Origin of the sequence: Pseudoalteromonas sp. PPB1 (assembly GCF_015356275.1) — a bacterium.
Lineage (GTDB): Bacteria > Pseudomonadota > Gammaproteobacteria > Enterobacterales > Alteromonadaceae > Pseudoalteromonas > Pseudoalteromonas rubra_D.
In genome coordinates, this window is record NZ_JACEQV010000007.1 from 1 (window position 1) to 56,659 (window position 56,659).

Here is a 56,659-nt window from a genome sequence, read left to right on the forward strand (position 1 = left end):
AGCACACTGAAGCGATGATCAAAGTGAAAGTGCTCAATAGAATGGCTGGGCTAGGTATGCCTAAATATCAAGGAAACAGCTGAAATCGCAGTGTTGCCTAAGCTATCTGGATTTGATCAACAAGGCCTAATGAGGAGGGACTTGAACACTTAGTCTCTGCAAAAATAGCTGGATCTGAGCGTGGCTATATTAGGGTAGTGCCAGAAAGCAGGTGGGGTAATGACTATTACTATCTTAATCTTGAAGAGAAGGTGATATTGCTTTGGGAGCTCGGTTTTGACGCCTTGTCAGGCGGTACGGGAAATAGCCAGGATGTATGCTATGTGGTTAAGTTTGCCCCAGGCAACTCGGATTTTGCCTCCAATGTGAAAGACGTTGTTGCAAAGTTACCTAAGAAGATTACCCCGCAATGTGCTGTTATTTACTCTGGTTTTTCGTCAGAACATAGCAAGCAGGGCTTGTAGACACGTGGTTGGTGCAGCCAGTTCCGCCAGAAGCTTTTATCGGTTTGAATATCTTATCTGTCAGTACCTGAACCGTGTTTTGTTTGGGGGGTATTCTGAACACTCTTATGTGCTTTTTAGCGCATCATGAAAAAGAGTGATTCCGTGTTGTCAGGCAACCTTGTCAGGGGAAATGAACATGCTTTGTTTAGAGTTGTCGTGTATAATTTAAGCAAGTCTCTGACGGCGGTTTCATTGGGGATTGTTCGACAGCTGAACTTATACCAATTTTACTTTATTAAGCGAATTGGTAGTAAGGTATTTCATACCTTTCGTTTTATTGTGCTAAATTGAAAATTGATCTTGAGATTAAATATGAAAAGTTTATCAGTATCTACACTATTGCTCGTTTTTTCGTACAATTTATCTGCTGCAACTGACCTCGTTAAAGACGCAACTATTACTGGCATCTCAAACACAAATGGGAACGAGAATACATTTACGATTTGGCTAGAGGGCGGTACTGGCTTATGTGCTAATAAATCTATTTCTTTTCCTCTGACTGCGGCTGGGTCAAAAGAGAGTCATGATCGAGCCTACTCAGCAGCAATGACGGCATTTGCTACTGGAGATAAAGTAATGGCACATAATTATTACAATACAGATTGCCACAATGCAGCATATATAAAGGTGAGTAAGTAATTTTAACGCGCTTGTGTGCGAGCCTGTCTGGCTTGTACAAAGTGGCAAGTTAAAATTTTACAGTGCTTTTATTAGCTGATGGGTCAACAGCCTCTTATTTATCAGAGCTAATCCAAACCATCTATTCTTAAATTTGCCTGGCTAAAAGCGTATGCTATCGCTTGAAAGAGACTACTGTTTGCTTGGCTTGGTGGGTACAAGGCGTTTACGGGTACTCATTGTATTTTATGAGTTGAGCACTTTACCCATTCCATATAAACCATCCTGAAATGGAAATAGTCGTGTCCAGACCTTTTTCTTTTTCCCTTTTTTAGGTATATTCTCCGTTGTATTTAGAGCCGCTTTGTCGTGATTTTAAGTGTGTCTCCAAAGTGCTAATACTATATTAGTCACTTCTTATTTAGTTGCTGTCATTACCGACTATAATGGCGGCTTATTAATTCCACATTTTTCTAATTTTTAACCAATTATTTTGTAGAAATATTATTATTGATAAGGAAATATTATGAAAAGAATTCTGCCACTGTTCTTTCTTGCCCCTTCGCTGTGTTTTGCCGGGAGTTCATTTGAACGTAAAATAGAAGAGATACAAGTTGTCGATGAGGTGGTGAGGCTGAAGATAGGCGTTACCTATGGTGCATGCGGCGCTATAGATAGCTGGTGGGGCTGGAGTATTAACGATCCCAGTCACAGCGCATGGTATGCGATGGCTTTGTCGGCGCAGGCACGAGATAGGCCCGTAACTGTTTATGATAAGCAAAGTGCGTGCGGTGGCCTGCCAACAGCAATTGAGCTTGAAGGGCTTTACCTGAAATAGCGCGTTATTGAAATACATGCAGCTATGCCAATATAACGATATTTGGCTTAATAGCAGCTGGGCCAACTCATTCGGTCGGCCCAGCTTGTTTCTTAAAGCTTAAAGCTTAAAGCTTAAAGCTTAAAGCGCTCCACTAATCTGATGGGTTCACCATCTACATCCAGTATAGCAATTACTTTTAGGACGCCATTTTCAAGTTTGCCTGCTTCATTCAAGCGTGGCTGCCAGCGCTTTTTCTCGTACGGCGCAATGGTGACGTCCTGCTCCCAGAGCGTTGGCTGAGCCTCGGGAGTCTGATAGGGCAGAAACTGAACTGACAATTTGCCATGGGTGTCTCCTGAATATGGACCGGTCAGGGTGATCTCTATATCTGATTTATCCTGAGGTAACTGTGCATTTAAATACACACCGTCAAAGTGTTGATTTGCAAGCGTGATCTGACCCGGCTGGATTAAGCCTTGCCAGCTCACAGAATAGTCAACTGTGCTGTGATTGGCTGACAGAGGCAGGTTATGTGTACCAGGCAACAGGGAGTAGGATGTCCCGTTTTGCAATGTAATTTCTGCCACTTGTTCGCTCGGATTATGGGCAAAGATAAACGGGGTTTGACCGTCAAACCTTAGTTTTAATTCAATACCACTGAGCGTAAAAAGAGCAGTGTCAGAGAGCTTACCTTGCCAGTCCTGCATCAGAGTGTTCAGGCTATTACTAATAGCGGGATGCTTAGTAACGCTCGCTTGTTGAGCTAATTGGTCGCGCAATGTTGCCATGCAGCCCGGCAGTTGAGTCGAAAACTCGACACACGTATTAAAAGCTCGATGCGCCAGAGCCGCATTAGCAAAGTACCAGGGATTGGCGGTGTCTTTGCTTAGGTCCGGCACCTTATATGTGTGGCCGAACAGGTAAGGGGTGATCGTGTGGTTCATGTTGCGACCAAGCAAGGCGACCTGTTGAAAATCGATTACACTTAACGTGTCGCCCGCCATTTTAAACAGCACGTTCTGCTGGCTGCTGCCGGATTTAATCTCAATGGCGAGACCTGCAGAGGTGCGCTGTAGATTCAGGCCGAGCTGTGACGTTTGCTTTAAACTTTGCAAAATTGTGGGTGTCAGCGCAATTTCCAGAGAAGTCCCCTGTGAGGTGTTATCGACCGACAGCCGGGTGCCATCTTTAAGTAACACTTTTATCATTTGATCTTGTTCAAACTCTGCTTTGTCAGTTAGTCCGGCGCGTTTGGCCAGGCTGTCTGCCGTGAGCTTGGTAAGTAAGCCGATCCCTATTTCACCCCGTGTGTGTTGTTCGGGTTGCAGAGTCAGCAAAGCTGAAAAAGACTCTTTACTAATTGGGTTTATGGCAGGGTGAGGAGCGGGCGCCGGGTAATCTAACACAGGGTGTGTGGCATTGTGTTTTGGGGTGATATCTAAGCGTTGCAGCTGCTTTTGGTCATTGCTGCGCAGCCAATAGCCTGCGCCATTTTGCTCCCAGGGTCCACGCACAATATAAAAGCTGGGGTGTGCTGAATTGACGAACCTGGCAAAATCCCGCTCCAGTTTTGGCCAGTCTGCAAAGGTTTTTTTAAGTAAGGCATTGGCCGTTGGCAATGTGGCCTCTGAGTCCGGGTTCAGAGCCATTAATGAACGCAGGTAGCGCTTAAAGTATTGATAACGGATGGGGTCACTGAGCAAAAAGTGCACGATAAAGAAGTTAAGGCCCCGCCGCAACTGCGGGTCGTCGTTGATTTGCTCAAAACTAGGCTTTGCATTTTGATGATATTGCGCCAGCCCTAGTGACTGGTAGTTCATCGGTGCGCGGTCAAACACCATGACTCTGAGCTGTTTTTTGTTGCTGTCATAGGTATGGCTTGCGATGGCATCAGCCATGCCTTCGGTGATCCAATTCGGTGCCCAGGTCGAGTGGCCGTTCAGTGCCATGTGAAAGGCGTGCATGGTTTCGTGGATGACAATATAGCGCTGGTGGTGCTGGCGGTGGCTGGGGAAACTATATCCAGCACGGTTATAATACATGGTTTCACCGCCCGCCGTTTTGTGTACACCACGTAAAAAGCCGTCATCCAGCATGGCTTCACGCACGCGCTCCCGAGAGCTGCCGTACACCACGGCAATACGCTGATGCTCTATGTTAGCAGGCGCCATACCAAACAGCTCAACATAATGAGGGTAAGACATCTCCAGTAACTCAAGATATAAGCGCACTTTTTCTTCGCTCAAGTCACTTTTCAGCGCAAAGTGTTTGCTGACCCACCAGTTGTAACCTCGACTATTGGTGATCTTGCCATCGCTATAGGTGCGCGGGATTTGTTTGCCGACATACGTGATGTCTATGTGATTTAATGTGCTGGTTCTGCCTGCAACGTCAATATCAACGCGCATCTGGGCCGGGCTCGGTATGGCCTGAGCACGCTGTTGTGATAATTGTGCTCTGGAATCTTGATGGGGTTTTTCTATCGACTGACAGCCACTCAGTAGTGCCAGCGCTATTAAACTCAAACGTAACATTTTGACTTTCTCTTATTAGTGTTTTATGTATATTGTATACAATAATAATCAATAGGATCCAAGTCAATGTCGATAAGTACACCCTCCAGTCAGCCAGGGCCTGAGTTTCAAACTGGAAATATTCAGCATCGTGGGTTTAGCCGCGCTTTCTATGTGGCTAATCTGATGGAAATTTTTGAGCGGTTAGCCTGGTATGGCTTTTTTGCTGTGTCGTCTTTGTATATGACCACGCCCAGTGCACAAGGGGGCGTGGGTTTTACTGATCTTGAGCGTGGTGCTGTACAGGGGATAATTCCATTTTTTCTTTATCTTTTACCTGTGCTGACCGGCGCACTGGGCGATCAGCTCGGTTATCGAAAAATGTTTTTACTGTCGTTTGCCATCATGGCACCCGGCTATTATTTGCTGGGTCAGGCGCAAAGTTTCTGGCCGTTTTTTGCTTCGTTAAGTTTGGTTGCACTGGGGGCTGCGTGTTTTAAACCTGTGGTTGTGGGTACCATTTCTCATAGTACCAATGACAGCAATCGCGGCCTGGGGTTTGGTATTTTTTATACCATGGTGAATATTGGTGGCTTTCTGGGTCCTTTGCTGGCCGGCGCATTGCGCGCTATCAGCTGGGATGCGGTGTTTATGATGTCGGCATGCTGGATCCTGGTTAACTTTATTCCCGTGTTGTGGTTCTATCGTGATCCGCCCAGTCTCAAACGTGAAAAAGCCTCCCTTAGCAATGTGCTCAGAGAGGCCCAGTCGGTATTGGGCAATGGTCGTTTTGCATTGACTTTGCTGGTTGCTGTCCTGCTGCTGATGTGTTCAGGTGTCGAGGTGCTCAGCTATGCGCAAGCATTCTCTTGCATTGGATTGTGGCTGGTGATTAATCTGATCTGGGATCGCATTGCATCGAAAGTAGGGCCGTCGAATGTCAGCTGGTGGGCTCAGCCAATGCGGGTGAGCAATGTGCGTTTTGCTTTGTATCTGGCCATTATTGCCGGGTTCTGGACGGTGTATAATCAGTTGTTTTATACCTTGCCCTTGTTTATTCGCGATTATGTAGATACGCGCGACTTGTTGAACTTTATCGCCTGGTTTGGTGAAGATGCTGTCTCGTTCTTTGCCTATGTCGACAGTGCGCAGCTGCAAAAAGCAGTGCAGGCATTGCATACCCAGTTGCAGTCAGGTACTCAGCCGACTGCGGAAGCGCTGCGCCTGGAGTGGGTGCATTTGAAGGTAAATGTGCCAGCCTCAGAGCTTTCAGCCCTGATGGCACACTTACAATCACTGGAAGTGTTGACAACGATTCAGTTGCAGCAGTTTACTAGCGCGTTGTTAGCATATCGCCAGATTAACCCAGAGTACTTGATTAACCTCGACTTTGCGGCCATTGTGCTGCTACAGATCCTAGTGAGTTATTTATGTCAGCGGATCCGTCCTTTTTACGTGCTGACGGCCGGGCTGGTGGTGATGTGTTGCGCGTTTGCTCTGATGGCAGTAGAGCTGACAGCCACGGGAGGCGCGGTAATAGTAACTGTGATCCTGCTTATTGCATTGGGCGAAATGCTCACCTCTCCGAAGAGCCAGGAGTATGTGGCCAGCATTGCACCGCCTTCTCAGGCAGCCTTATATATGGGGTACTACTTCGTCTCCATGGCACTGGGTTTCTTGTTCGCCGGGTTCTTATCTGGTTGGAGCTATGCAACTCTGGTGCAACAGGATGGCCGCCCGGATTTAATGTGGGCGCTATTTGGTGGTCTTGCCTTGCTGACAGCGATCGCTTTGTATTTGTTTAATCGATATGTAATCGAGGGCTCAACGCACGAGATTTCATCTGCACCACAGACAAGCTAGTTAGTGTATTTGCAGCCTGGATACGTGACGTTGATTGCTTTTAGTCGCAGTTAGTTTGCCTTTGTCAGCGTGCTGTGACTAGACTGACTCGACTAATTACTACAAAAAAGAAGCGAATATGTTGAAAACAACTCTGATCAGTGCTGCTGTGCTTATGGCCTGTGGCAACGCATTTGCTGACACCTTGATTCTTAATGCGGATGCTGCACTGGATGTGAAGACGGGTAAGTTGATCCGCCCGGCCACTGTGGTGGTTGAAGATAACACCATAGTGTCTGTGGCCCGCAGTAATCGCAGGGCTTACCCTGAAGACGCGACAGTGATTGACCTCAAGGGCCACACATTATTGCCCGGATTATTTGATATGCACGTGCATCTGACCGGAGATTCTCAGGTTCACGGTTATAAACGTTTACGTCGTACAGCACCGCGTTCGGCAATTACAGGGGTGCGCAATGCCAAACGCACATTGGCTGCGGGTTTTACTTCCGTTCGTAACCTGGGCGCACCAGGTTATGCCGACCTGGCATTACGAGATGCCATCTATGATGGTGATGTGCCAGGGCCACGGATATTTGCATCGGGCCCTGCGCTTGGGATCACCGGTGGCCATTGTGATAATAATCTCTTTACCCATGAACATAAGGTGGTTGCAGCTGGTGTAGCGGATGGCCCGTGGGCTGTCAGGCAAAAAGTACGTGAGAACATCAAGTATGGCGTCGATGTGATCAAGTTCTGTGCAACAGGTGGTGTATTGTCAAAGGGCACTAAAGTCGGCGCACAGCAGTATTCTTTTGAGGAAATGCAGGCACTGGTAGCTGAAGTCCATTTGCGAGGATTGACTGTTGCAGCGCATGCGCATGGCACCGATGGTATTAAGTCTGCTATTCGTGCCGGGGTCGATTCAGTTGAGCATGTGAGCTTTTTGGACGATGAAGCCATTGTGCTTGCCAAAAAACACGGCACTTACTTTTCAATGGATATTTACAACACAGAATATATCCTGAGCGAAGGGGAAAAGGCCGGTATTTTACCTGAAAGCCTGGATAAAGAGCGTAAAGTGGGTGGCACCCAGCGGGCGAGTTTTACCAAAGCCGTTAAAGCTGGCGTCAACATGGTATTTGGCTCCGATGGTGGGGTTTACCCCCATGGCCAAAATGGTAAGCAGTTCAGTCGTATGGTTAAATTTGGCATGAATGAACTACAGGCGCTTCAGGCTGCAACCATCAACTCGGCATCACTACTAAAAATGCAGGACAAACTGGGCTCTTTAGAGGCTGGAAAATTGGCCGACATTATTGCTGTGCCAGGTAATCCGCTGGAGGACATTCAGGTTATGGAAACCGTTACTCTGGTGATCAAAGACGGCAAAGTAGAAGTGGATCAACGCCAGTAACAGGAATTAGCGTTTTAAACATACCGGCGACAGGCCGGTATGTTTGATTTTATCCGCAGGCTTTGCTTATCGCCAGAATAGAGCAGGTAAGTGTCCCCAGGCTGCCAGGACTGCGCACAACTGTAGGGCCATAATAAGCACTATACCATCTCTCATACTGCCTTTTGTTGTTATACCTTGCTGGTAACACTGCCACAATGAACAGATCAAACTGAATGGCAACAAAGCGGTCAGAATGGGAAGTGAGACACTCGCCAGAGTGACATCGCCAAAAGCCAGAAAAGACTGATTTAAATACAGGATGATTGGCACAGTAAAGGCCAGTAAATTCACTAACCCCCACCGCAGGCGCCGGAATCCAGTAAAACGTTTGGTTACCAATCGGAACAGCGCAAAGATCAGAATGTATAAAAAGCCACACAACCCGAGTAGCAGGCTGGCCCAATATAGTGAGATTTCAACAGTATTGGCTTTTTTAAAAGTTTTCAGACCGTTGCTCAATATTAGTTCACCGGCCTGGTTGGTAAAAAACACATGAGATGCCTGAGTTCGTTCGGAGTCCCGGTAAAGACCACCTTCGATGTGGTGCAGTATTCGAGGGGCACTTTGCAACGAGTGTAGAGTGATCTGCTCACCAGATGCCGCGACCCAAACGAGACCGAATAATTTATCAAGGAACTCAAATTCAGCCATATTATTGGGCGACAGTTCATACAAACCAAGCCAGGCAGACATGTCCTTTGTCGATGTGCCGGGCTGAGCAATATCGGTTTCGCTTAACTCAAGTAATTCGACAAACAAGGCTTTGAACGCTTCATAGTCGGCGCTTTCACTGTCCGTGTTGATAGCGTAAAAATACCCTTTCTTTTGCTCCGGGAACACGCAGATATTGGCGCGAAAACCAAAAGTTGTGCCTGGGTGGCAATGGCCGATAACACCATATCTGTCGCGGTTTGCAAATGCCAGACCCCGGCCAATTTCCAGACCCGCTTTGTCTGCGTTGGTCATGTGGTAATCAAAAAGTTTGTCCATTAATTCAGGGGCAACAATGGCTTCTCCATTAAGTACGCCATCGCTCAGTACAAACTGGATGAATCTAGCCATATCTTGCGCAGTTGTCGTGAATTGACCTGCTGGTCGGGTATAAACTGGCACGGCGTTCTGAGCAATCTGGTTTTCATGGTATCCCATGGCCAGCGTGGTGTTGGTACCTTGACTGGTAAATTCGAAGGTGCTGTCATGCATACCCAACGGAAAGAGCAAGTGTTGATCCAGATAGGCTTCATAGCGTTGACGGGTGACAGCTTCTATTACCATACCAAGCAACGTATAGCCCATATTGGAGTATGAATATTGAGTACCGGGCTCAGTTCTTATTTTGAGTAGCGCTTTATTCTCTGTCGGAAAAGCCTGGGCAAGTGGCGTAACGGGTGTGGGCGTGGTACTCAGAAATTGCCACATACGAATATTGTCCAGCCCGGCTGTATGCGTGAGCAGATGCTTAACGCGCACAGGCGCACGGGTTTGCCAGGGGTTATTAAAATGCAGGTGAGGCAGCAACGGCTGAACCGGGGTTTCGAGTGTCAGCTGCCCTTGAGAAATTAACCGCAAAACCCCCAGTGACAGGACGGTTTTAGTGACTGAGCCAACATGCATTTTTTGGTTGGGTAGCATCTTCTGCGAGTGTTCAATATTGGCATATCCTGCGCTGCCTGTCGTGACCTGTGCCTGAGTCACCATGGCCCAGGTGATCCCCGACAGTGCCTGCGCGTCGAGCAATGTTTGTATTTTGGTTTGCTTGGTCTCTGCATAGGTCAAATTTGACAGCAACAAAGTGGCCAATATGATAAGACTTCTGAGCATTGACTTCTCCTTACCCGGCTCTGGTCGTGCGCCCGTACCGCGATTTTTGAACCATTTGCTGAGTTAAAAAAGCGAGGGCTGATAAATTTCGCCTAAATTTAACAAGTTACTGTGTGAAAAAGTAGTGAAGGTAGCGCAATAAAATTCGTAGTGAGATAGAAGATACGGTGAGAATTCGTGTGGCTAGTGCTCGTTCAGTCTTTTATATGTGTCAGGGTAAACCCCTAACATATTGTAAATATTGCTCTTCTATTGGATAATTGAAAGGCTAAAATAATAATAACAAATAAAGCCGAATGGCAGCATGAGCGATAGTGGTTAAGCAAGATGGCTCATTGTTTCGCAAGGCGCTTTTTTCGGGGAGCAATAAATGAATGTATTGGGCACGCTAATTTACGCCTGTATGTTTGGTATACTGGCGCTGGCTTTGTTGCAGGCGGTTAATAAACCCAGGCAAATGCAGACAACTTACCTGATAGCCTTGTTGGTTTTACTGATCATCCATGTTTGCGGTGAGCTAGTCGTCTATACGGGCGCTTATCAGTACGTCCCCTGGCTGGTGGGGGCTCAATATCCCTTACGTGTACTGCTTGGGCCTGCTTTGTATTTGTATGCCTGTGCCACTATGTCTCCCAACCCTGAGTTTTCAAAACGCACCTACCTGTGGGCGCTGTCGGGTCCGGTTCTGGTGATTGCGGTGATGTTACCGTTTACCATCAGCCTGAGCTCTGCTGAAAAGCTGGCACTGGCAGATCCGGCAACCCGTAACCCTGAGCACTATAAGCTGGCGTTATTTTCCTGTTTTGCAGCAACGCAAATCTTTGTTTTGTATACGGCTGTTTATTTCTTCCGTGCATTGAAACTGCATCGTCGTCATCGTCAGCAATTGATGGAGCGGTTTTCCGAAATAGAATCACGCTCTCTGAGCTGGTTTGGGGTCATTTTACTGTTCTGGGGGTTAGTGTGGTTGTGCTACGCCACCGGTTACATTTCCGTTTTTTATGGCTGGCGTTGGTTCGGGCAAGGCGTGATTTTGCCTATCTTTGAAACTTGCGTCTTACTGGCATTTGCGTATCTTGCGTTGAAACAACCCATATTGGTTAAGGCCGATAAAGGAGAGCCCAGATCCGAGCAGCCGCGCACGTCGACGGTCAGTTTGGATAGAATGCAACGCATTGCGGTTAAGCTGCAAAGCGCGATGAAAGAGGAGCAGTTGTTTATGGAAGAAGACTTATCTTTGAATAAACTCTCCAAAGCAATTGGTATCAGCGAAAACCATATTTCAGAGACTCTATCGCAATTGCTAAAAACCAATTTCTTCCAGTTTGTGAATGGCTATCGGATCTCACATGCCGAAAAACTGCTCAAAGAAACGGATATGCAGATCCTGACTATTCAGTTTGAAGTTGGCTTTAACTCAAAATCGACTTTCAATACGGCATTTAAAAAAGCCACAGGGCTCACACCATCTCTGTACCGTAAGCAAGAAAAAGCTGTAACAGCCTAAAAAGTATATGAATAAAAAAGTTCGAACGGGCCCAATCGAACGACAATTCTGAGGCACTCCCTGACAATGGCGTTACCAAACACGCACAGGCCACAACCGAATAGAGGTTGCCTGATATTATCATTGTAGGGAGTTTTAACTATGTCTCACCAACTAGCGGCGCGTATTGCCGGGTTTTTATTTCTGATCTCGACCAGCTCTTATATGTATGCTGACACCATATTGTCGCCGCTACTCAGGCTGCCCGACTTTCTTAATCAGGCAGCACAGAATCAGTCAACACTGGCGCTGGCTTCGTTACTTGAGTTTATTAACTGTGCATCGGTTGTTGGGATTGCCATTGTGATTTATCCCATTATTAAGCGATATAGCGAACGGGTTGCGATTGGTTATATTGCCGGCCGTGTGATAGAAGCAGCTATGCTGACATCTGGTGCGGTGATGTTGATGACATTCGGGGCGATGGGAGAGAATCTGGCAGCCAGCTCGGTGATGCACAGTGAGCAGCTTTATATTATGGGCAATGCGCTGAAAACGGAGCGCTATTTTAGTTTCCTGATGGGGATGATAGCACTGGCTATTTTCGGATTCCTGCTGAACATCACTTTGTTTAAGTATCGCCTGGTACCGCGTGTATTAGCAGGTCTTGGGTTGCTCGGTTATGTCATGCTGTTATTGAAAGTGCTGTTTGATTTCTTTGATGTGAGTATGGGTGGTACCTGGATGTATATTCCTGGTGGCTTGTTTGAGCTCCTATTACCACTTTGGCTCATTTTCAGAGGGTTTGATTTGGGCGTAGAGCCGCAGGTAGGCGCATCAGGCAAATAAGCAGGATGGTCGGGCAATGGATGTGTCCCGTTGGATTTTGCGTTAGCGGTATCTGTATTCTATTGGCTCTGCCAGCGCTTTATCAATTCGTCTTTACTTTTATTTCCTTTTGGCATGTGTTCTTCCGAAGCTTAAAAGGGGGCATTAATACCAATACTAAGACCAATATTAAAAGCCATAGCCAACACCATAACTGAAAATAACAGCAGCGATAAATAGCACTAAGCATGCTTTGGTACTTTTAAAGTGCCAGCGTTGTGCACGCCCTATTGAGTAGATGAATAGCCCTGTGAGCACAACTGTGGGTTCGTAGAAAAACCGCACTGGTGCTTCAAACGGAAAGAAGAACAGGCCATGGATCAGGCGACCCAGCCCGGGTGGTAATAGCATCATAGCTGCAAGGAGTATCCAGTGGGCGTGTGCATGCGGTGAGTCAGTGCGCAAAATAGCTTTATACATGAATAAAATAAAGGCAGGAAAAAGTACCAGATCCAGACTCAATACGAGCCGAAAGATAGTGGAGGTATTAAACTGAGTCTGAAATATATTGGCGTATAGCGATAAGGTAGAAAGGACAAACGCTAGTAAGACACAGGTTGATAAGTACCCAAGAATGCGATGATGGGTGTAGCGCTGATAGTGAATGAGTGTTACCTGAATCAGCATGCCAGCGATCCATAAAAAAGACACCGAGGCGTGCGAGTGATGCGCTTCAGTTAAGGATGAAAATTGCAGCACATAACTTGGAATAAACCCCAGTAATATCAGCAGGCCAATTGCCCAAAGCCACTTAACATAGAAAGACATGGGCAAGGCTGAGTTTGCCTGCTGTACAGTGTGTGAGGCATGTTTATCATCCGTGGTGATTAAGCTATGCGACATGCTTTTATCCCGCTGAGTCTGAAACGCACGGTGATACTTTTATCGAAACGGCGTCTTCAGGTGCATTGATCCGGCATCGCCCGCCAATTGGTATAGTAAAGATGGGCGTAGTGTGGCCAAAGTCGAGATTGCACACAACCGGGCAGTGTTCAAGTTGCTCAAAGCTGCGCAGAATCTCAACCAGGTCGTTGAGTTCGACTTTACTGTCTTTTTGAAACCGGCCAATCATCAGGCCCTGAATGTGTTCTGCTCCCCGGTGAGACAATAAGGACTGTAAATTGCGTTCGAACTCCGTCAGAGTCAGCTCTCCAAGGAGATTGTCTTCTTCTAAAAACAAGATGGCACCTGCCAGGTCTGGCATATACTGGGTTCCCTGTAACAGGTTGAATGAACACAGGTTGCCGCCTAAAATAGTGCCTTCACAACTTCCCGGGTTGACGATAACCGGGCCTGCATTTTTGATAAATTGCCGCCTGGTCTGATCGATAAACCAAAGATCATCTGACCAGGTTTCTGATACATCCAGTACATAGTCAGTACCGCGTAGTAATGCGTGTTCAAAGTGCTTTAAAGTGTACGCAAAGCCCTGTTGCATACCAAATGATGAAAAGTGTGGCCCCAGAAAAGTTATCTGACCTGTTTTGGCATAGATGGCATTGAGCAGCACGGTGATGTCTGAATAGCCGCACAAGGGCTTAGGCTGAGTACGGAACGTTTCCCAGTCAAGGTGGTCGAGTATTCTGTTGGCATTGTGGCCACCTATGGTGCTCAGGATCAGTGCGACGTTAGGATCTGCATAGGCCTCATTGAGATCTTGTGCTTTGTCTTTTATCCGTTGCGCCGTGGTATCCGATTGGTGGATGTAGTGCTTTGCAAAATCACACTGAATATTAAGCCCCGCCAGTGTTTCAGTGGCAATGGCCACGGTCTCATCGGATAAGATATTTGCTGACCTGCTGGGTGAGACAATACGTGCGATTTTCTTTTGCGTGCTCATAAACTTCCTCTAATTCGTTGATGCAGTAGTGGTGTCTGCCGTAACAAAAAACTGCTGGATAATAGGACAAACCAGCTCAGGTAATTCCTGGTGAGCGGCATGCGCGGTGAATGGAATATTTGCAAAGTTTGCGTCAGTCAGCTTTGCTTTGAGCGCAACGGCTTCTGACAGAGAAAATAAAAAGTCATCATCGCCTCGCATGATGAGGGTAGGGCATGTGATTTGGCTTACCAAATCGCAAGGATATCCTGACTCACTGGTATCGAGCCAGAGCGCCTTCACCGCACTAACCAGAGCAGGGAAGTCTGGGGTGGGATTTGAGGTGTTATAATAAGCGACTCCTTCAGGAAATAATTCTGTCCAGAGTTCGACCGTCAGGCCTTGCAGAGTGTCAATGGTCGGATCATTTTCTTCCAGCCGCCAGGTCGACCCCAGGGTAACCAGGCGAACAACCTGCTGAGGGTTCTGCGCTGCCAGGCGATAGGCAACGATACCGCCATCACTGAAGCCAAACAGGGCATATTGCCTGATACCCAGCGCACTAAGCAGGGCTTGTATGTCTTCCTGATACTGAGCATAGGTCAATGGTGCATCGCCCAGGTGCGACTTTCCCTGCCCGCGTAAATCGATGGATATCAAACGGAAGTGCTCAATCAAATACTCACTAAGTACATCCAGGTCCCGGGTTGAACCCAGGCCACCATGGAGCATGACCAGAGGAAAACTATTTGGATTACCACTGAGTTCATAGTGGAGTAGGGTGCCGTTGATGTCTGCATATGCTGACTGCTTATTCATGATCATATCCTTTAACTGCGTTGTTATTATTCGACATTGTTCTTTGGGCGCCGCGTTATCGTGTTCTGTCCTCTACCTCGTCAAAAGTTTCTACCGAAATACGTTTTGCAAGTTCACGCATCCGCTGCATTTTTTCCGGGTTGCTGTTATCCCAGAAGTTCAGCCAGTCTTCGCGAGAACGCCATTTGGCTATGGTCAGTACTTTGTCTGGCTGGTCGGTGCTTTGTAACATAAAACTGCCAAGTGCACCGTCAACAGAACGGTGTATTTCATCGGTTGTTATTTGCCATGTGGCATGAAACTCAGTCATATTTTCAGTTGGTACCTGCCACTGATAAATCACTCTGAACATAGTTAATTATCCTTAATGTCATTCTATGACCTGCCATATGGCGCAACGACAGCAAACGTGTGGCTGAGCTCTTAGGTGGAAAGGCTATCATGGGTTGTATTGAGCTGCACGCGGACCCTGTGTGCTGAGCGATGTCTCCTGACACAGGCTGTCAAAGAGATACTCAGGCAATCAAAAAGTGGTTACTCAGTATGCAGGGCAATGCAGTTGCCTTCTGAATCTTCAAATTCCGCAACCCAGCCGAATCCGCAAATAGAGGTTTTGGGGTAGAGGGTTTTTCCACCCAAAGACAAAACTTTGGCCAGCGTGGCATCTATGTCTTCTGTATGGAAATAAAGCCGTGCCCCCGCTTTAGAAGGAATATAACTGTCTCCTTTGACGAGTGCGCCGGTGATCCCGGCTACCTGATCGTTTGATGGGAATAGAGCCATGTCGTGACCATCGATGAGGGCACGTTCGAACTCAAAGCCAAAAACGGCTTGATAAAAGGCCGTGGCGCGATCTAAGTCGGTCACCGGAATTTCAAAATATCTCACTGGGTTATTCAGAAGCATCTTTTCCGCCTTTTTGAGGTGTTTTGTTTAGTATGGCACGTCTTGGCCATACTCTGATTTTAGGAGCTAGTTGCTCTGTGTCCAGAACTGGTTTTGAGCCACCTGCTTTCTGTGATACATGCTTCATGGTGTCTCAGTCATATTACGTTTGTGTGCTCATCGTATGATATGTGGGCTGAAAAATGTCCTATCCGCTAACCCCATTAAAACGGGAATTGGCGAAGTTTACAAGTGGTTTTGTATTGGGAACAAATTGGCATTTTCTACAGTCAGAAAGGAACAGTCAGGCGCCTATGCTCACTCCTTTAAGCGTGTTCAATTTCATTTGTTATCAGAGACGGCTCTGAAGACGTGTTGCACCTTGCTGTGCTTGAACCCAATGGATCCATAGAACGCATGTGCATCCGTTCTGACTTCATTACAGCGAACTCGGTATTGACCTGGCTGGTGCGCTAGCACGTGTTTTACCAGCATGCGACCTACGCCCTGGCCACGGGTATCAGGGAGTACAACCAGCCCACCAATTTCATAAAAGCTGTTGGAGGCCAGCCGCCGGGCGAAGAAAACATGTATCCAGCCAACAATACGAGTGCTTAGCTGAGCGACGAATACCTTATCGACCGGAGAGTCCAGCAATGCAATGAGGTTGGCATGAGACTCTTCTGGTGACAGATTTATGTATCCGAGGTGCTCTGAGACCTGAGCAATTTTCTGTGAATCAGACGCTAACGCAGCTCTGATGATTATAGCCATATGATTGTCCTTAAAGGGGTATGACGGGTAAAGCACTCTATAAAGTTGGTGGTGTTAAATTCAGTTGTAAGCGTATTTTTTCCTTGAATTTAATTGGAAACACCAGGTCAACATCGTGGGATGTTGCTTTAGCTGCTGAGTAAAGTCGCCTGGCAGAATTTAGTGCCCTGATGACAGGCTCTCTAGGTAAGGTCGCCGGAAACGTTTTTAAGTTTTCCAGCTTTACAACGTGCCCTTGAGCGTCAAAAAACAGGGTGGCTGTGATTCTGCCTTCGCTGTCTTGAATATTTGCTTTGTCAGAAAAAAGTGGGTCCGGAACTTCAATCTGGATTTCACCAAGCTCTATTGCGATTGGTGGCAAGCAGCTCAGTGCCTGGAAACTGATTGCAAATAGGATGGTCAGTATGTAATTCACATTCTCTCCGGAGCGTACTTAACATCAAAAGCGGATTTAGTGCGCCACTCAGGCGTTTATTAACCTTGCTGGATCATTCACTTCTGACTGGCGATTTATTACTCAGCCTTTGTGATCTAGAGCTTCTTAATTAGCAACTGAATGCCTTCATGCTCTGTAATTGAAATAAACGGTTTGTTCCCGTTTACTTCAAACTCACTGTATTTAATTGTGGCTTTTTTATCAAAGCCTAATTTGTTGGCAAAGATGTGTTGAGAAATATTGCCGGTGGCTTCGGCCTGTGCGTATTGAAACCCCTGAGCTTTGGCCGCTTGTAAACATACTGAAATGAGTGCAACCACCATACCTTTTACTTTGACATTGGCATCTGTGGCAACAAATTTGATATTCAGATAGGTGTTTTCTGTCAATTCACCTTTGTTGAAGTAGGTATTATTTAGCGAATCAATCAACGCTGCTATCGGGTTTTCATTACCTTCAGGTGATGCATTCACTGAGTCTGACAAATCTGAAGCCAGTAGCACGCCGATAACACGACCCGAGTTAACCTCCTTAGCGATGAACCCCATGCCCTGAACGGCACATTGATTTGAAAGGTAGTGGATATAATCTGAAAATTCCTGCGGATCTGCAGTATTTAAGTGCGCCAGGGGCTCTCGCTCATGGAACTCTTTGACTAGCAGTCTGGCGGCTTCTTCAGCACTGAGAGTGTCTATTTTTTGAATGGTGTAATCAATTGGCATGTGATAAATCCCGGTGACATAGTGACCCTCATTTTACAGTACTCACAAGGTGAAGTCAGAACACTTTGGCCAAGGTCAATGAGGTCACCGGGGGGGCGCCTCAAGCAAGTGCGGTGTTGAGACTTCTTTGGTGAGCACTGTGGTGGGAGTGCGTAGCTGAGTGTCTCAAAGCGTCACCCTTTATTAGGTTTGAACTGAGATATTAAAGCTTCAAATTCTGTCTGTGAAGTTGGCACATGGGTATCTAGTGTTCTGATAATGCTTAGAATATTTTCTTTTGCACTGGCAATATCGTCCTCGCTTTCGATCATTGAGACAATGTAAAAGACGCACTGGTCACTGAGCGTTGATAAAGAGACCAAATGGCTTTCTTCGGTGTCATTATGGCGCTTCAGATGCCAGTATAGAAGCTCTGTTCCATCGAGCCACGCCTGCTGATGCACTGTGACTGTGTGATCTTTGGAGGCGTGTTTTAGATAATTAAATTCATGTTCCAGATGGCTTTCTAATATGCTTTTTATACCTGCTTTTTTTGCATCCTTGTCAGTAAATGAAGCAATGGGGATAGCCACAATCTGATAAGGGGTCGCCTGATATTCAAAGTGCGTAGCGCTCTTTGGGCTGACTTTTTCTGCAAACTTAAGGCTAAAGTAGCTTTGACATTCAGGATATCCATTCAGCCACTTTGTGGCGCCATTATTTTCCCACGCCCACATACCTGCATGGCCATTCAGGCTGAGTGCCATTAAGATAAAGCTAATATACTTAAATTTCATGGTTTTTCCTTAAACGTGAAGACTTACAAGAATGGCATGATTGAGTTTACAGCCAGTGAAACAACCCACTCTCGGTATTCTAAAACTCGCATCTGCCAGCCTTTTGCAATTACTTTACACCAACACGGCTGAAAAAACTTCCGATAATGTCACCATATAAGTTTTGAACGGTTTGGCCTCAAGGGAGCTGTTGTTTGAGCACTAAAGCTCAGGCTGGTTTGTGAGCGGAGGGGAGTAAATAGGCACTTTTGTAACACCTGTTACTTTCAGGTTACGTGAAAAGAATTGACGTTAGGCAAACCTGTTATGGGTAATAAAGGCTGGATTAAGCGAAATTAAATTCTAAAAATCAATAGGCTAATGAAATATTCACTAAAGTGAAAAAAACTAATGTAAATTTAAATTTACAAACTTTGTAAACATAGTTAAATAAATGTTCTATTTTGTTGTTTATTTTTTCTTCATATGCGCTACATTTTGATTGGAAATTAACCAAACAACAAAAAAGGAACAAGTATGCGTAAACTAAACACACTGGCTTTTGCCGTTCTGGCAGGCCTATCTGGACAGTCCATGGCTCAGGCCGAGTTATTGACAGCAGATCAGGGTAAAGCCATTCCAGACAATTATATTGTCGTGTTTAAAACGCCAACCGTGCTTAATACACAAAGCGCTATGGCTATCTCTGATTATGCGACTACCCAGGCACAGGCACTTAGCAATGCTTATAATGTAAGCGTTGCTAAACGCTTTAACGGCGTGCTAAACGGTGTGGTAGTCAATGCATCTGAAGGCGATGTTAAAGCAATGCTTAAAGACCCTAACATTGCTTACATTGAGCAAGATCAGATTGTCACTGTTACACCTCAGGCTTCTGGTGATCAGAATAATGCGATCTGGGGCCTTGACCGTGTCGATCAGCGTGCATTACCTTTGAATTCAAACTATCACTATGACTTTGACGGCACAGGTGTGACCGCGTACGTCATCGATACTGGTGTGCGTATTTCGCACAGTGAGTTCGGTAATCGTGCAAGCCATGGTTATGACTTTGTTGACAACGATGCAGACTCGTCTGACTGTAACGGTCACGGTACACACGTTGCTGGTACTATCGGTGGTTCAGAGTACGGTGTTGCGAAAAATGTCAATGTTGTAGGCGTCCGCGTATTAGGGTGTAACGGTTCCGGTTCGTATTCTGGTGTGATTTCAGGGATTGACTGGGTTAAAAATAATGCGTCAGGCCCGTCTGTTGCCAACATGAGTCTGGGTGGTGGTGTATCTCAGGCTGTTGATGATGCGGTTAATGCTGCCGTTGCCTCGGGTGTTACTTTCGTTGTGGCTGCGGGTAATGATAACAGCGATGCCTGTAACTATTCACCTGCTCGTGCGGCTGATGCGATAACCGTTGGTTCTACAACAAGCAGTGACGGTCGTTCTAGTTTCTCTAACTACGGCTCTTGTCTGGATATCTATGCGCCTGGTTCAAGCATCAAGTCTGCATGGTATAACTCAGACAGTGCGACCAATACAATCAGTGGTACTTCAATGGCAGCACCTCATGTTGCCGGTGCGGTGGCTTTATATCTTGACCAGGATCCAACGCTTACACCAGCTCAGATTGACTCACTACTGAGCAGCAGAAGTACTAAAGGCGCGGTATCTGATGCAAAAGCAAGTTCGCCTAATGAGCTACTTTATACGCTGGAAGGTGATGCGCCACCACCACCGCCTCCTCCAGGTCCAACTGAGCTTGTTTCAGGTGTAGGTGTGTCTGCGTCAGGTGGGTCTGGTTCTGAGACCTTCTATAAACTTGCTGTTCCAGCGGGTGCAGCGTCGGTTTCGTTCACACTGGCTGGTGGCTCGGGTGATGCGGATCTGTATGTTCAACAAGGTTCTCAACCATCTCAAAGCAGCTATGCGTGTCGTCCATATAAAAATGGCAACAACGAATCATGTGAGTTCTCTAACCCGGCAGCGGGTGACTGGTACGTAATGCTACATGGCTATAGCCAGTATTCAGGCGCTACACTGACAGGTACTTTTGGTGATGCTTCAGGCTGTGGTGCAAACTGCCTTCAAAACGGCGTGCCAGTCACTGGTCTGTCTGGCGGTACCAACACAGATACCCGTTATACAATAGAAGTACCGGCCAATGTAACCTTGAATGTGAGCATTTCAGGTGGCTCAGGTGATGCGGACTTGTATGTTCGTAAAGGCACTCAACCGACCACTAATAACTATGATTGTCGTCCATATCTGTCTGGCAACACAGAAAGCTGTAGCCTGAGTTCAGGTGCGGATGGCGGGACTTACCACATCATGGTGCGTGGATACAGCAGCTACTCAGGCCTGACTCTGCAAGGCAGTTTCTAAATAGTAATGAGTAAGTAATATAGACAAGGCCGCTCTGGAGCGGCCTTTTTACTTTGCTGATAGCAATTAGTAGACTTTGCAGATCAGACCCTTCAGGTAGAATCCTTCCGGATAGCAACCCGCAATAGGGTGGTCAGCAGCCTGATTAAGTCGCTCCATGATTAATAGGTCTTTACCGGCATCCAGTGCAGCGTCAGCCACGACTTTCTGAAATAGATTTTGTTCCATCAGGCCTGAGCAAGAGAAGGTCAATAAAGTCCCACCTGGCTTGAGCAATTGCATTGCCAGCATGTTGATGTCTTTGTAACCGCGACATGCACCATTGAGTTGTGCTTTACTCTCTGCAAATTTAGGTGGGTCCATGACGATAGTGTCAAACTGACGGCCTTCTTCCCGATATTGTCTGAGAAGCTTAAACACGTCTTGTTTAACAAACTGAGCGCGGGATACATCCAGCTCATTGTGCTCGACATTGCGTTTCGCCGTATCTAAAGCGGGCTGAGACACATCGACATTAATAACCTCATCACAGTCGCCGCGCAGAGCGTATAGGCCAAATGTGCCTGTGTAGCAGAAACAATTCAGTACAGATTTACCTTTTGAAAAGCGCTCCAATGCAGCCCGGCTGTCTCTTTGGTCCAGATAAAAACCTGTTTTATGTCCGGACTTGATATCGACTTTTATTTTTAGGCCGTTTTCCATGATCACAACGGGTGCCGTTGGCTCGTCTCCCCACAGTACGCCTGTGGTTTTCTCAAGTCCTTCTTTTTTACGCACATCGACGTCAGAACGTTCGTAAATGTGACACTCAGGGAACAGCGTTCTGAGCGCTTGTACAATTTCGCCTTTATGACGCTCAGCACCGGCGCTGAGTAACTGACAAACCAGATAGTTATCAAATTTGTCTATGGTAATGCCGGGTAAACCATCTGACTCGGCGGCACACAATCTGAAACCGGTTAACTGTCCTTCCTCAATGACCTGTTCGCGGGCTGCAAGTGCGCGTGCGAGGCGGCGTTCGAAAAAAGCCTGATCGATTAACTCTGCTTGGTCAAAGCTCCAGATCCGGGCACGGATCTGCGAGTCGGGGCTGTATGCGGCTGTTGCGAGGTACTGTCCGTCATGACTATAAATGGTCACTGTATCGCCAAGCGCAGGCTTGCCTTTGACTTTTTTGATTGCCTTGGAAAAGATCCAGGGATGTTTTCTTTTTAAAGATTTTTCACGGCCAGGTTGTAAATACAGCGCGCAAGACATATAAATTCCTTACTATGGATAATGGTGACATTTTAGTGAAGCCAATAAAAACATACAATCAGAACCATAAGGTTAAGGGATAAATGACAGTAAATATGACGGAATTAGAGACGGCATGCAGAGATTTTATGCTCACAACCGAGTTTGCCGATACCGCCCATGATTTATCACACATCCTGCGTGTGGTTAAAACCGCCAAGCAACTCTGTGCTGCGGAGGGGGCTGATCTTGAAGTTGTGTTGCCCGCGGCCTGGTTACACGACTGTGTGGCTGTGGCAAAGAATCACCCGGACAGGCCCATAGCGTCGAAATTGGCCGGGGACAGGGCGGTTGCCTTTCTATCAACCCTGGATTATCCAGAGCACAAACTCTCAGCGGTACATCATGCGATAGTTGCACATAGCTTCAGTGCCAACGTGCCACCCGATACGCTGGAAGCTAAAGTTGTTCAGGACGCAGACCGAATGGATGCGCTTGGGGCGATTGGGGTGAGTCGATGCATGAAAGTGGGCGGTGCCATTGCCAGACATTTGTATCACATTGATGACCCATTTTGTCAGCAACGAGAAGCGGATGATAAAAAGTACACGTTAGATCACTTCTACATCAAGCTGCTGAATATTGCGGAGCAAATGCACACGCAGTCGGCAAAACAAGAAGCGCAGCGCCGAACTGAGTTTATGCGTGGATTCTTGCTCGAATTGGGCAGAGAGATAGGTGTCCCCGACTAGCGGGTCATGCGTTTTACGAATACAACGACAAACAACGCCAGCGAAAAGCTCCCGGTAAACGCTTCAACCGTGGCGATTAACCGGGTAATGCCGGTCGGCGTTATGTCGCCATAACCCAGTGTAGTAAAGGTGACCACACTGAAATAAATGCAGTTGAGTAATGTACTGAGGTTGTCTGACCATGAGGCCTGACTGGAAAACTGGATCAGCCCGTCGTTATAATTGATTCCGAATATAAAGTAGCAAATCGCACAGGCGACTATCATGCCCAGACTGAAGCGGATCACATTTTCGGGCTTTTCGCCGTAGCCACATAACATATCAACGAAAGAGGATACCAACCGGCGTTTGGATAATTTAGGGTATTGCGCGTGACGCATGCGAAGTTCGCTGTAGGTATATTTGCCAGCCATTTCAAACAGACCTTGCTGCTCTGCACCTTTTCTCAGTAAGCGATAGATTTCTTCTGATTGTAAAAACAAGTCGTTGGCTTCATCTAAATCTTGCTCTTTCAGTGCGTCGCTGGCTTGTTTTTCTTGTAACAGTTTATCGCCAAGGTAGAGGTTATCGATACGAGTTTTATCGAGTTTCATGCCGAGCAGATTGGTGTTTTCGAGCTTGCAGCAATGTAGATTGGCATCTCGCAAGTCCGCTTTCATTAAGGAAGCATTTTTGATGGTACTGTTGAACAGGTGAGCACCTTGCAAGTTGGCACGATAGAAGTTGCTGTATGACAGGTCATAGCCTTCGTGGTTACCAAATTTAACCAAGTTAAGACCTTCCAGGTTGGCACGTTTTAACTCCAACCCCTGTAAAAGGCCGCCTCGTTTTGCATACCGCTCCAGCTTTTGAGTTAACTCCAGACCGCTTTTGTCAAATTTGCTATCATGCCAGAAGCAATAGCCTGAACCCATGTCTATTTCCTGGCATTTATGGCCGTCGGGAGATTCATATTGGCAAAGTGGTTTGTTATTCATGTTACGCCAGTTTAATCCTTCCTATTAGTAAGGGTAGCAGCATTTTTTCAGGGTAAATAAAAAATTGTATCTATGTCATTCGATTATCAGTTAAGTATCAGTAAGCGCAGACAGAGTGTTGCGATAAAAGTCACAGCGAATGGCGTGAAAGTGTTTGCGCCGCATGGCATTGACCGACAATGGCTGGAAACCTGGCTGAAGAGCAAGTCGAGCTGGGTTGAGGATAAGAAGCTAGCAGTGTCTGCTCAGCAACAACAGATCCAATCACCTTTCTGTCACAAAGAAATTCAGATATTTGGTGAACGATATCAGCTGGTGCTGTCGCCGTGTCGTTCTTATATTGATCATGACGCCAAATGTATTGGTTTAAAAACCCGGGCACAACCGGGAACAGAGGGCGCGCGCAAAGCCTTATTTAAGCTCTTAAACCAGATACTGCTCAGCTATGTAACGCCGGTACTGGCTGAGTATTCGGTCCTGATGAACAGTCAGTATCAGGAATTGAAAATAAGGGAATATAAACGCCGCTGGGGAAGTTTGTCTTCAAATGGCACGCTGGCGCTTAATAGCCTGTTGGTTGGTGCGCCTAAGTGGGTTATAGATTATGTTGTTGTGCATGAGCTGGCACACTGTCATGTGATGGCACACAATCAGGCCTTTTGGCAGATAGTGGCACGTCATTATCCCAGATATCAGGAAGCGCAGGCATACCTGAGGCAATATGGAGTAGGGTTACAGATTGAAAAGCCATAGCGCGGGACTGGATCTACACAGTGACACTGATGGAGTGATGGTTTTGAGATAGGCAGCCTGGAGCTTGCTTTCATGCATCACTTCAATAAAAAGCACCGGTCCGAAATTCAGTCGGATGTGGTTGTCTGGACAAGCATGAATAAATATTGGGTTGAAATATTGCTTTAGGAAAGTGGTGGAGGGGGCTGGATTCGAACCAGCGAAGGCAGTGCCGTCAGATTTACAGTCTGATCCCTTTGGCCGCTCGGGAACCCCTCCTCAACATGGGCGCTGATAATATCAAAGTTTTTAGTGAAGTAAAGAAATGTCCTAAAGAAAATTGAAAAAATGCCGATAAATTTTCATATTTGATAAATTGTGGCGATTTTACATGCAGATAGATGGCATTTTGTGCAAAGAGGCTCAGCTGGGCAGTGCACTCAATCACAGCGTTCATGAAGCAAGACGCGGCGACTTTGGCTTGCTGCTGTCTTTATTGTCTCAGGATGCATTAGATTTTAGCCAGTTTGACCTGCCGCATTCGTCTTCACAGGAAGCTGATAAATCAGAAGAAGCGCTTAAAAAGGCGTTGCAGCTTGGTCCGCAAAAGCCGCTTGCCCCAGAACAGTTCGATATGCTGATTGGCCAGAGCAATGGGTTTATGGCTCAGGGGGGCGATCTGACAAGTCTTCGCCTTAAAGAATGTTTGCAGCCAGAGCCCTTTGCGGTACGTAACGACAAAAAGCACATTCCGCTGCATATCGTTGATAATTTGGAGCCTGCCGTAAGACAGAAGCTCGAAAATACCAGAAATCCACAAATGCTTGTTGATAAACACGATATAGATGCTGCAGGTTTCTATGATCAGATAGCCGGTGGTGAAATGCAATCTATGTTGCAGGTTGCGGTGTAATACCAATTTCACTTAATACCTGGTCTATTTGAAGGAGCAAATAGGACGCTAACGGCGTTAAAAATTTCTTATTTAGAACAACTAAATAGCAAAATTTTTGCCTTGTTATCGACCCTATTTTCTCGCCTCAAAATAGATCACTTAATTAAGCAAATTGGTATAACAAACGCCACAGCGAGTTTAAAAAAGAAAACTAAGCGATGCGAAAATGTCGGGCGAGTAATTTGATGCGCTCAAACACCACAAGCTTATTGGAATGATGTTGTTAAATTGTCTTTGATACTGTCAGGTTACGTCCAAGACTCTGAAATGGTTTCGTAACCATAATGGCAGAGCATGGAATTGGCAGCGTCGGGTGGTTGTCTACCTAACACTGGATTATTGAAGGTTCAATAACCCAGATCATTTAGCCTGCCTATCTAGCCGTGGCATTTTTTGAACTTCTTCCCACTTTGGCAGGGACAAGGATCATTCCTGCTAATTTTTTTCTCAGGGCAGGCAAACAGTTCACCATCAAGATAACGCCATTGGCCGTCTTCACGTAAAAAGCGAGACCGTTCGTGCATAGTGATACAGGTGTTGCCATCCAGGTATGTAGCCTTAAACTCCACAAAGTGATGTTCTGGAGACTCATTGCTTTGGATGACCTCCAAGCCAATAAAGGTTGCGTGCTCAGCAAATGCACTGATACTGGCCTCACTATTTTCTGCACGTTTGCACTGTGCATAAGTACGATGTATGTACCCTGTGTCTTTGAGGCAATAAGCACTGTATCTGGAGCGCATTAACTGCTCCGCACTGTCAGGTAGCTTTTGGCCTGCTATGAAAGGCAGACAGCATGCTTGTGCTTCTCTTTCAGAACCGCAATAACACATATTTTCTCATTTGAACTTAATGCGCAACGACAGATATCTCATGTCCAGAGGTGCGGGTAAAACAAAAGACCTCAGTGTCACTGTCTATCAGTTTAAACTGAGACAGCTGTTGTTCCGACACAATGTCTGTCCAGGTGATCACCGCTGCAAAGTTACCTTTGCATAAAGCGCTGTTAATAACATACTCTAAGTTTATCAAATGTCTTTGACGTAGCACCAGTAGCTTGCTGCTATCAATTGAACTGTTATCCAGCAGGGCTTTGCTTGGAATGTTGTCTGGTGCAATAAGCAAGGTCCATCTGTGAAGTGAATTGCATCGATACAGGATTTTAAGCAGTTCTAAACTGCTTACTATGTCATCTTCCGCATATACTAACTGATAGCGTTTGTTGGCTGTTTTAGCCTGAGACACTGATATATTTTGCACTTGAGTATGTAACATGAGCAGACCACTGATTTTCTATACAGTGGTTATACAGTATTTCATACAGTGCTGTTTGGCAAGTAAAATATCGCGTGTTTTTTGTGCTTTTTTTATAGTGCTTTGATTACATTTACTTTTATTTTGGGTTCGCGTCCGGGCTAAAGTGCATCATTTGATGGATTTGCTCATACAGGGTAGCGGCATAGCACTGGGCATCTATGAATCGCTTAGCTGTCAGATGGGTACGCACTTGCTCAAGTGTGCCGGCTGCTGCCTGATTTCCCTGACTTTGAGAGAGCGACAGCCAGGCAATACCATGAAAAACGCTTTTTGGTACACCCTGACCTTTTACAAATAACATCCCGAGATAAAACTGGGCTTTATTATCACCTGACATCGCAGCAAGCCGAAGCCATTTCGCAGCGAGCGGATATTGTTTATTTTTCAGATAATAAAGGCCTTTTTTATAGACAGCCTTGTTATCGGTATCGTTGGGCCAGCGGTTTTCAGAGTCCGGTGTTGCGGTCACAAATTCCAGTACATTGAGCAGCTGTTGCTCTAAATCACTGCCGTTTGCAACTGCTAATTGGTTCTTTTTCATACTGATTTCACTTAATACGACTTAGATCAGAGTGTAGCTGATTTTTAACTATTTTGTCCGATTACACCAGAGATTTGTGATAAAATCCGGCTTTCGTTTCTATATAAAATACAAAGACATGCTGGAAAAATTATTTTCGCTCCGTGCACAGCAGAGCACAGTCAAAACCGAGTTTATCGCCGGTCTGACGACATTTGTCACTATGGTTTACATTGTTTTTGTGAACCCAGCCATGCTAGCTGAGGCGGGCATCGATCATGGTGCTGCGTTTGTTGCCACTTGTTTAGCCGCAGCTATAGGTTGTTTTATCATGGGCTTGTGGGCCAATTATCCGCTGGCTTTGGCGCCAGGCATGGGCTTAAATGCCTTTTTTACTTATGGCGTCGTGTTGGGTATGGGTCATTCCTGGCAAAGCGCGTTGGGCGCGGTTTTTTTATCTGGGTGTCTATTTTTATTACTCAGTATATTTAAGGTCAGAGAGTGGGTGATACAGGCAATCCCGCTGGTACTCAAGCAAGCCATTGCTACAGGTATTGGTGCTTTCCTAGCACTGATAGCGCTTAAAAATGCGCAGATCATCGTTGCCAGCCCGGCAACCTTTGTGCAATTGGGTGACATCACCAGCCCTGGCCCTTTACTTGCCATTCTGAGCTTTTTTGTTATTGCTGCCTTAATGTATCGTGATATGAAAAGTGGCGTGCTGCTGAGTATTTTGTTGGTTACTGTGCTTGCTTGGGGCCTTGGCTTGGTCGAATATGCCGGTATTGTTTCTATGCCACCGAGTATTACACCAACTCTGGCGCAACTTGATATTGCCAGTGCGTTGGAAATCTCGATGCTGAGCGTGGTGTTCGCATTTTTATTTGTTGATTTGTTTGATACCAGTGGCACTTTGGTTGCGGTGACACAAAAAGCTGGTATTGCAGATAAAAAAGGGCGGATGCCACGCCTTGGCAGAGCGCTTTCGGCTGACAGCTCAGCAACGATAGCTGGATCTTTTCTTGGTACCTCCACAACCACTTCGTACATTGAATCTGTGTCAGGTGTGTCTGTGGGTGGGCGTACAGGATTAACCGCAGTGGTGGTTGGTTTGTGTTTCCTGCTTATGATGTTCTTTGCACCTTTGGCGCAAATGGTCCCTGCGTATGCCACTGCCGGAGCGATTTTGTACGTCGCTGTACTGATGCTGCAAAATTTGAAGCTGGTGAACTGGGATGATATGAGTGATGCCATTCCGGTCAGTGTGGTGTTACTTATGACACCACTGACGTTCTCAATTGCGCATGGCATAGCGCTTGGCTTTATTTCTTATACTGCGGTGAAGCTGGCGTGTAATAAACGCGAGGAGATCTCTGTCAGTGTCTGGGTATTGACCGCGCTGTTTATTGTCAAGTTTGCGATCAGCTGAGGCTGATCACCACTTTTTCTTGGGAGCGAAAAGGACATCGAGGTCGTCCTTTTCTTTCTCTGCTTTCTTTTTCACCGCAGAGGCATTGGAGGCTTTAAGCTCAGTGCTTATCTCACTCAGGTATCCTTCGAGCAGAGTTTTCTTTTCTTTGGTGTACTCATCGGCGTGGGTGACACCGCAGATGATCGCATAGGCTTTTTCAAAATACTGACGTGCCGATCCCACCATGTTAGCGCTCTTAGCTGACATTCCCCGCTTGATTTGGCTTTCTACATTTATTCTTAGTTGCAACCGCTCCATTTTACGGTCTTCCTGAACAAACACTTGTGTGTCTACTTTGCCTTTGCTGTGCTCTGAACGTAGTAAGTGACGCAATTTTTTAATGCCCTGAACCAGCGCGATGAGCTGCTTATCGTTGTCGGGTAATGTGACTTTATCAGATTCGTTTGCATTTTGAGGTTCGTTGTTTAAACGCTCCTGAGATTCATGCATGCGACTTTTTAATTCTCGAGAGGTGGGTGAAAGCTCGACCATAGATACCAGTGCATCATGCACACGGCGCTGAATGACTTTGATCATGGCACCGGACATAGGAATGTTGCTGCTATTAAGGATTACATCTTCGGCTTCTTCAATGATCCGCTTTTGTTTTGCCAGCTCTTTACGGCGTTCCGCTTCTTGTTTTTCTTTGTGTTGTTGAATAGCACTGACCCACACTGCAATGACAATGAGTGCTACAATCAACAAAATTATTACGGTAATAAACATACCCGGATCTCTTCGTAAATCATACAGCTGACAGTTTTTTTATATTACATCAAATAATTGGGGATTGAACAGTGTTAATAACAAGAGACTTGAAAATCCACCAAATTCCATCATTTTTTAGTATAGCTTAATGCTTGGAAGCTGGCTCTAATACACTGGGGAAAGTATTGTCCTATCGGATATACTATAATTATGCTAGGCTGAGTCATTATTTGCCTGTATCTAACGATAATTGGCCTAGTCGTACACCAGATAACAATTAAAACAAACGCTTAGTTATGAAATTACAACAACTGAAATACATAGTTGAAGTTCTGAATCACAATCTCAATGTGTCAGCAACCGCAGAAAGCTTGTATACCTCCCAGCCGGGAATTTCCAAGCAGGTGCGTATGCTGGAGGACGAGCTTGGTGTACAGATCTTTGGCCGCAGTGGCAAACATCTCACACATGTTACCAGTGCAGGCAATGAAATTATAAATATTGCCCGAGAGATATTGTCTAAGGTAGAAGGCATTAAAGCCGTTGCCAATGAACACACTTTACCCGATCAAGGTAAGCTTAATATCGCGACTACACATACTCAGGCGCGTTATGCATTACCGAATGTGATCCAGGGGTTCATGCAAAAGTATCCGGCCGTGTCATTACATATGCACCAGGGTACACCGCAACAGATCTCGGATGCTGCTGCGCGAGGTGATGCAGACTTCGCCATCGCAACGGAGGCGCTTCATCTTTACGGCGATCTGATCATGCTGCCTTGCTATCACTGGAATCGCAGTATTGTGGTGACGAAAGATCATCCATTGGCAAAGAAAGGCAGTAATATTACGGTTCAGGATGTCGCTAAGTTTCCTTTGATCACTTACGTGTTTGGTTTTACCGGACGCTCTGAACTGGATAAAGCTTTTAATGCGCATGGGCTGTCTCCGCATATTGTGTTCACCGCCACGGATGCCGATGTGATTAAAACCTATGTCCGATTAGGGTTGGGCGTGGGTGTGCTGGCAACAATGGCAGTTGATGAAATCACAGACAATGACCTGGTATGCATTGATGCCAGTCATCTGTTTGAGGCAAGTACAACCAAGATTGGATTCAGAAAGGGTAGTTTCTTGCGTGGTTACATGTACGACTTTATCGAACGTTTTGCACCACATCTGACTAAAGATTTGGTTGAACGCGCCAGCCTGATGCGCAATCAGGACGATGTGGATGCGCTGTTTGAAAACACTGAGTTACCAGTCAAATAAATGAGCACACCAGGTTGCTGAATGCGACCTGATATCAGACATTAAAAAAGCCGCAAAAGCGGCTTTTTTAATGTCTGACGGTACGGATTAACATTCAATGATATTAACCGCGAGTCCACCACGTGCCGTTTCTTTGTACTTGGTTTTCATATCATTACCAGTATCCAGCATGGTTTTGATAACCTTATCCAAAGACACTTTTTGCTCGCCGCTGCCACGCATGGCAAGACGTGATGCGTTAATGGCTTTTACGGCGCCCATGGCGTTTCGCTCAATACATGGTACCTGCACCAATCCACCGACCGGGTCGCAAGTTAACCCCAGGTTATGTTCCATTCCTATTTCAGCGGCATTTTCCACGTGTACCACATTACCCCCCATGATTTCTGTGAGTGCGCCAGCTGCCATAGAGCAGGCCACACCTACTTCACCCTGGCAGCCAACTTCAGCACCAGAAATAGAGGCATTTTTCTTATACAGAATACCAATTGCTGCGGCAGTGAGCAGGTAGCGCGTTGCTATCTCGGCATCCACTTCTTTGATAAACGTATGATAATACATGAGTACCGCAGGCAGGATCCCGGCAGCACCATTTGTGGGTGCCGTTACTACGCGGCCGCCAGCAGCATTTTCTTCATTAACGGCCAGCGCAAACAGATCAACCCAGTCCATTGCCCGAAGTGGATCGTTGCTGTTTTCAACATTTAGTTTTAAATACAAACTTGGCGCGCGACGCTTTACTTTTAGCCCGCCAGGTAAAATGCCTTCAGTTCGCATACCGCGTTCAATACACGCTTTCATCACTTCCCAGATATGAAACAACTCTGTTTTGATTTCTTGTTCACTGCGGAGCGTTTTTTCATTGTGCATCATGAGCGAAGAGACACTGAGGCCTGTTTCTTTACACATCTCGAGCAGTTGTTGCGCATTCTCAAAAGGGTAAGGCGCTGGATTTTGCTCACGTACGTCTAGCGCGGCTTGTTTCTCAGCATCAAACTGCTCTTCAGTGACAATAAAACCACCGCCGATAGAATAATAAATCTGGCTATGTACGAGCTCTGCACTCGAATAAGCTTGAAGCTCCATGGCATTGGAGTGCTTAGGCAGCGTTTTACGGCGATGAAAAACAATTGCGCCTTGTTTAGGAAAATCGGCTTTATGGGTCTTATCCAGATATATCACCTGCTCACGCTCAATGGTATCCAGGATCTCAGGGACTTTGTCCGCATCTACCGACTCAGGATCATATCCAGCCAGCCCTAAGATCACCGCTTTACCAGAACCATGCCCAATACCAGTCTGACCTAATGAGCCGAATAACTCTACTTTTACTGATGTGACTTTATCAATAATGCGGCTGCTTTGCAGGTCTTTCACAAACAAGCGCGAAGCACGCATAGGTCCAACAGTATGGGAAGATGACGGTCCAATACCAACACTGAACATGTCAAATGCACTAATCATAAATTCTACTCAACATTGCCTCTGAACGGGCGCACATCATAACGTTAATTATTGCATAAGTAACCCACTTCACAGCAAAATTGTATACAGTATTAGCTGGACATGCAGGTATTGTAACCAAGGGTGAGTAAAATATATTGAAATGTAATCAAAATCACTTAGTTAGTGGGGTGGCAGATACGCGTGTTTGGCTGGTCAGGCTACTCTGTTCAGCAACTGTTGAACAATCTTCGCTGTGGCTCCCCAAAGTAACCCATGCTCTGTCATGAGGGCGTTGAAGGTCACCGTTTTTCCTTGTAATCGTGTCTGCACAGGTTGCCAGACACCTTGTTGTGCGAGCAAAGACAATGGCAGGGTGAACACTTGCTCCACCTCATCACTGTGGGTTTGCCAGGTCGCACTGTGTGCTAAGGTTGCCAGCACAGGCGTAATACGAAAGCCGGTCAGTGTCGTATGCAAAGGTAAAATACCAACCGGGTTAACTTGCAGTGGATCAAGGGCAATTTCTTCCTGACTCTCTCGTAATGCCGTAGTGATCACTGATTTGTCTTGTAGTTCGACTTTACCGCCCGGAAAACAGAGCTGACTTGGATGGCTGCGCAGTTGCGCACTGCGCTTGCAAAGCAGCAGGGATGCTTCCCCATCCACCTCGAGTAAGGGGACTAATACCGCGCTTTCTTGTCCTTGTCCTGATGCTGGCGCGTGATCTGAAGCACTTAAACTAAAGCGGCTAATGACATGTTGTAGATTCATAGTACAGGGAGTATTTTGTTCACCTTGTGATAAGTCTCCTGATACTCTAACTCACAGTCTGAGTCTGCGACAATCCCCCCTCCGGCCCAGCAGTGAATTTTTTGCTGATGGCAAACTAAGGTACGGATAGTGATCGAGGTGTCCATTGCTCCACAAGCACTCAGATAGCCAATTGAGCCGCAGTAAGCGCTGCGCCGGTGAGGTTCAAGTTCTTCGATGATTTCCATTGCCCGGATCTTCGGTGCACCTGTGATTGAGCCTCCCGGGAATGCGGCTTTGAGTTGATCAACGGCTGTTTTGCCTGTTGCCAATTGCGCCGTGACTGTACTAACCAGATGGTGCACAGCCGGAAAGCTTTCAATTTCGAATAGCTTGGGCACTTGCACACTACCAGGCGTTGCCACTTTGCCAAGGTCATTGCGTAGCAAGTCTACAATCATCACATTCTCTGCGCGATCTTTGCGGCTCTGTTGTAACCGGGTGGCTTGCTGCGCATCTGCTTGTTTGTCGTCGTGTATTCTGGGCAAAGTGCCCTTGATTGGTTTGGTCTCAACCTGGCCATCGCGTACTGAGATAAAGCGCTCTGGTGACACAGACACGATAGCATCCTCACCAAGATTAATAAAAGCAGAAAAAGGTGCCTGGTTATTTGCGCGCAGCGTTTTATAGGCCTGCCAGGGCGAGCCGTGATAATCGGCACTGAATCTTTGCGCCAGATTTATCTGATAACAGTCGCCGCTTTTCAGATAGTCGTGGATACTGGCGAATTTGTGCGCATATTCTGACTGGGTCATATTGGCCTGCCAGCGACTGGTTAGCGTGAAAGTATCATCATCACGGTCACCTTGTTCAATCAGTGACAGGTAAGTACTCAGCCGGTTGTATCCTGGTTGCGTAACAAAGTACCATTGGTTGCTCAGGTTATCACGTATCAGAGCATCGGGGTAAAGACCGGCTATCATGTCTGGCAGTGCAATATCCTGCATCGCGATTTTGGGCATGGCCTCTATGTATCGGCCGAGATCGTAGCCAAAGTAACCGAGCCAGCCACCCGTGAAGGGAATATCTGAATGAGGCCTTGAATCGAGCCCTGTAAGCTTGTCTTGCATTACCGTGAAGCCATCTTGCTCAACCTGCTCACCGTCGAGGTAAAACTGACCGTCTCTAGCTTCGAGTATACACAGTGGGTTGATACTCATGATATCGAAGCGGCTATTTTCGTGATTGGCGTCACTGGAATCGAGCAAGATTGCCAGTTGCTGGGAGGCGAGGGTGCCAAACACCTCGATGGTTGACAAAGAAATGTCTAGTTCAATGGAGTTACTACTTGGATTTGTCATTTACTGAACCCGAATGCTAGCCCGAAACGGGCGAGGAGGGTATCATAATTGTCATTGAATCCCTAGAGCGTTACCTTATATTCCATCGAACGATTTTAGATAAGTGTCGGACTTTGGTCGCTAGTCTATGATTGCGATACTCACTCATCGCAAGATGGTATATAATCGCGCCTCTCAATAAACACCGGTTTGCCTCGTCACAGGCCGGAGAATAAAGGAACCGTCATGAGTACTATTCGTCAGCAAGACTTCATTGACAGCATCGAAGATGCATTGCAATACATTTCTTACTATCATCCGTTGGATTTTGTGCAAGCTTTAGAAAAGGCGTACGACAAAGAGCAAAGTAAAGCGGCCAAAGATGCCATCGCGCAGATCTTAATTAACTCGCGTATGTCAGCAGAGGGCAAACGTCCTTTGTGTCAGGATACCGGGATCGTGACTTGCTTTGTAAAGGTCGGTATGGATGTTAAATGGGATAAAACAGACTTGACTGTTCAACAAATGGTAGATGAAGGCACACGCCGCGCCTATACCAACCCGGATAACCCATTGCGTGCTTCAATCGTTGCGGACCCTGCTGGTGCTCGTAAAAATACCAAAGACAATACACCTTCTGTTGTTCACATTGATATGGTCCCGGGCGCAGAAGTTGAGGTGATGATCGCTGCCAAAGGTGGTGGCTCTGAAAACAAGACCAAAATGGTCATGCTTAATCCATCAGACGATGTGGCTGCATGGGTAGAGAAAACATTGCCAACAATGGGCGCTGGCTGGTGTCCGCCTGGCATGCTGGGTATTGGTATCGGTGGTACCGCAGAAAAAGCCGCGGTTCTGGCAAAAGAATCATTGATGGATCCAGTTGATATCCATGAGCTACTTGAGCGTGGCGCGGAAACAGCAGAAGAGAAACTGCGTCTAGAAATCTTCGAGCGCGCAAACAAGCTCGGTATTGGTGCACAGGGTTTGGGTGGCTTAACTACCGTGGTTGACGTGAAAATCAAGTCTGCGCCTACCCACGCTGCCTCTAAGCCAGTAGTGATGATCCCAAATTGTGCTGCGACACGTCACGTACATTTCACTCTGGACGGCTCAGGCCCTGCTGATCTTAAAGCGCCTAAACTGGAAGACTGGCCAGAAGTGACCTGGGAAGTCGGGGAAGATACTCGTCGTGTTAACCTGGATGAAATCACGAAAGAGGATATTCAGGATTGGAAAATGGGCGAGACCGTGTTGTTATCGGGTAAGATCCTGACGGGTCGTGATGCAGCACATAAGCGTTTGCAGGACATGATCAACTCAGGTGAAGGGTTGCCAGACGGGGTTGATCTGACCAACAAGTTTATTTATTACGTAGGTCCGGTAGATGCTGTAGGTGATGAGGTAGTTGGTCCTGCTGGTCCAACAACATCGACCCGTATGGACAAGTTCACTGATCTGATGTTAGAGAAGACTGGCCTGATCGGCATGATAGGTAAAGCAGAGCGTGGTCCAGCGACTGTAGAGTCCATCAAAGAAAACAAAGCTGTTTATCTGATGGCTGTGGGTGGTGCTGCATATCTGGTAGCTAAAGCGATTAAGAAATCTAAAGTTGTTGCGTTTGAAGACCTGGGAATGGAAGCTATCTACGAATTTGAAGTAGAAGACATGCCTGTCACTGTGGCTGTAGACAGCAACGGTGTTAACGCACACACTCAAGGTCCGGCAATTTGGAAAGCTAAGATTGAAGAGCTGGATAGCAAGCTGAAATAACAGCAATCCTGAGTGACTTAAAAGAAGAGGGCATGTCCCTCTTTTTTTGATCTTGTCGCTTTGTATTTTGCTGAACTGGCTTCAGACGCCATACTTTGCAACTGCGATTCAGCGTTTCTTAACGTGCTCACCTCCTCATCAGACCTCTATTTATCGTACAAATAACCGTACACAATCGTTTGTGTTGACGTTTACGTAAAGATTAACCTCTAAAAATCGTTAAAATAGTGAAGAATTAAACTCATATATTCAAATGAAATGCATAATCAAGCCAATATATGACTATTTAATGTATCATGAAGGCAGGTTTAACGCTTTTAAGGTCAATATCAACTCATATTGTGGATTGGTTAGAGAGTTAGTGATACAGTTCGATGAATTTCAGCGCTATCTGACTTAAAGTCAGTCTATAACGGAGAACAAACAAAGTGGCTGTATTTAACCAAGTTGAATTTGATAACCACGAACAAGTAGTTTTTTGTTCTGATGAAGCATCGGGCTTGAAGGCAATCATTGCTGTTCATAATACTAAGCTTGGTCCTGCGGTTGGCGGATGTCGCCTTTGGGACTATGCAGATGATGCCGATGCAGTCTATGACGTATTGCGTCTTTCAAAGGGCATGACTTATAAAAACGCCGTCGCGCGTTTGCCTTTTGGCGGTGGTAAATCTGTGATCATTGGTGATGCTAAGAAAATCAAATCTGAAGCGTTATTCAGAGCGTTTGGCAAACACCTTGAACGCCTCGGTGGTAGCTACTATTCAGCAGAAGACGTTAACATCACCACAGGTGATGTAATGACAATGCATAAAGAGACTAATTATGTAATGGGTCTCGAAGGCAAAAGCGGTAACCCGTCGCCTTTCACTGCATTGGGCACGTTCCTAGGTATTAAGGCTGCTTACCAACACAAGCATGGTCATCAAGACCTGTCTGGTGTGAAAGTATCCGTTCAGGGTCTGGGCGCGGTTGCTTACACTTTGTGTAAATACTTGCACGAAGCGGGTGCTGAGCTGTTTGTGACCGATATTAATCAGGCATCGATTGATAAAGTCGTGAATGACTTTGGCGCAACAGCGGTGAGCATTGATGAAATCTACGACCTGGAAGTAGATGTTTACGCGCCGTGTGCACTAGGTGCAACAGTAAACGATGAAACTATCCCTCGTATTAAAGCTAGCATCATTGCTGGCTGTGCGAATAACCAGCTTGCTGAATCAAGGCATGGTGAGATCTTGCGCGAAAAGGGTGTGCTTTATGCACCTGACTATGTCATTAATGCGGGTGGTATCATCAATGTATATTACGAGACAAAACCTGAGGGGTACAGCGAAGAGGCCGCAACTAAGCACGTTGAGGGCATCTACGACACCCTGACTGAAATCTTTGCTCGTTCTGATGCTGAGCAAAAATCAACGCATCTGATTGCCGATAAGTTGGCACAAGAGATCATCGCAAACGGTTTGTAATCGTAAGCTGATACACTCAATATAGAGGGGAGTTTTCCCTCTATATTGAATTATGAAAAAAATCACTCCCTCAGACTGGCCCAGAGCCGAACATTTTGAATTTTATTTAGGTTTCGACCAGCCTTATTTTAATATTACGACCCGCCTGAAGATGGGCACGCTGTACACCCTTTGCAAGCAACAGCAACTCTCTTTTACCTTTAGCTATTTGTATTGTCTGAGCAAAGCCTGTCAGAATTACGAGCCTATCCGCTACCGAATAATGAATGAACACCCATGCGTTGTTGATCAAGTTGAGATGAGCTGTGTATTTTTGCGTGAAGACAGAAGCTTTCGATTTGTGCCTTTGGTTGCTTGTGAAGGTATCCACGACTACATTAAAGAGAATGTAGCGCAGAAAAATGCGTATCTGGAACAGCCTTTGGTTAGTGAACACTTTTTGGCGACTTCTGAGACTCCACAGCAACTTTATTTATCCATATTGCCTTGGTTGGATTTCAGTAGCTTCAGCCATGCCCGAAACGCAAAAGATAACCTTGGTATTCCAAAGTGTGTTTTCGGTCGCTTTGATGTGCAAACAGGTGAATTGCCATTCTCTATTGAAGTACACCATGCTTTGATGGATGGCTTACATGTAGCGGAATTTATCCAGGAAATAGAAATTCAGTGCCGGTTATTGTGTGAACAGTTATTAGGCTAAGTCTTCCTTTCTGGCTGTATTCGCTGTTGCACAAAGGTGAATGCTAAGTGTTCAGTCGGTGCCTAGATCCTTGATATTAAAAACGAAATAAATTACTAAGTTGTGCAAATTTAAGGCTGTAGATTAGGGCTAAATAGCTGTAATAAAATGTAAATAAAGTTGCTTTGTGTATGAAATATAAGTGCTTAAGGTTTTTATTCTTGGTTTCCTTGTTAATACAATGTTTTTTTTCAATTTATTTCATCGCGACAAGCAAAAATTGTTTTAAACATGAAGTTGACATGGGCAATAGCATTTAGCATTATTGCACGGTTGATACTGCTAAAAGTATCCGGGGTACTCTCTAAGAGAGTGCAAAAATTATAAAAGTAACATTACTTAATTGGTTGGGAACTATGTCTGTTAAAATCAGAAAGAGCCTTGTAGCTTCAGCGCTTTTTGGCGCAGCGGCAATTGCAAGCAGCAATGTGATGGCAGATCCTTTGAATGACATACAAAAAGTAGGTCAGCAAACTCAAACGGCTGCTAAAAAGTCTCAAGACAAGATTGATGGTATCTACGGTCAAACTATCGAAATGGTAGCTGAGTACCGTGGAATTGTTGACGAAACAGAACTTCTGAAAGTTTACAACGACCACGTAGCACGTTTGGTTGCAGACCAAAATGCAAATATCGAATCTCTAGAACGTCAGATCGCGACGGTTGATAAAACTAAGCAAGACGTTGTGCCTTTGATGTATCGCATGATTGATACACTCGAGCAATTCATCAAAGCGGACGTGCCGTTTGATACTGAAAAGCGTCTAGAGCGTATTGAGAGATTACGTGAGACACTTACTAATGCAAAAGTAACGACGTCTGAAAAATACCGTCAGGTACTTGAAGCATACAGCATTGAAACCAACTATGGTTCTGCAATGGTTGCTTCTCAAGGTTCACTTGAGATCAACGGTAAAAACATCAATGTTGACTTCGCCCGTCTAGGCCGTATCGCATTTGTTGCTCAGTCTTTCGACCAGAAGCAAGCGTGGGTTTGGAACACCAGCAGCAAGCAGTGGGATCAGTTAGGTGAAGAATATCTGAAGCCTATCAAAGACATGATCCGTATCGCACGTGGTCAGGCTGCCCCAGAACTAGTTAAACTACCTATTTTCGGCGCGGAGTAATAAAACATGAAGAAACTATTTAAAGGTTTTGCCGTTGCTGCAGCATTAACAGTTTCTGCTGGTGGCGCATTGAACGCACATGCAAGCACTGAGTCTCTGGATAAAATCCTTGAGCAAGTAAAGCAGAACCGTATCTCTGAAGGTAAAATCAACAAAGCTCGCGAACAAGAGTTCCTGTCAGATCGTGCTGACAAGCAAGCTTTGCTGAACAAAGCTAAGCGCGACCTTGCTGCTGAAAAAGCACGTGGTGAGCGTCTTAACAAGGAATTCAAGCAAAACGAAGTAACACTTGCTGAGAAAGAAACTGAACTACTTAACGCACAGGGTACCCTGGGTGAGATGTTCGGTGTGGTACGTCGTAACGCTGCTGAAGCAATCGGTGCTATCGAAGCGTCAATCATCAGTGCTGAAAAGCCTGGACGTTCAGAAGTACTTCGTTCACTGGCAGCTGCTAAAGAACTACCAACTACTCGCGAGTTGGAAGAGCTTTGGATTGCTTTCCAAACTGAAATGACTGAGTCTGCAAAAATCTCTACTTTCGAATCTGAAGTAGCTGAACTAAGCGGCGACATCAATGTTAAACAAGTAACTCGTGTTGGTAACTTCAACCTAGTAACTAAAGACGGCTACGTTGTTTACGATGCAGAAAACAAACAAATCGTACCTTTAGGTAAGCAACCTTCTTCAGACGTTCTAGCAACTGTTGCTGATCTTCTGAGCACGTCTGCTGACCAGTACACACCTTTCGTTGTTGACCCAACGCGTGGTGCTATCCTACGTCTGAACACTCAGCGTGCAACTGTTGAAGAACGTTGGCACCAGGGTGACACAGTAGGTTACATCATCACTGCATTGTTGGCACTTGGTGCATTAATCGCTGTTGTTCGTTTCCTAGACCTAATGCTGGTTGGTGCGAAGATCAAGGCACAAATCAAGAACGCTAACAACCCAAGTGACAGCAACCCACTGGGTCGTATCTTGAAAGTGTACCACGACAACAAGAACCAAGACGTTGAAAACCTTGAGCTTAAACTTGACGAAGCAATTCTACGTGAAACGCCTCGTATCGAAGCTGGTATCAACATCATCAAGATCCTTGCAGCTATCGCACCTCTACTAGGTCTACTAGGTACGGTTGTTGGTATGATCCTGACGTTCGAATCAATCACACTATTTGGTACTGGTGATCCGAAGATCATGGCAGGTAACATCTCTCTAGCTCTTGTTACTACTGCGCTTGGTCTAATTGCTGCGCTACCGTTAATCCTACTTCACGCTATCGTTGCGGGTCGTAGTAAATCTATCCTACACATTCTTGACGAGCAAAGCGCGGGTATCGTTGCTGCGCACGCGGAGAAGGAGAGAGCATAATGCTAGTCCTGGTGGAGACGTGGGAATCTATCAGGGATTTTGTTGCTACAGGCGGCGATGTATTATACGTGGTCGCGATAGCACTCTTTCTAATGTGGGTATTAATGATTGAGCGCTATTGGTTCCTATTGGCTGAGTTTCCTAAAATTAAGAAGGGAATTGTAGCAAGATGGGATGCCCGCCAAGATACTACATCTTGGTACGCACACAGAATCCGCGATGCATGGATTTCTGAAGCGTCTGAAAAATTAGATGAGCGCATGTTGATTATCAAAACATTGGTTGCAATGTGTCCGTTAATCGGTCTACTAGGTACAGTGACAGGTATGATTTCGGTATTCGAAACCATGGCTACACAAGGTACAGGTAACCCTCGATTGATGGCCTCAGGCATCTCAATGGCAACGATACCAACAATGGCTGGAATGGTTGCGGCACTATCAGGTGTATTCTTTAGCACCCGTCTTGAAGCGAGAGCGAAGATGGCTAAAGAGAAACTAATTGATAGCTTGCCACATCACTAGAGAGAGATTTTATTATGGCACGTAAACAACGTTTTCGTGAGGAAGAAGAAGCAGCAGTAGACATGACCCCGATGCTTGACATCGTATTCATCATGTTGATCTTCTTCATCGTTACTACCTCTTTTGTTAAAGAGGCTGGTATTGAAGTTAAAAAGCCAAAAGCTGCACAGGCACAACAAACTAAGAATGCGAACATCTTCATCGCTATCCGTGAAAACGGTGAGATTTGGATGGATAAGCGTCAGGTTGATGTTGAGCGTGTAAGTGCGAACCTTGAAAATCTGTTAGCTGAGCAACAAACCGAGACCGTTATTATCCAGGCGGATAAAGGCGCGAAACACGGTGTAGTTGTTAAGGTAATGGACCAGATTAAGGCAACTGACGACGCCTTGAAGATTTCAATAGCTGGAGCTAAGTGATGATTCGATTTCTGTTTTCACTTCTTGCAGGTGGGGCAGTAACCTTCGGCTTATTCTTCTTTATGTCCTATCTTATCTCAGGAGGAGCGGATAGGGCTGATAATAAGAAGGAAGAGATCATAGTCGAGATTATGTCGAATCCGCCTGAATCAGATGTGCAGGAGAGGAAGCGTGTACCGCCTCCACCTCCTCCACCGCCAAAGCAGCCGCCTAAACCGCAGCCGCCTCAGCCTGAGAATGCTAACCCAAATGCAGGTGCAATTGGCTTTAACATGCCAAGCATCGACATCGGTGGCACAGCTGGTGGTTTAAGTGGTCCTGGTGATTTCGGTCGTGACGGTGAAGCAACACCTATCGTTCGTATCGAACCTAAGTATCCGCCTCAAGCAGCGCGTGATGGTAAAGAAGGCTGGGTACAGCTGCGCTTCACTATCAATGAGCTGGGCGGTGTAGATGACATTGAGATCATCGATGCTGAACCAAAGCGTATTTTCAACCGTGAAGCAAAACGTGCGCTTCGCAAATGGAAGTACAGACCTAAAATCGTTGATGGTAAGCCTCAGAAACAGCCAGGTATTACTGTACAACTCGACTTTAAACTTAACCAAGACTAATAGGAGTAAGGTATGAAGCAAATGTCTAAAGCAACAGCTCTTGCTCTGATGATGTCTTTGGCTGGCGGTGCTTTAAGCACTGCCGCATTTGCCGCCCCTGATCCTGCAAAGATCGAAGCGCGTAAAAATGCCAAAACTAAGGTTATGGGTGAGCGAGTTGGTAAAAAGGTTATCAAAGCGTTTGACTTGTATAACGAAGACAAAGTTGATGAAGCGATTGCATTATTGCTTGAAATCGACGCGTCTGACGACTTCGACCGCGCTACGGTAAACCGTTACCTGGGTAACTTGTATGCTCAGAAAGAAGAGTATCAAACAGCAATCAAGTACATCCGCCAGGCGATTGCGCCAGATGTGCTGAACTTTAAAGATCAAGGCGATCTAATTAAGTTGTTAGGTGACCTTCTGATTGGTACTGAGCAATACGACGGTGCCAAGAAAGCTTACTACGACTGGATGGATTTCACTGGCGAGCTAGATGCTAAAGTGTATGGCCGTATTGCTCAGGCAAACTATGAACTCAAGCAGTTCAGAGATGTGATTGAGCCGGCGGACCAGGCAATTGCGCTAAACAAAGAAGAACCAAATAAGTCATTCTATATGCTTAAAATTGGTTCTTACTTTGAGCTTAAGCAGTTCAAAAACGCCGTAAAGGTGGCTGAAGAACTGGTGAAACTGTTCCCTGAAGACCCGAAAATGTGGACTCAGTTGGGCTCCTTCTATATGCAAACGGAAGACTACAAAAAAGGTCAAACCGTGATGGAAGTGGCTTATAAAAATGGTTATTTTGAAAAAGAAAACCATTATAAAATTCTGAGCAGCTACTACTCATTGAACGAAATTCCATACAAAGCCGCTAAGGTGATGGAAAAGTCGGTCAAAGAGGAGAAGGTTAAGCGCACTAAGCAAAACGTGACGGCTGTTGCCAGCTACTATCATCAGGCTAAGCACATCAGCGATGCTGCTAAGTACTATGAAGAAGCTGCAAAGTTTGACGAAGATGCTGAGTTATACCGCAAAGCTGGTAGCTTGTTACTTCAGGATCAGCAGTACAGCGCAGCCGTTGTTCGTTTGAACAAAGCGTTGGAACTGGGTTCTGAGAAAAAAGGCACAATCTACTCAGACTTGGCGGAAGCTTACCTGTATCAGGAAAAGTATAAGCAAGCATATACTGCGATTGTTAAGGCTCAGGAAGATCCTAGAACACGTAAATTTGCTCGCAGCTGGGCCTCTTTCATTAAAGAGAAAGCACAGCGTAAAGGCATCAGCCTTTAAGTCGAAAAAGCCCCGCAAGGGGCTTTTTGCTTTTATAGCCCCAGCTCACCTAACGCTGTCATCCACAGTGATATATTCGAGCTTAGTACGCTGATTTAAGTACTAAAATCTCTCCTCATCTTTGTTATAATCTAACCCCATTGGGATCAGCTGTGCCTAGTGCATATCTGCAACGTGAAACAAAGTGGATAAACCGACATGAAAACCTCTCGGCATTATGTGTCCTCAGCACTTGTGCTGCTAACTATGATTGGCGGCTGCACTGAGCCTCAAGTAAACCTCCCTTACACAGAGTTGTCGGCGCAGCTCAGGCAACTTAATTGGTTTTCATCTGTAAGTCAGTCGCAGGTTTTACCTGAGAATGACCTTGCCGGATTACCTTTTACAGAACTTTATCTGAAAAAACGTCACGATCTTTTACAGCGCGCAGACTTGAGTAGTTTTACGGAAATAGCAGCTCAGGAAAGTCAGTATCTGAGCATACAGCAGAGATACCCTGAACGCTTTTTACCCTGGCCGGTACATATTAATCTCCCCAAGGTTGCACAAGAGCGAGGTGTGTCGTCTTCTCAATTGGATACCTGGTACACATATGTAGAGTCACGTCTGAACGAAGCCCGGGAAAGTAAAATAGTGCTTAACCGGTTAGAAAGAAATCAGTTGCTTGAACATCTTACGCCTGAGGTAACCAGACAATCACAAGCTGCGCAGCAGCTGGCGGAGTATTTGGAAAGTTATCGGGTCAGGTCGTCTCTGGGGATGTACCAGCTGCCGAATGGCAAAGAGTGGTATCAGAGCAAGCTCAATTTCTATGGTGGCTCTGTGAGTGCACCTGAATCCTTGTTTAGTAAATTACAGAGTGTAACGAATGATACCAGGGACGTTATGGTACAGGTGAATTACAAGGCAAGTGATCCTTTGGTACATCAGCTGCTGGCTAAGTGCGATAAAGTTGCGGGTTTAAACTGGCGGGACCAATTCGTATCTTTGCGCCAAACTGCCAGTCAGTGTGATACCAAGTGGAATAAAGGCGAACTTCAATTCGCCGCAGTCATGATGGAAGTGGATTTGGGGGTGCATTACTTTGCGTGGTCGCAGAAACAAGCTCTGTTGGCACTGCAGTCTAGGTTAGCGCTGAATGAAGACCAGGCCTTTGTTTTGCTGAAGAATATCCTTTTCTTTCCTGCAACCAGTTTTGTGTTGTTAAACCAAGTTACTTCTGCTTAGCCAGGCATTCAAGGCACCTTTGTGCGGCCGGGTCAACGGCGAGCAGGGTGTCTTCAATTTTCTTCTCACAGTCACAGCAGTAGCCAAACTGGCCTATGTCCATCTGGCAAATTGCGGCTTCTACTTTGACCAAGCGTTCAAAGTTCGGAAATTGACCCGGACAGATCCTGTCGGTCGCGATATCGACCCATTCGTGTGGTGGCGCTGACTGTAATGTGCTGATCAACGCCTCGGTCGCATGGTTACTGGCTTGTTTTAAATCCGCAAGAAACTCGTGTCGGATCTGGTCGAGCTCAGCCTGCAGTTTTACCTGATAGTGATTCTTTAAATTCTCATTCATGGCGCTCTTCTCCTTTTCTGAGCATCCATTATCTATTAGGCAGTCGGCTCATTGTTATGATTTGAATCAATCAGCGGGGACTTTGCGTATTTATCCAGCACGGTTACCACGTCATCTTTGCTTTTCAGACGTTTTATCTCATCGAATAAGGTATGAGCCTGAGGGTATTGTAACTTTAAGTAACCTAGCCACTGCTTGGTGCGTGATGAAAAGTACTTTTCACCTACCTCAGGGTCCTGATGCATTGAGGAATGTAATATGTGATAAACCACTTCCTGCCACTCAAGTGGACGGTAGTCTCGTCCTTCGACGTGTGCTTTTATCTTGGCTGCCAGATCTGGGGTGGCCAATGCGCCCCGGCCTAACATCAGATTGTCGCAGGCGCTGCGCTGCTGGCAACGGATTGCATCCTCTACTTGCCAGATTTCGCCATTGGCGACAACAGGAATTGTCAGCCTTTCCAGAAGCGGAGGAATTTTCTCCCAGTAGGCCGGTGGTTTATAGCCATCACGTTTGGTGCGGGCGTGGATAACCAGGCTGGATGCGCCTGCGCTTTGTACGGCGTCGACAATCTCAGTGCTGTTTGCATCGTCGTCAAAGCCAAGTCGAATTTTGGCACTGACTTCGTGCTCTTGCGGTACTGCTTCGCGAACAGCGCGAATGATTTGATATATTTGCTCAGGCTCTTTGAGCAGTACTGCGCCACCTTTACTCTTGTTGACCGTCTTAGCTGGACACCCAAAATTAAGATCAACACCGTGAGAGCCCAGCTTTACAGCTTTTCTGGCATTAGCGGCCAACGCCTGTGGCACCTGGCCAAGCAGTTGAATACGCACAGGCGTGCCTGCGCGGGTTAACCCGCCATTGAGCAGCTCAGGACAGTAACGCACAAAGACACGGCGCGGCAGTGTCAGGTCTACAACACGAATAAACTCAGTGACACACATATCAAACCCACCGAGATCGGTGAGCAGTTCACGCATTTTAAAATCGACAACGCCCTCCATCGGGGCCAAAAATAGCTTCATTATTACCGCACCAGAAAAAATTCGGGCTATTCTATACGAGAGGAGCAGATTATTAATAGGGAAATGGAGATAAAAATTTCTCAAATGCTGAAATAAATATCTTCAGTCCGTGGTCTACTAAGCGAATCATCCATTTTTTATTGCTACCGATTGAGAGAGAACAACATGAAATCAGTAAAGAAAACTAACACACTTGCAATGACATTAGGTGCCGCTGTCGTTACTGCGGCTACATTTAGCGCACCAGAGGCTGCTGCTAATCCATTTAGTTTTGAGCAAATGACGGCTGGTTATCAGTTAGACGCAGGTGAAGGTAAATGCGGCGAAGGCAAATGTGGCGGCGATGCTAAAGGTAAAAAAGAAGGCAAATGCGGCGAAGGTAAATGTGGCGGCGATGCTAAAGGTAAAAAAGAGGGCAAATGCGGCGAAGGTAAATGTGGCGGCGATGCCAAAGGTAAAAAAGAAGGCAAATGCGGCGAAGGTAAATGTGGCGGCGATGCCAAAGGTAAAAAAGAAGGTAAATGCGGCGAAGGTAAATGTGGTGGCAAAACCAAAAAAGAAGGTAAATGTGGTGAAGGCAAGTGCGGTGGCCACGCATAATCAGTGATTAGGCTAAGGAGTGATAATGAATAAACCGTTTGGTATGGTTGGCATGGGCCTGAGGCGTGAAATGCTGGATGACATTCTGGCTGCACCGCCTCAGCAGGTAGACTATTACGAAGTCGCCCCCGAAAACTGGATGACGCTCGGTGGCAAATACGCTGCTCAGTTTTCAGAGTTAACGGCCCGGCACCCATTTGTCTGTCATGGTTTGTCATTATCACTCGGATCACCAGCACCGCTTGATACCGAGTTTGTCAGTAATCTGAAAACCTTTTTTAGCCAGCATAACATACGGTGCTATAGCGAACACTTGAGCTATTGTTCAGGGGACGGGCACATGTACGATTTGATGCCGATCCCTTTCACTGAAGAAGCTGTAATGCATACCGCAGCAAGGATCCGGGAAGTACAAGCACGCCTGGAGCGTCGCATCGCGGTAGAAAACGTTTCCTATTACGCTGCGCCTGGTCAGCAATTATCGGAGCTGGACTTTACCCTGGCGGTATTGGAAGAGGCCGATTGTGATTTGCTGCTGGATGTGAACAATATTTACGTCAACTCAATTAATCATGGTTATGATGCCAACGCGTTTCTTGCGGCAATGCCCAGTGAGCGCATTGCATATGGCCACATAGCTGGTCATTATGTCGAGGCTGAAGACCTGCTGGTCGATACGCATGGCGATGCAGTGTGCGACCCTGTCTGGCAGCTGTTGCAGGAGGCGTATCGCATACATGGTGTGTTTCCGACTTTGCTTGAACGAGACTTCAACATTCCGCCGATGCCTCAGTTATTGGATGAGGTGGATCAGATCCATGCTGTACAGCGTCTGGATAAATCACAAAGAGGGATCGCTTGATGTCATTTCAGCAAATCCAGGCCGATTTTATGGCCCACATTAAAAATCCGATCAAATATCCCGCGCCGAAGGGTATTGAAGACAGGCGGATGCAAGTTTATCGCGAGCTATTTTTTAATAATATTGAAGGGTTTGTCGCCTCCACATTTCCGGTGCTGAAAAGCCTATATGATGAACAAACTTGGTTAACTCTGGTGCGGGCGTTTTTTAGTCAGCATGACTGCCTGTCTCCCTACTTTTTGGAGATCAGTCGGGAGTTTTTGGGCTTTCTGCAAGAGGAGTATACACCCACACCTGCAGATCCGCCTTTTATGCTCGAACTGGCCCATTATGAGTGGACTGAGTTGGAAGTGGCTATTGTACAGGAAGCCGAAGCGGAGTTGCCAATACCGCTGCCTTTGTCTGAACAATCGGGGCTTCATCTGGCGCAGGCTGCACGGAGTGTAAGTTATCAGTATCCGGTGCATCAGATAACTTGTGACTATCAGCCTCAAAGTACCTCAGGCCCTCATTGCTTTATCGTTTATCGCGATAGGGCATTTGACGTACAATTTATCGAAACTAATCCAATGACGGCATTGTTGATCCAAAACATTGTTGTCAACCCCGGGATAACCATAGGCGCGTTGGCCGCACATCTGGCCGAGCAATTTAGCCAATTTGACAAAGAGACCCTGATCAATGGTGCGATCCAGACGCTCAGTCAGTTTGTTCGCCTTGGTATATTGGTCGATAAAAAAGCATAATTCCCCTTTATCAGTTTGTTAAGTTCGATTATTATGGGCGCCGTTTTGTCGTGCTTATGCTGAGTGCAGGACAGGCGGCTGATCCCGGGCAGTTTTGCCCTCTTCAGGCTGCTTGCTCACCCAGCGCTTAATAAATAAAGGTGTAATATGTCTAAAGGTGATTTCAAAGATCCGTTCAACGCGAAGTATTTCCTGGCTTTTATCGCTGTATTTGCTGGCATTGGTTGCCTGAATGCAATTCTAGGCTGGGCGACTGCACTGAGCGCTTAATCGCTACATAGAACCTAGAGTTAAAAAGCCACCTGTCGATTGGGTGGTTTTTTTCTATCCGAACATTGCGAAATTATCGCAAAATCCTGCCTCCTGGCATTTCATGTCATTGCTTTCTTGTTATAATCGAGCTCTTTGATATTAAAACTTATTAAGCATTCGATTATGACACAAGCAAATTTGTCACTGATTAAAGACAGCATCGCAACGGTTCCTAACTACCCGAAAGAAGGGATCATGTTCCGTGATGTGACGACCTTGTTGGCTAACCCGGCAGCATTCAAAGCAACGATGGATTGCCTGGTTGAAGCATACAAAGATCAGGGCTTTACCAAGATTATTGGTACTGAGTCTCGTGGCTTTATCTTTGGTGCGCCGTTGGCTTATGAATTGGGTTTGCCTTTTATTCCGGTACGTAAGCCTGGCAAGTTACCGCGCGAAGTGATTAGCCAATCTTATCAGCTTGAGTATGGTGAAGATGTATTAGAGCTGCATACTGATGCTGTCGAACAGGGCGATAAAGTTCTATTGGTTGATGATTTACTGGCAACCGGTGGTACCATTGAAGCGACCGCTAAACTGGTTGAGCGTCTTGGTGGTAAAGCGACAGACGCCGCCTTTGTAATTTCATTGCCAGAACTGGGCGGTGAGAAGCGCGTTGCAGACATGGGCATTAAAGTGCTTAAACTGGTCGAGTTTGACGGCGAGTAACGCACGATGAGTTATCAGGTTCTGGCGCGTAAATGGCGTCCACAGTCGTTCCACGAGATGATGGGGCAGGAGCATGTTAAACAGGCGCTCATTAATGCATTGAATGAGCAACGTTTGCATCATGCCTATCTGTTCACAGGTACTCGTGGAGTGGGTAAAACGACCATTGCCAGGATCTTCGCCAAGAGCCTGAATTGTGAGGTGGGGATCACTTCCACACCGTGTGGTCAATGTAGTGCGTGTGAAGAGATAGAAGCCGGTAAGTTCATTGACCTTATCGAGATAGATGCCGCATCGCGCACAAAAGTTGAAGACACGAGAGAAATTCTGGACAACGTACAATATGCACCGACTCGGGGTCGCTACAAAGTGTATCTGATCGATGAAGTGCACATGTTGTCCAAGCACAGTTTTAATGCTTTGCTGAAAACCCTGGAAGAGCCACCTGAGCATGTTAAGTTTCTGCTGGCGACGACAGATCCGCAAAAATTACCGATCACCATCTTATCGCGCTGTTTGCAGTTTAACCTCAATGCTATGGCACAGAGCCAGATAGTAACGCAATTGTCGCAAATTCTGCCTCAGGAATCTGTCAATTTTGAAGAGCCCGCGTTAGAAGTCCTGGCTAAAGCCGCAGACGGTAGTATGCGTGATGCACTCAGCCTGACCGATCAGGCGATTGCGCAAACCAATGGCGAGCTGACTTTACCAGCAGTACAGCAAATGCTTGGCCTGATGGACAGCAGTCATGCCGTGTTGCTGATGGCTGCTGTATTGTCACAAGACGGAGAAGCCTTGTTGGCAGAAGTTGCCGACATTGCCCTGAAAAATGGTAATTTCACCAGCGTGCTGGACGATTTAATTAGTTTACTGCATCTGGTTCAGTTAACTCAGTTGGTACCTCAGGCGGCCAATTTTGGTCAGTTTGAGGCTGAGCAGGTGAAGACATTGGCACAGCAGTTAACGCCGCAAAACACGCAGTTTATGTATCAGTTATTGTTGGCCGGGAAAAAAGATCTGAGCTGGGCACCTGAGCCTAAGCTGGGCTTCGAAATGATCATGCTGAGGTTGCTGGCATTTGAACAGGCTGACTTTAGCCAGCCGACTGGCTCAGTGCCAGCCGCAGCGGCAAAGGATCCGGGAAAGGTTGGCAAGCTCAGAGACATGCTGAGTGCAAAGCCACGTGGCCCACAGGCTCAAACCTCTGTATCTGCCCCTGAACATCATAGTGCAACAACGCAAAGTCCGGTGGTAACGCCAGATCCGCAACCTGCACCGCAAAAGAATATGGAAGTGGCTGCACAGCCAGGCGCAACGAAGACACATCAGAGTGCGCCGCCTCTACAGGGGCAACAAAATGATGCGCCGGTAGCTGTTCACCAAACGGATGTTCCAGCCCATCAAGTGCCGGCATCGCAGACCATGCTAGAGCGAGCAACACCAGTAATTCAAGACGAGAGTACTGCCCTGAGACAGACTCCGCCTTCTGCAGCTCAGCCGATGCCGGGCGATGCCTCGATTGAGCAACAATACCAGGACATTATGGCTCAGGCCGAATCTCAGGGGTATGAGCAGTACCAGAGCGAGCCTCAGTCTCAGCCAATGCCTGCGCATCAGCAACCGGAGCAGGGTCAACAACCTGAGCACACACCGGTTCAGCAACTGGCACAAAAGCAGCAACAGGCGCAGTCGGCGATTGCCCGGATATTACAAAACCGGCAAATTTCCGGTGCGGGTAAGTTGTTGGGAGGAGAGGACGAAGGAAAAAAGTCTGAGCCACAGCAGGGAGCTGGACCTGAGTCCGGCGCTGTTGCATCAGGCAGACACTTCCCGCCAACGTCAGCAGAGCCTATGCAAAGTGGGCCTGCAGAAACCCAGATGCGAGAGCAGGTGTCTCAGCAAGCGCAGCCGCAGCAAAGTTTTCAGCCTGTTGCCCCGGTTCGTAAAGCGAAGAAGCCAGATATGGCTGAGCGCTTTAAGAAGGACGAGAGTAAGCTGGCACCTGAGTTGCTTGAGCAATTAGCACCACAGGCTCCAGACGAGCAGGAATCACAGGAAAGTGCGCTGGACATACCAGCACCTGAAAATTTTGTCAGCCCGATCAGCGATATTAAATTCGCCCATCAAAAAGATGACTGGGCCCAGATGATTGAACAAATGCAGCTCGGCGGCCGGGTAAGGCAATTTGCGCTGCATGCTATGTTTCATCGTCGGGATCAGCACTGTACATTGCAAGTTGAGCAAAGCCAGCAGCATCTGGACTCCAGCATGCTCAGAGAAAAACTGCATGAAAGTCTGACTGAGCGACTAAATACACCGGTCGAGTTGAATATCGAATTTGTTGACGTGGTAACTGACACCCCGTTTTTGATCCAGCAGGATATTGATCAGCAGAGATATCTTCAGGCGGTCGATGCGGTTAATCACGATCCCGTGATCCAGGCCTTTGCCCGTGAGTTTGAGGCCTCGGTCGATGAAAAGTCGGTAAGGGCATTGTAATTGCGCGAGTAAGCCCTTATCTTGTATCCCATAGAATTTTAATTTTTGAAGTGTAAGAGAGCAGAGTATGTTTAAAGGTGGAATGGGCAATATCATGAAGCAGGCGCAGCAAATGCAAGAGCGCATGGAAAAAGCCCAGGAAGAGATTAAAAACCTTGAAGTGGTTGGTGAAGCAGGTGCAGGCCTGGTTAAAGTCACTATGCTCGGCAGCCACAATGTGCGCCGTGTAGAGATCGACGAAAGCCTAATGGAAGATGACAAAGACATGATCGAAGACCTGCTTGCAGCTGCGGTAAATGACGCTGTACGCCGCGTAGGCGAAGAGTCGCAGAAGCGCATGTCAGAAGTCACCGGCGGCATGCAGATGCCTCCGGGGTTCAAAATGCCTTTCTAATTGAAAGTAAAAGAAAAATAGCGCCTGATGGCGCTATTTTTTTGCCTCAGATTTAGCAAATCTTGATACCAAAATAATAAGGGTAAAAATGAGTAAGCGTGCATTGGTTTTACCGCCCAATTTTATTTGGGTCGTTTACGCGATGGTTTTTATGATTGTAGTACACTTGTTAGGCAGTGTCTTTGGGTTACCTGTCGCGCGTTTTGGTGTGATCCCACTGAGTGTAAATCATTTGGGCGGCGTGTTTACTGCGCCTTTTATCCATGGTAGTTGGGGCCATTTGGCGAGCAATCTGGTAGGCTTATCCATCAGCGGATATCTGGCTGCCAGGTTGCCTAACTTTAAAAGGGCAACCTTGTTTATTGTTGTTACGACAGGGTTGCTCGTCTGGCTTTTCGCAGGCTCGGGTAATCATATTGGTGCATCGGGCGTGGTTATGGGCTATTTTGGTCTATTACTTGGCGCAGCTGTATTTAATCGCAACGTGCTGGGTATTGTGAGCTTTATCGCTTTATTGATACTCACTTATTACGCCAACATCAGCTTTTTAGCGACCCTGTTTGATTTTTCTGCACAAACGAGCAGTTCAAGCCATATTTTTGGTTTTATCAGTGGATTGAGTGTTGCCTATTTGGTAAAGACAAAGCGCACTAAGAGGGAAGTCGAATAGGCTGAAATCTTGGTAAGCTTGGGTGCTGTGATCCTTTAAGCAGGTTAGCGTTATATATTGGCCCATTTCAGATTTTCGTGTGAAAATTGTGCTGATATAGGTCGTGCTTATTCGGGTTGTAGGCAATTGTACTTTGTAGGAATATACGTTCGGCCTGTGTGAGAGGCTTACAACTGTCTGAAATTTTATAAATCGATATAACTTTAGAGAAAGATCATGAAAAAATATCTCCTGATGAGCGCTCTGGCCATGGCTTCAATGTTTTCTCAAGCAGGAATAAGCCAGGTGAGTGGTGCGAAGATTCAAATTATCGAGTTCTATGGCAATCAATTTACGATCAGTATAGATAAATCTCATACTTCCAAAGGATGTGGACACCCGGGAAATGTTGTTGCGATTGACACTTCGAAAGAGCCTGGGGCAACACAGTATTCGGCACTCCTGGCTATATGGATGGCTAATAAATCAGTGTCTATGCGTATCACGGATGAAACTTGTAGTGGCGACCGTCCGACTTTACTCAACTGGTCTGCACATTAAATTTAAAAGGTGCCAAGCGAAGGCCTCTTGGTCAGGGCGCTTAATCGATAGCAGTTTCATTAATATGTCGTCACTTGGGTTTGGCTTAGGTAGCAGTGAAGTGAACTGCTGAGCAATTGGAAACAATTAATTCTCCTGGATCGGAAAGGAAAGATAGAGGTGTATGAATATTTAGTCGGGTTAGCCGTATCGGATAATGCGGTATATGCGCAGTACCGTGCAGCGATGAAGCCTATTTTAAGTCTATATCATGGCGGGTTTGGATACGATTTAGTTGTCAGTGAAGTCCTCAGATCCGAGACCAATGAACCGATTAACCGGGTTTTCACTATTCACTTTCCAAGTAAAGAGGCGTCCGAGCGTTTTTTTTCTGATGAGGATTATTTACAAGTCAAAGCACGGTACTTCGACGCATCAGTTGCGCATACGACGATTATTGCTGGCTATGACAGACCGGCTTGAATTCGACATGTGATTTCAACAAGCGTGTTGGTGTTTGTTAATCAACACGCTTGTTGAATTTAATTGCGAGACTAAGTGATAGGGTAGGATAGTTTGCTGAGTCACCGTTTCTGGCAATGAGGCTTAGCGCTTAAGTTTAAAAGCGCCCGGTTCTGCTTAGCTCGACCCCCTGATTTCCAATGACCAACATGCAGTGCCCTCCAGATCTGGCTGGCCACTGAAGTCTGTCGACTTGCGATTTAAGCACATCACTTGGCACGGAATGGCGGCTGTTTTTGTTGTTGGCTTCTGTTTGCTGAAATGCAACGAGTGTGATTAGAGCACCGTATTGCGATCCGAGTTGACGGGTGATTTCTCTAAATCCTTTTGGGTGTGAGTTGCATCCCAGGCGACATTTGGTCATCGCTTTTCCTTAAATTGTTAACCTGTAAAGGTACGCTTTGGCGCGCCTCGTTCAAGTGTCTGATGTTGTTGCCAGCGTGTTTTGTTCTGAGCATTTAGCTGCTGGGATTTCATCGCCTCCAGTTTGTTGAATATGAGGGCGATGGCTATGCGTTTATTGGTGTGCTGACTGCGCTCACTTTCTGCTCTTACGCAGATCCCTGTCTGGGTATGCGTTGCCCTGACAGCAGAATCTGTGGTGTTAACATGCTGGCCACCTGCACCCGAAGCCCGGCAGCGCTGAAAGGTGATTTCTTTACTCATTGTATGTTCATCTACTTCTGTAACCGCGCCGCTAAAAAACCAGTTTTTGCGCTTATGTCGTGGCCGGTAGGGACTCTGGCATACCCACAGCATTGAGCCTTGCCACTGGTGTGCAAGTTGCGTAGCCATGGCATCATCATCTGCAGAATATAATCTGAGTAAAATGGATTTGTATCCCTCCTTGTTGTCGGAGAAGGTCGTTTCAATCACAGTTAGCCCGACACCCGCTTTATGGCATTGTCGCGTGATATGACTTACTGCCAGGGCCACAGCCCGACAGCATTCAGCCGGGCCTTGTCCTGAAGAAAGTTGCAATAAAATCATCCGCTACAGTCTCCATTGGTTTTAAAGGTCAATACCGGTTTAAAGCGGGCAACAACGTCAATGAGACCTGCGTCCTCCATATCAGCAATTACGGTTTCACACTTTTTGTACGCTTGTGGCGCTTCATCATAAAGTAGCTCTTTGTTACCACAGATCACTCGGCTGCCCAGCTCTGTGCGATATAAATCATCGCGCTTGTATTTGTGACTCAGGCGTCCCTGACATTCGCCTCGTTTCCATTTTCTGCCAGCGCCATGTGCCAGTGAACATAAGCTGAGATGTGGTTCAGTAGTGTTTTTAGGTTTAACCAGGTAACTGTAATCGCCGCGCGAACCTGGGATCATTACGCACCCACGATCACTTGGGGTTGCTCCTTTACGATGTAACCAGCCTTCAATGCCAGCCAGTGTTTTGCGTGACATCAGATTGTGGTTTATATCCAGAACGCATGTGCCTTTGGTACGAATTGCGTCGAGAAATCGAAGTGCAATTAATTCACGGTTCAGTTCAGCCCAGCGCAGAGCTTCATCGTGCCTGGTCAGGTACGCTTCAAATGCTTTATCTGAATGAGTCAGCCCTGCGTGGTTGAATCTGGAGACATGATCGGCCCAAGCCCTCGTGAGCCTGAATGTACCAAGAGTTGCAAGCTGCGCTTGTCCAGTCCTAATTCAGTAATGGTTGTCTTATCGTAGATCTTGTCAATAGACTGAAACTCAGCGAAGTGGTTACCTCCACCAATTGTGCCCAGAGCATGATCAAACTGGTTGTTTGCTATTTGCTTTGCTTGTTTGCGCTCTGCAACATAGTCGTGCCAGCTTTCATCAAGCGGGCATTCGACATGGATAAATTTTTTGACTAACTTATCCAAATGCACTTTTGATGTTTTCATTGATGTTTGCCAAAGAGACATACCACAACCGATGTCGTTGCCGACCAGAGCAGGGTATATCTGACCTGTGGTAAAAAATGCCGCACCAATCGGGTACCCTCTGCCCGGGTGTAAGTCCGGCATACCGGCAACCTGTTGCATACCAGCCAATTCTGATGTTTTTTTAAGTTGTTGAATTGCCAGACCTTCGATCCAGGTCTCTTCAGACGCGATCAGGCTGACGTTGGGTGTAATTTGTTGGACGGATCTGCCCATAATACCAATTCCTTGCTCATAAAAGAGCACTATAATTTTTAGTGTAAAACGAATTGGCAGATCTATTTACTCGCCTGTTCACAATGGCGAGACCGGGTAATAGCTTTGTCAGAAAGCTAACAAGAGTTAAGTCGCTTTCAGCTAATTAGCGGACAAGACCTGCAAAGGAACGTGATGTGTTAGTCATATTTTTTCTCCTCTGCGGTTGATTGATATAAATTGGATAATAAGTATTCGTTTGTCTTTCGAACGGGCACAGTGTATTGGCACTTTTTCGTGAATGCAAGAAAAAGTGAGATCAGTTTAATGCCGATATGTTCTTCAGAATGCTGGAAGTGGCCATTGGCATGGCCATTATGACTTAATGGATCCTTTTGTTTTGTCTACCAAAACACTTTGGTGACTTTGAGCCTGCCGCCATCGTTTTCACAGCTGGTGGCAAATGTTGGGTTATAAGTCTGTGAAATCCTGAACCAAAGTTGAACCTGGTTGCTGTCCAGGCACTGAAAGTGATAGTAACGGAAATCTCCGGGGTTGCTGCCCTTTGCCAGAGCTGTGCTGCTAAGCGAGATCAGACAAGCTGCAATCGCAGTCAGCGTAATGAGTTTTTGCATGTTAGTTTCCTTCATATAATATTTTGATCCCTCCACAGATAGTGACTCACCTTGTAACTTAAGATCATTAAATGTGAACAAAATTAATGATATGTGTTTTGCTTTGTTTTTGTCCAACTTTTCACTATCTAAAAAACCCTCTTAGATCAAAGTTCTTCTTTAACTAACTGGTTT

Annotated in this window: 59 protein-coding genes, 1 tRNA gene and 1 pseudogene; 33 read left to right on the top strand and 28 right to left on the bottom strand. The window is 46.3% G+C overall.

From position 1 onward, the window contains the following. Positions 1-140 precede the first annotated feature (140 nt). The 3 genes and pseudogenes from IY568_RS08700 to IY568_RS08710 all read left to right on the top strand — a co-directional run. Positions 141-464 (top strand): annotated as a pseudogene (locus tag IY568_RS08700) (type II secretion system protein GspG); the annotation flags it as partial. Between the two features lie 354 nt (positions 465-818). Beyond that, complete coding sequence (locus IY568_RS08705; RefSeq protein WP_194867340.1) at positions 819-1,145, top strand: DUF5992 family protein; 327 nt, start codon at positions 819-821, stop codon at positions 1,143-1,145. 505 nt (positions 1,146-1,650) lie between these two features. After that, a complete protein-coding gene (locus IY568_RS08710; RefSeq protein WP_125561704.1) occupies positions 1,651-1,962 on the top strand; it encodes a hypothetical protein in 312 nt (103 codons plus the stop codon). A 113-nt stretch (positions 1,963-2,075) separates the two neighbouring features. Here IY568_RS08710 and IY568_RS08715 read toward each other — a convergent pair whose 3' ends face one another. Further along, positions 2,076-4,478, bottom strand: coding sequence for a hypothetical protein (locus tag IY568_RS08715; protein WP_194867341.1), 2,403 nt, complete (start codon positions 4,476-4,478; stop codon positions 2,076-2,078). Positions 4,479-4,544: 66 nt separating this feature from the next. Between IY568_RS08715 and IY568_RS08720 the strand changes: the two genes are divergently transcribed. Beyond that, positions 4,545-6,320, top strand: a complete 1,776-nt coding sequence (locus IY568_RS08720) for an MFS transporter (RefSeq protein ID WP_194867342.1) — start codon at positions 4,545-4,547, stop codon at positions 6,318-6,320. A 118-nt stretch (positions 6,321-6,438) separates the two neighbouring features. Next, the gene (locus IY568_RS08725; RefSeq protein ID WP_125561699.1) at positions 6,439-7,716 is read left to right on the top strand and encodes a metal-dependent hydrolase family protein; all 1,278 of its coding nucleotides are present in this window, start codon (positions 6,439-6,441) and stop codon (positions 7,714-7,716) included. A gap of 66 nt (positions 7,717-7,782) precedes the next feature. Here IY568_RS08725 and IY568_RS08730 read toward each other — a convergent pair whose 3' ends face one another. Further along, positions 7,783-9,579: a serine hydrolase domain-containing protein gene (locus IY568_RS08730; RefSeq protein ID WP_194867343.1), complete on the bottom strand. Its 1,797-nt coding sequence runs from the start codon at positions 9,577-9,579 to the stop codon at positions 7,783-7,785. Between the two features lie 370 nt (positions 9,580-9,949). Between IY568_RS08730 and IY568_RS08735 the strand changes: the two genes are divergently transcribed. Together IY568_RS08735 and IY568_RS08740 are read left to right on the top strand one after the other, a co-directional pair. Beyond that, a complete protein-coding gene (locus IY568_RS08735) occupies positions 9,950-11,086 on the top strand; it encodes a helix-turn-helix domain-containing protein (protein WP_194867344.1) in 1,137 nt (378 codons plus the stop codon). Positions 11,087-11,227: 141 nt separating this feature from the next. After that, complete coding sequence (locus IY568_RS08740; RefSeq protein ID WP_194867345.1) at positions 11,228-11,914, top strand: DUF4386 domain-containing protein; 687 nt, start codon at positions 11,228-11,230, stop codon at positions 11,912-11,914. A gap of 168 nt (positions 11,915-12,082) precedes the next feature. On the opposite strand, the gene IY568_RS08745 is transcribed toward IY568_RS08740, so the two are convergent. From IY568_RS08745 to IY568_RS08785, 9 genes are all read right to left on the bottom strand, one after another. Continuing rightward, positions 12,083-12,796 (bottom strand): hypothetical protein, encoded by a 714-nt coding sequence (locus IY568_RS08745; protein ID WP_194867346.1) that lies wholly within the window; start codon positions 12,794-12,796, stop codon positions 12,083-12,085. A 4-nt stretch (positions 12,797-12,800) separates the two neighbouring features. After that, positions 12,801-13,793, bottom strand: a complete 993-nt coding sequence (locus IY568_RS08750) for a S66 family peptidase (RefSeq protein WP_194867347.1) — start codon at positions 13,791-13,793, stop codon at positions 12,801-12,803. Between the two features lie 9 nt (positions 13,794-13,802). Continuing rightward, the gene (locus IY568_RS08755; protein WP_194867348.1) at positions 13,803-14,591 is read right to left on the bottom strand and encodes an alpha/beta fold hydrolase; all 789 of its coding nucleotides are present in this window, start codon (positions 14,589-14,591) and stop codon (positions 13,803-13,805) included. Positions 14,592-14,646: 55 nt separating this feature from the next. Beyond that, complete coding sequence (locus tag IY568_RS08760; protein WP_194867349.1) at positions 14,647-14,943, bottom strand: antibiotic biosynthesis monooxygenase family protein; 297 nt, start codon at positions 14,941-14,943, stop codon at positions 14,647-14,649. Positions 14,944-15,125: 182 nt separating this feature from the next. Further along, positions 15,126-15,497 (bottom strand): VOC family protein, encoded by a 372-nt coding sequence (locus IY568_RS08765; RefSeq protein ID WP_049866046.1) that lies wholly within the window; start codon positions 15,495-15,497, stop codon positions 15,126-15,128. 321 nt (positions 15,498-15,818) lie between these two features. Continuing rightward, on the bottom strand, positions 15,819-16,250 hold the full coding sequence (locus IY568_RS08770; RefSeq protein ID WP_194867350.1) for a GNAT family N-acetyltransferase: 432 nt from the start codon (positions 16,248-16,250) through the stop codon (positions 15,819-15,821). Between the two features lie 37 nt (positions 16,251-16,287). Further along, positions 16,288-16,665, bottom strand: coding sequence for a hypothetical protein (locus IY568_RS08775; RefSeq protein ID WP_125561680.1), 378 nt, complete (start codon positions 16,663-16,665; stop codon positions 16,288-16,290). A gap of 116 nt (positions 16,666-16,781) precedes the next feature. Beyond that, positions 16,782-17,408: a hypothetical protein gene (locus tag IY568_RS08780; protein WP_194867351.1), complete on the bottom strand. Its 627-nt coding sequence runs from the start codon at positions 17,406-17,408 to the stop codon at positions 16,782-16,784. A 173-nt stretch (positions 17,409-17,581) separates the two neighbouring features. Next, the gene (locus IY568_RS08785; protein WP_194867352.1) at positions 17,582-18,184 is read right to left on the bottom strand and encodes a hypothetical protein; all 603 of its coding nucleotides are present in this window, start codon (positions 18,182-18,184) and stop codon (positions 17,582-17,584) included. Between the two features lie 516 nt (positions 18,185-18,700). Between IY568_RS08785 and IY568_RS08790 the strand changes: the two genes are divergently transcribed. Further along, the gene (locus IY568_RS08790; protein WP_125561672.1) at positions 18,701-20,560 is read left to right on the top strand and encodes a S8 family serine peptidase; all 1,860 of its coding nucleotides are present in this window, start codon (positions 18,701-18,703) and stop codon (positions 20,558-20,560) included. Between the two features lie 66 nt (positions 20,561-20,626). Here the strand turns inward: IY568_RS08790 and IY568_RS08795 are convergent, their stop codons facing one another. Continuing rightward, the gene (locus IY568_RS08795) at positions 20,627-21,817 is read right to left on the bottom strand and encodes a class I SAM-dependent methyltransferase (protein ID WP_194867353.1); all 1,191 of its coding nucleotides are present in this window, start codon (positions 21,815-21,817) and stop codon (positions 20,627-20,629) included. A gap of 83 nt (positions 21,818-21,900) precedes the next feature. Between IY568_RS08795 and IY568_RS08800 the strand changes: the two genes are divergently transcribed. Continuing rightward, positions 21,901-22,548, top strand: a complete 648-nt coding sequence (locus IY568_RS08800) for an HD domain-containing protein (protein ID WP_125561668.1) — start codon at positions 21,901-21,903, stop codon at positions 22,546-22,548. Here the strand turns inward: IY568_RS08800 and IY568_RS08805 are convergent. Continuing rightward, entirely contained in the window at positions 22,545-23,525 is a 981-nt protein-coding gene (locus IY568_RS08805) for an ion channel (RefSeq protein WP_125561666.1), read from the bottom strand. The two genes, IY568_RS08800 and IY568_RS08805, sit on opposite strands and share 4 nt — an antisense overlap. 72 nt (positions 23,526-23,597) lie before the next feature. Between IY568_RS08805 and IY568_RS08810 the strand changes: the two genes are divergently transcribed. Continuing rightward, positions 23,598-24,278, top strand: coding sequence for a M48 family metallopeptidase (locus IY568_RS08810; RefSeq protein WP_194867354.1), 681 nt, complete (start codon positions 23,598-23,600; stop codon positions 24,276-24,278). A gap of 173 nt (positions 24,279-24,451) precedes the next feature. Here IY568_RS08810 and IY568_RS08815 read toward each other — a convergent pair. Then, positions 24,452-24,536 (bottom strand) — tRNA-Tyr (locus IY568_RS08815). Between the two features lie 112 nt (positions 24,537-24,648). Here IY568_RS08815 and IY568_RS08820 point away from each other — a divergent pair. Continuing rightward, complete coding sequence (locus IY568_RS08820) at positions 24,649-25,170, top strand: VC2046/SO_2500 family protein (RefSeq protein WP_125561662.1); 522 nt, start codon at positions 24,649-24,651, stop codon at positions 25,168-25,170. Between the two features lie 419 nt (positions 25,171-25,589). Here the strand turns inward: IY568_RS08820 and IY568_RS08825 are convergent, their stop codons facing one another. From IY568_RS08825 to IY568_RS08835, 3 genes are all read right to left on the bottom strand, one after another. Further along, the gene (locus tag IY568_RS08825) at positions 25,590-26,045 is read right to left on the bottom strand and encodes a YchJ family protein (RefSeq protein ID WP_194867355.1); all 456 of its coding nucleotides are present in this window, start codon (positions 26,043-26,045) and stop codon (positions 25,590-25,592) included. Positions 26,046-26,061: 16 nt separating this feature from the next. Then, entirely contained in the window at positions 26,062-26,487 is a 426-nt protein-coding gene (locus IY568_RS08830; RefSeq protein WP_125561658.1) for a SulA-like leucine-rich domain-containing protein, read from the bottom strand. Positions 26,488-26,605: 118 nt separating this feature from the next. Beyond that, positions 26,606-27,070 carry an SEL1-like repeat protein gene (locus tag IY568_RS08835; RefSeq protein WP_125561656.1) on the bottom strand — a complete coding sequence of 155 codons (465 nt, stop codon included), beginning with the start codon at positions 27,068-27,070 and terminating at the stop codon, positions 26,606-26,608. Between the two features lie 118 nt (positions 27,071-27,188). Between IY568_RS08835 and IY568_RS08840 the strand changes: the two genes are divergently transcribed. Further along, entirely contained in the window at positions 27,189-28,478 is a 1,290-nt protein-coding gene (locus IY568_RS08840; RefSeq protein WP_194867442.1) for an NCS2 family permease, read from the top strand. A gap of 6 nt (positions 28,479-28,484) precedes the next feature. On the opposite strand, the gene IY568_RS08845 is transcribed toward IY568_RS08840, so the two are convergent. Further along, positions 28,485-29,246, bottom strand: a complete 762-nt coding sequence (locus tag IY568_RS08845; RefSeq protein ID WP_010381845.1) for a hypothetical protein — start codon at positions 29,244-29,246, stop codon at positions 28,485-28,487. Positions 29,247-29,524: 278 nt separating this feature from the next. Between IY568_RS08845 and cysB the strand changes: the two genes are divergently transcribed. Further along, positions 29,525-30,502 (top strand): HTH-type transcriptional regulator CysB, encoded by a 978-nt coding sequence (gene cysB, locus IY568_RS08850; protein ID WP_049866017.1) that lies wholly within the window; start codon positions 29,525-29,527, stop codon positions 30,500-30,502. Positions 30,503-30,589: 87 nt separating this feature from the next. On the opposite strand, the gene IY568_RS08855 is transcribed toward cysB, so the two are convergent. The 3 genes from IY568_RS08855 to pabB form a co-directional block, all read right to left on the bottom strand. Further along, positions 30,590-31,966: an L-serine ammonia-lyase gene (locus IY568_RS08855; RefSeq protein ID WP_194867356.1), complete on the bottom strand. Its 1,377-nt coding sequence runs from the start codon at positions 31,964-31,966 to the stop codon at positions 30,590-30,592. A gap of 195 nt (positions 31,967-32,161) precedes the next feature. Next, positions 32,162-32,719: a CoA pyrophosphatase gene (locus IY568_RS08860; protein ID WP_125561648.1), complete on the bottom strand. Its 558-nt coding sequence runs from the start codon at positions 32,717-32,719 to the stop codon at positions 32,162-32,164. Next, a complete protein-coding gene (gene pabB, locus IY568_RS08865; RefSeq protein WP_194867357.1) occupies positions 32,716-34,059 on the bottom strand; it encodes an aminodeoxychorismate synthase component I in 1,344 nt (447 codons plus the stop codon). The genes IY568_RS08860 and pabB overlap by 4 nt, the downstream gene beginning before the upstream one ends. Positions 34,060-34,284: 225 nt before the next feature. Here pabB and IY568_RS08870 point away from each other — a divergent pair, with 225 nt between their 5' ends. The 10 genes from IY568_RS08870 (at position 34,285) to IY568_RS08915 (ending at position 44,576) form a co-directional block, all read left to right on the top strand. Continuing rightward, positions 34,285-35,811 (top strand): fumarate hydratase, encoded by a 1,527-nt coding sequence (locus IY568_RS08870; RefSeq protein ID WP_125561644.1) that lies wholly within the window; start codon positions 34,285-34,287, stop codon positions 35,809-35,811. A gap of 428 nt (positions 35,812-36,239) precedes the next feature. Then, on the top strand, positions 36,240-37,280 hold the full coding sequence (locus tag IY568_RS08875; protein WP_194867358.1) for a Leu/Phe/Val dehydrogenase: 1,041 nt from the start codon (positions 36,240-36,242) through the stop codon (positions 37,278-37,280). Between the two features lie 52 nt (positions 37,281-37,332). Further along, complete coding sequence (locus IY568_RS08880; RefSeq protein ID WP_125561640.1) at positions 37,333-37,980, top strand: CatA-like O-acetyltransferase; 648 nt, start codon at positions 37,333-37,335, stop codon at positions 37,978-37,980. A 395-nt stretch (positions 37,981-38,375) separates the two neighbouring features. Beyond that, entirely contained in the window at positions 38,376-39,146 is a 771-nt protein-coding gene (locus IY568_RS08885) for a DUF3450 domain-containing protein (protein WP_010381823.1), read from the top strand. A gap of 6 nt (positions 39,147-39,152) precedes the next feature. Further along, on the top strand, positions 39,153-40,517 hold the full coding sequence (locus IY568_RS08890; RefSeq protein ID WP_125561638.1) for a MotA/TolQ/ExbB proton channel family protein: 1,365 nt from the start codon (positions 39,153-39,155) through the stop codon (positions 40,515-40,517). Beyond that, positions 40,517-41,041: a MotA/TolQ/ExbB proton channel family protein gene (locus IY568_RS08895; protein WP_125561636.1), complete on the top strand. Its 525-nt coding sequence runs from the start codon at positions 40,517-40,519 to the stop codon at positions 41,039-41,041. The genes IY568_RS08890 and IY568_RS08895 overlap by 1 nt, the downstream gene beginning before the upstream one ends. Before the next feature lie 14 nt (positions 41,042-41,055). Then, a complete protein-coding gene (locus IY568_RS08900) occupies positions 41,056-41,460 on the top strand; it encodes an ExbD/TolR family protein (RefSeq protein WP_010381814.1) in 405 nt (134 codons plus the stop codon). Continuing rightward, the gene (locus IY568_RS08905) at positions 41,460-42,074 is read left to right on the top strand and encodes an energy transducer TonB (RefSeq protein WP_021032687.1); all 615 of its coding nucleotides are present in this window, start codon (positions 41,460-41,462) and stop codon (positions 42,072-42,074) included. The genes IY568_RS08900 and IY568_RS08905 overlap by 1 nt, the downstream gene beginning before the upstream one ends. A 12-nt stretch (positions 42,075-42,086) precedes the next feature. Beyond that, the gene (locus IY568_RS08910) at positions 42,087-43,349 is read left to right on the top strand and encodes a tetratricopeptide repeat protein (protein ID WP_194867359.1); all 1,263 of its coding nucleotides are present in this window, start codon (positions 42,087-42,089) and stop codon (positions 43,347-43,349) included. 198 nt (positions 43,350-43,547) lie between these two features. After that, positions 43,548-44,576, top strand: coding sequence for a hypothetical protein (locus tag IY568_RS08915; RefSeq protein WP_194867360.1), 1,029 nt, complete (start codon positions 43,548-43,550; stop codon positions 44,574-44,576). On the opposite strand, the gene IY568_RS08920 is transcribed toward IY568_RS08915, so the two are convergent. Further along, positions 44,563-44,916 carry a TraR/DksA C4-type zinc finger protein gene (locus IY568_RS08920; RefSeq protein ID WP_058795722.1) on the bottom strand — a complete coding sequence of 118 codons (354 nt, stop codon included), beginning with the start codon at positions 44,914-44,916 and terminating at the stop codon, positions 44,563-44,565. The genes IY568_RS08915 and IY568_RS08920 overlap by 14 nt on opposite strands. A 35-nt stretch (positions 44,917-44,951) precedes the next feature. After that, on the bottom strand, positions 44,952-45,944 hold the full coding sequence (locus IY568_RS08925; protein ID WP_125561630.1) for a tRNA-dihydrouridine synthase: 993 nt from the start codon (positions 45,942-45,944) through the stop codon (positions 44,952-44,954). Between the two features lie 165 nt (positions 45,945-46,109). Between IY568_RS08925 and IY568_RS08930 the strand changes: the two genes are divergently transcribed. The 10 genes from IY568_RS08930 (at position 46,110) to IY568_RS08970 (ending at position 53,698) form a co-directional block, all read left to right on the top strand. Then, positions 46,110-46,544, top strand: coding sequence for a hypothetical protein (locus tag IY568_RS08930; protein ID WP_010381799.1), 435 nt, complete (start codon positions 46,110-46,112; stop codon positions 46,542-46,544). Positions 46,545-46,569: 25 nt separating this feature from the next. Beyond that, a complete protein-coding gene (locus IY568_RS08935) occupies positions 46,570-47,406 on the top strand; it encodes a DUF692 domain-containing protein (RefSeq protein ID WP_194867361.1) in 837 nt (278 codons plus the stop codon). Further along, a complete protein-coding gene (locus IY568_RS08940; RefSeq protein ID WP_125561626.1) occupies positions 47,406-48,152 on the top strand; it encodes a DNA-binding domain-containing protein in 747 nt (248 codons plus the stop codon). The genes IY568_RS08935 and IY568_RS08940 overlap by 1 nt, the downstream gene beginning before the upstream one ends. A gap of 147 nt (positions 48,153-48,299) precedes the next feature. Beyond that, entirely contained in the window at positions 48,300-48,422 is a 123-nt protein-coding gene (locus IY568_RS25115; RefSeq protein ID WP_010381788.1) for a hypothetical protein, read from the top strand. A 165-nt stretch (positions 48,423-48,587) separates the two neighbouring features. Further along, complete coding sequence (gene apt, locus IY568_RS08945; RefSeq protein ID WP_125561624.1) at positions 48,588-49,133, top strand: adenine phosphoribosyltransferase; 546 nt, start codon at positions 48,588-48,590, stop codon at positions 49,131-49,133. A 6-nt stretch (positions 49,134-49,139) separates the two neighbouring features. Beyond that, positions 49,140-51,632, top strand: a complete 2,493-nt coding sequence (gene dnaX / locus IY568_RS08950) for a DNA polymerase III subunit gamma/tau (protein ID WP_194867362.1) — start codon at positions 49,140-49,142, stop codon at positions 51,630-51,632. Between the two features lie 67 nt (positions 51,633-51,699). After that, a complete protein-coding gene (locus IY568_RS08955; RefSeq protein ID WP_010381780.1) occupies positions 51,700-52,026 on the top strand; it encodes a YbaB/EbfC family nucleoid-associated protein in 327 nt (108 codons plus the stop codon). A 151-nt stretch (positions 52,027-52,177) separates the two neighbouring features. After that, positions 52,178-52,696: a rhomboid family intramembrane serine protease gene (locus tag IY568_RS08960; protein WP_228553238.1), complete on the top strand. Its 519-nt coding sequence runs from the start codon at positions 52,178-52,180 to the stop codon at positions 52,694-52,696. A 216-nt stretch (positions 52,697-52,912) separates the two neighbouring features. Continuing rightward, positions 52,913-53,236: a hypothetical protein gene (locus IY568_RS08965; protein WP_138539604.1), complete on the top strand. Its 324-nt coding sequence runs from the start codon at positions 52,913-52,915 to the stop codon at positions 53,234-53,236. A gap of 159 nt (positions 53,237-53,395) precedes the next feature. Then, positions 53,396-53,698, top strand: coding sequence for a DUF1330 domain-containing protein (locus IY568_RS08970; protein ID WP_125561616.1), 303 nt, complete (start codon positions 53,396-53,398; stop codon positions 53,696-53,698). Positions 53,699-53,834: 136 nt separating this feature from the next. Here the strand turns inward: IY568_RS08970 and IY568_RS08975 are convergent, their stop codons facing one another. The 5 genes from IY568_RS08975 to IY568_RS08990 form a co-directional block, all read right to left on the bottom strand. After that, positions 53,835-54,101, bottom strand: coding sequence for a hypothetical protein (locus tag IY568_RS08975; protein ID WP_194867364.1), 267 nt, complete (start codon positions 54,099-54,101; stop codon positions 53,835-53,837). A 17-nt stretch (positions 54,102-54,118) separates the two neighbouring features. Next, positions 54,119-54,727, bottom strand: coding sequence for a peptide chain release factor H (gene prfH / locus IY568_RS08980; protein ID WP_194867365.1), 609 nt, complete (start codon positions 54,725-54,727; stop codon positions 54,119-54,121). Continuing rightward, positions 54,724-55,395, bottom strand: a complete 672-nt coding sequence (locus IY568_RS25120; protein ID WP_323744740.1) for an RtcB family protein — start codon at positions 55,393-55,395, stop codon at positions 54,724-54,726. The genes prfH and IY568_RS25120 overlap by 4 nt, the downstream gene beginning before the upstream one ends. After that, on the bottom strand, positions 55,299-55,871 hold the full coding sequence (locus IY568_RS25125; RefSeq protein WP_267251442.1) for an RtcB family protein: 573 nt from the start codon (positions 55,869-55,871) through the stop codon (positions 55,299-55,301). Before IY568_RS25125 ends, IY568_RS25120 begins: the two co-directional genes overlap by 97 nt. Positions 55,872-56,254: 383 nt before the next feature. Continuing rightward, on the bottom strand, positions 56,255-56,485 hold the full coding sequence (locus tag IY568_RS08990; RefSeq protein WP_138539600.1) for a hypothetical protein: 231 nt from the start codon (positions 56,483-56,485) through the stop codon (positions 56,255-56,257). Positions 56,486-56,659: the final 174 nt, after the last annotated feature.

Bases quoted from the DNA above. Each gene is read 5' to 3' on its own strand.
- IY568_RS08895 (WP_125561636.1), top strand. From the start codon at position 40,517: ATGCTAGTCCTGGTGGAGACGTGGGAATCTATCAGGGATTTTGTTGCT.
- IY568_RS08820 (WP_125561662.1), top strand. From the start codon at position 24,649: ATGCAGATAGATGGCATTTTGTGCAAAGAGGCTCAGCTGGGCAGTGCA.
- IY568_RS08890 (WP_125561638.1), top strand. From the start codon at position 39,153: ATGAAGAAACTATTTAAAGGTTTTGCCGTTGCTGCAGCATTAACAGTT.
- IY568_RS08860 (WP_125561648.1), bottom strand. From the start codon at position 32,719: ATGAATCTACAACATGTCATTAGCCGCTTTAGTTTAAGTGCTTCAGAT.
- IY568_RS25115 (WP_010381788.1), top strand. From the start codon at position 48,300: ATGTCTAAAGGTGATTTCAAAGATCCGTTCAACGCGAAGTATTTCCTG.
- IY568_RS08745 (WP_194867346.1), bottom strand. From the start codon at position 12,796: ATGTCGCATAGCTTAATCACCACGGATGATAAACATGCCTCACACACT.
- IY568_RS08755 (WP_194867348.1), bottom strand. From the start codon at position 14,591: ATGAATAAGCAGTCAGCATATGCAGACATCAACGGCACCCTACTCCAC.
- IY568_RS08785 (WP_194867352.1), bottom strand. From the start codon at position 18,184: ATGAAATTTAAGTATATTAGCTTTATCTTAATGGCACTCAGCCTGAAT.
- IY568_RS25125 (WP_267251442.1), bottom strand. From the start codon at position 55,871: ATGGGCAGATCCGTCCAACAAATTACACCCAACGTCAGCCTGATCGCG.
- IY568_RS08710 (WP_125561704.1), top strand. From the start codon at position 1,651: ATGAAAAGAATTCTGCCACTGTTCTTTCTTGCCCCTTCGCTGTGTTTT.
- IY568_RS08990 (WP_138539600.1), bottom strand. From the start codon at position 56,485: ATGCAAAAACTCATTACGCTGACTGCGATTGCAGCTTGTCTGATCTCG.
- IY568_RS08880 (WP_125561640.1), top strand. From the start codon at position 37,333: ATGAAAAAAATCACTCCCTCAGACTGGCCCAGAGCCGAACATTTTGAA.
- IY568_RS08855 (WP_194867356.1), bottom strand. From the start codon at position 31,966: ATGATTAGTGCATTTGACATGTTCAGTGTTGGTATTGGACCGTCATCT.
- IY568_RS08770 (WP_194867350.1), bottom strand. From the start codon at position 16,250: ATGGCTATAATCATCAGAGCTGCGTTAGCGTCTGATTCACAGAAAATT.
- IY568_RS08805 (WP_125561666.1), bottom strand. From the start codon at position 23,525: ATGAATAACAAACCACTTTGCCAATATGAATCTCCCGACGGCCATAAA.
- IY568_RS08965 (WP_138539604.1), top strand. From the start codon at position 52,913: ATGAAAAAATATCTCCTGATGAGCGCTCTGGCCATGGCTTCAATGTTT.
- IY568_RS08955 (WP_010381780.1), top strand. From the start codon at position 51,700: ATGTTTAAAGGTGGAATGGGCAATATCATGAAGCAGGCGCAGCAAATG.
- IY568_RS08730 (WP_194867343.1), bottom strand. From the start codon at position 9,579: ATGCTCAGAAGTCTTATCATATTGGCCACTTTGTTGCTGTCAAATTTG.
- IY568_RS08825 (WP_194867355.1), bottom strand. From the start codon at position 26,045: ATGTGTTATTGCGGTTCTGAAAGAGAAGCACAAGCATGCTGTCTGCCT.
- IY568_RS08795 (WP_194867353.1), bottom strand. From the start codon at position 21,817: ATGTCTTGCGCGCTGTATTTACAACCTGGCCGTGAAAAATCTTTAAAA.
- IY568_RS08940 (WP_125561626.1), top strand. From the start codon at position 47,406: ATGTCATTTCAGCAAATCCAGGCCGATTTTATGGCCCACATTAAAAAT.
- IY568_RS08835 (WP_125561656.1), bottom strand. From the start codon at position 27,070: ATGAAAAAGAACCAATTAGCAGTTGCAAACGGCAGTGATTTAGAGCAA.
- pabB (WP_194867357.1), bottom strand. From the start codon at position 34,059: ATGACAAATCCAAGTAGTAACTCCATTGAACTAGACATTTCTTTGTCA.
- dnaX (WP_194867362.1), top strand. From the start codon at position 49,140: ATGAGTTATCAGGTTCTGGCGCGTAAATGGCGTCCACAGTCGTTCCAC.
- IY568_RS08845 (WP_010381845.1), bottom strand. From the start codon at position 29,246: ATGTTTATTACCGTAATAATTTTGTTGATTGTAGCACTCATTGTCATT.
- IY568_RS08870 (WP_125561644.1), top strand. From the start codon at position 34,285: ATGAGTACTATTCGTCAGCAAGACTTCATTGACAGCATCGAAGATGCA.
- IY568_RS08975 (WP_194867364.1), bottom strand. From the start codon at position 54,101: ATGACCAAATGTCGCCTGGGATGCAACTCACACCCAAAAGGATTTAGA.
- IY568_RS08790 (WP_125561672.1), top strand. From the start codon at position 18,701: ATGCGTAAACTAAACACACTGGCTTTTGCCGTTCTGGCAGGCCTATCT.
- IY568_RS08905 (WP_021032687.1), top strand. From the start codon at position 41,460: ATGATTCGATTTCTGTTTTCACTTCTTGCAGGTGGGGCAGTAACCTTC.
- IY568_RS08920 (WP_058795722.1), bottom strand. From the start codon at position 44,916: ATGAATGAGAATTTAAAGAATCACTATCAGGTAAAACTGCAGGCTGAG.
- IY568_RS08760 (WP_194867349.1), bottom strand. From the start codon at position 14,943: ATGTTCAGAGTGATTTATCAGTGGCAGGTACCAACTGAAAATATGACT.
- prfH (WP_194867365.1), bottom strand. From the start codon at position 54,727: ATGATTTTATTGCAACTTTCTTCAGGACAAGGCCCGGCTGAATGCTGT.
- IY568_RS08915 (WP_194867360.1), top strand. From the start codon at position 43,548: ATGAAAACCTCTCGGCATTATGTGTCCTCAGCACTTGTGCTGCTAACT.
- cysB (WP_049866017.1), top strand. From the start codon at position 29,525: ATGAAATTACAACAACTGAAATACATAGTTGAAGTTCTGAATCACAAT.
- IY568_RS08705 (WP_194867340.1), top strand. From the start codon at position 819: ATGAAAAGTTTATCAGTATCTACACTATTGCTCGTTTTTTCGTACAAT.
- IY568_RS08925 (WP_125561630.1), bottom strand. From the start codon at position 45,944: ATGAAGCTATTTTTGGCCCCGATGGAGGGCGTTGTCGATTTTAAAATG.
- IY568_RS08740 (WP_194867345.1), top strand. From the start codon at position 11,228: ATGTCTCACCAACTAGCGGCGCGTATTGCCGGGTTTTTATTTCTGATC.
- IY568_RS08765 (WP_049866046.1), bottom strand. From the start codon at position 15,497: ATGCTTCTGAATAACCCAGTGAGATATTTTGAAATTCCGGTGACCGAC.
- IY568_RS08935 (WP_194867361.1), top strand. From the start codon at position 46,570: ATGAATAAACCGTTTGGTATGGTTGGCATGGGCCTGAGGCGTGAAATG.
- IY568_RS08780 (WP_194867351.1), bottom strand. From the start codon at position 17,408: ATGCCAATTGATTACACCATTCAAAAAATAGACACTCTCAGTGCTGAA.
- IY568_RS08715 (WP_194867341.1), bottom strand. From the start codon at position 4,478: ATGTTACGTTTGAGTTTAATAGCGCTGGCACTACTGAGTGGCTGTCAG.
- IY568_RS08885 (WP_010381823.1), top strand. From the start codon at position 38,376: ATGTCTGTTAAAATCAGAAAGAGCCTTGTAGCTTCAGCGCTTTTTGGC.
- IY568_RS08800 (WP_125561668.1), top strand. From the start codon at position 21,901: ATGACAGTAAATATGACGGAATTAGAGACGGCATGCAGAGATTTTATG.
- IY568_RS08720 (WP_194867342.1), top strand. From the start codon at position 4,545: ATGTCGATAAGTACACCCTCCAGTCAGCCAGGGCCTGAGTTTCAAACT.
- IY568_RS08830 (WP_125561658.1), bottom strand. From the start codon at position 26,487: ATGTTACATACTCAAGTGCAAAATATATCAGTGTCTCAGGCTAAAACA.
- IY568_RS08735 (WP_194867344.1), top strand. From the start codon at position 9,950: ATGAATGTATTGGGCACGCTAATTTACGCCTGTATGTTTGGTATACTG.
- IY568_RS08910 (WP_194867359.1), top strand. From the start codon at position 42,087: ATGAAGCAAATGTCTAAAGCAACAGCTCTTGCTCTGATGATGTCTTTG.
- IY568_RS08750 (WP_194867347.1), bottom strand. From the start codon at position 13,793: ATGAGCACGCAAAAGAAAATCGCACGTATTGTCTCACCCAGCAGGTCA.
- IY568_RS08960 (WP_228553238.1), top strand. From the start codon at position 52,178: ATGATTGTAGTACACTTGTTAGGCAGTGTCTTTGGGTTACCTGTCGCG.
- IY568_RS08725 (WP_125561699.1), top strand. From the start codon at position 6,439: ATGTTGAAAACAACTCTGATCAGTGCTGCTGTGCTTATGGCCTGTGGC.
- IY568_RS08930 (WP_010381799.1), top strand. From the start codon at position 46,110: ATGAAATCAGTAAAGAAAACTAACACACTTGCAATGACATTAGGTGCC.
- IY568_RS08810 (WP_194867354.1), top strand. From the start codon at position 23,598: ATGTCATTCGATTATCAGTTAAGTATCAGTAAGCGCAGACAGAGTGTT.
- apt (WP_125561624.1), top strand. From the start codon at position 48,588: ATGACACAAGCAAATTTGTCACTGATTAAAGACAGCATCGCAACGGTT.
- IY568_RS08900 (WP_010381814.1), top strand. From the start codon at position 41,056: ATGGCACGTAAACAACGTTTTCGTGAGGAAGAAGAAGCAGCAGTAGAC.
- IY568_RS08840 (WP_194867442.1), top strand. From the start codon at position 27,189: ATGCTGGAAAAATTATTTTCGCTCCGTGCACAGCAGAGCACAGTCAAA.